The sequence below is a fragment of the Variovorax sp. GW821-FHT10D07 genome (assembly GCF_059415325.1).
In genome coordinates this window covers 169,216-218,921 of record NZ_JBWKMZ010000016.1, presented here as the reverse complement: position 1 = coordinate 218,921, position 49,706 = coordinate 169,216, and the positions used below count along the sequence as shown (strand labels likewise).

The following is a 49,706-nucleotide window of genomic DNA, read 5'->3' as shown; positions in this document are numbered from 1 at the left end:
GTGGGGTCGCCTTCTTTTGCTTACTTTTCTTGGCGAGACAAGAAAAGTGAGTCGCCCGCCGGGGCGAGACCCGGCCTACTGCCTAAACAAAAAAGCACGCCCTCGGCACAAGAGCAACGCCAATCAAGCCCTGAACCTCTTCCGAGTCAAAGCCAACGCCACCCAAAACGCCACCCCCGCATACACAACCAGCACACAAGCATGCCGACCCCACCCAACAGGCCACTGATCCATGAACAAAGGCCGAACCAACGCCACAGCATTAGCCAACGGCAACCACCCCGCCACCACCTGCACAGCCCCAGGCAGTTGCTCAAGCGGAAAGAACACCCCACTCAAGAACATCATCGGCGTCATGAACAAGGTGAAGTAGTACGTGAAGAAGTCATACCCCTTCGCCATCGCATTGAAGATCAGCGCGATCGATGAAAACGTGACCCCCGCCCCCGCCAACACCAGCCAGGCCACGAACAGCTTCGGACTGTGGCTGATCCCCAACCCCAGCATCACGAACAGGATCGCCGTCACCGTGAAGATCGACTTGAACGCCGCCCACAGCATCTCCGCCAGCACGATGTCGTCGAGCCCCACCGGCGCGTTCATGATCCCGTCCCAGGTCTTCTGCACGTGCATGCGCGAGAAGGCCGAATAGAGCGCCTCGAACGAGGCCGCGTTCATCGCGCTCATGCAGATCGAACCGCTCGCCAGGAACAGGATGTAGGGCACCTTCGTCTCGCCCACGCTCACCTGCCCCACCAGCGCCCCCATGCCGTAGCCGAAGGCCACGAGCCAGATCAGCGGCTCGGCGATGTTGCCGATCAGGCTCGGGATCGCGAGCTTGCGCCACACCAGCAGGTTGCGCAGGAACACGGGCCACCAGCGCATCGACAGCTGCGGTGGCCGCCACGCGGAAGGCGAGGGTGGCGAAGAAGAGGAGGAGGGCTCGGTGGCGAGGGTCGGGGTGGTCATGCGATGCGATCGGTGGGTGTCTCTGATGTTCTCGTGGCGTGGCGCGTCACAGGCGTCAGCCGTCCTCGCGAATCTGCCGCCCCGTGAGCTTGAGGAACAGGTCCTCGAGGTTCGCGGGCCGGTGGAAGGTGCGCAGGCCCGGGTGCTGCGACAGCGCCTCGAGCAGGCGGCGCGCGTCCTGCGTGTAGAAGAACACCGTCTCGCCGCTGACCTCGACGCGCGCGGCCAGGGCGCGCAGTGCGTCGACGTTCGCCAGCGCGAGCGCGCCGTTGCCGTAGACCTCGACCACGTCGGGCTCGAGGTGCTCGGCGATCAGGTCGCGCGGGCGGCCCTCGGCGATCTTGCGGCCGTGGTCGAGCACCAAGAGGCGCGAGCACAGGCGCTCAGCCTCGTCCATGAAGTGGGTGGTCAAAAGGATCGACTTGCCCTGCTGCAGCAGCACCTGCAGGCGCTCCCACATCAGGTGGCGCGCCTGCGGGTCGAGGCCGGTGGTGGGCTCGTCGAGCAGCAGCAGCTTGGGGTCGTTGACCAGCGCGCGCGCCAGCGAGAGCCGGCGCCGCATGCCGCCCGAGAGCTCGCCGGGCTTGGCATCGGCCTTGTGCGAGAGCGCCGCGAACTCGAGCAACTGCGGCACGCGCTCGCGCACCTGCTTCTTCGCGAAGCCGAAGTAGCGGCCGTAGACCACGAGGTTCTCGGCGCAGCTGAAGTCGGGGTCGAGGGTGTCGAACTGCGACACCACGCCGAGCTGCGCCTTGATCGCGAGCGCGTCGCGCGGCATCTGCAGGCCCAGCGCCTCGATGCTGCCGCCGTCGGGCGCGGTGAGGCCCAGGCACATGCGGATGGTGGTGGTCTTGCCGGCGCCGTTCGGGCCGATCACGCCCAGGCATTCGCCGGGCGCGATGTCGAACGAGAGATCGTCGACCACCGTGGTGTCGCCATAGCGCTTGCGCAGGTTCGCCACGCGAAAGAGCGGCGCGGCGGGCGCGGCGGCCGGCGAGGGAGGGGAGGCAGCTTGGGAGGAGGAGTACACGGGCGGGACCAGAAAGAGGAAGACAGGGAGGACCGCGGAACGCGACGATTCTGACGCAGGCCCGCGCGCGGCGCCGTCCGTCGGGGGACCAGGGTTCACCGCGAGCCCATGGCGCGCGCGAGCGAGACACAATCGCGGCTTCGCCGGCCCTGGCCGCAGTCCGTCCACGCATCCTTTCGTCCGACCTTCCATGCAGACAAGCCACAGGCCGTGCACTTCCTTCTTCTTCCGGGTCCGCGGGCGATGACGGCAGCGACCGCGTCGCGGCCCTGGCGCGCGCTGCTGCTCGTGCTGTGCAGCGCGCTGCTCGCGGCCTGCGCGCCCTTCCATCGTTCGATCGGCGCGGCGGAGCGCGCGAAGCTGCCCGAGGTCGACGTGCGCGTGGTGGTCGCGCAGGAGAGCTTCATGTTCTCGGCCCAGCCGCCCGGCGCGGCCGCGGCGCTCGGCGGCGGCATGATCGGCGCGCTGATCGACTCCTCGGTGCAGCAGGCGCGGCAGAAGGAGATGAGTGCCGAGGTCGGCGCCACGGTCGGGCCGCTGCTCGACTACGACTACCGCACCGAGGCCGGCATCGCGCTCGGCGAAATCGGCGCCACCGGCCTCTATCCGCCGCTGCGCATCGCCTCGGCGCAGGTGCTGCCCGCGATGCCGCCCAAGGCACAGCACGAGGCGCGCATCGCGGCCACGCGCAACGGGCCCGCCTACCTCGTGCTGCTGCTGCAGTACGCGCTCGAGCCGGGGCTCGGCGCCTTCACCACGCGCACCACCGCGCTGCTGTGGCAGGACGGCGGCAGCGAGCCGGTCTACCGCGCGGGCGCGATCTACCAGTCGCCGATCGGCGGCGGCACGCGGCCCACGGTGGTGCGGCGGCTGGTCGCCAACGATGGGCAGGCGCTGCGCGCCGTGATGCGCGACTCGGTGATGCAGACGATGCGCCTGTTCGCGCTCGACATCGCGGGCGCGCGCTCGGGGCCGGTGAAGACCGGGCGCTTCAACGTCAACGGCACCTGGGTCGTGATCGGTGGCCAGGGCATCGAGGACACGCAGGCCGGTCCGCCGCGCGTGCTGTTCCGCGACGAGGACAAGGCGCTGTATTCGATCCGGAGCACCGTGCCATGACGCGCCTTCGCTTCCATCGCGCCGCCGTGCTCGTGCTGCTGGCCGGCGCGCTGACGCCCATCGCGCACGCGGTCGACGAGAACGAGCCGCTGAGCATGGTCTTCGAGTCCTCGCCCGAGCCCGGGCAGCGGCCCGACGAGGCGCCGGTGCTGGCGTTCCGCATCGCGCAGCGCTGCACCTTGTTCCTCGCGCGCGTCGACGACATCCGCCGCAACAAGAGCCACATGGGCAACCTCACGCGCATGCTGCCGACGGTGCATGCCACGCCGCGCCGCGTGGAGTCGCTGCGCGGCGGCGATGCCGTGCCCTGGGTGCGCGACGCGCTGCTGGCCACGCGCCGCTACGGCTTCGACACGCTCGCGGCCGCGCCGCCGGCCGCGGGCCTGGCGCGCCGCCAGCTCGGCGCCGAGGTCTCGCTGCGGCTCGCGCATGCCTGGTCGGTCGACCTCAACCTGGTGTCGCACGTGGCGATCAAGGTCGACTACCGGCTGCCGGGCGGCGCCACCGTCTCGCGCCAGTACCACGGCATGGGCACGCGCGCCAACTGGACCAGCGCCAACGGCGAGTTCATGGCGGTGCTGAACCTCGGCCTCGAGGAAGCGGTGCGCGGCATGGTCAACGACGCCGAGCGGCTGTGCGATGGCCGGCCGCTGCCGCCCGAGGCGCCCTGAGCCTCCGGGCTACATCCGCAGCCCGGTGAACTCGTCCTTCATCCAGTCGATGAAGGCACGCGTGCGCGCCGGCAGCAGCCGCGCGTTCGGATAGATCACGCTGACCGGCCGCGGCGGCGGCTCGAAGTCCTCGAGCACCAGCGCGAGCCGGCCCTGCGCCACCAGCGGCAGCACCTGGTAGGAGAAGAAGGTGCCGAAGCCCATGCCCGCGGCGCAGGCCTCGACGGCCGGCGCGAGGTGGTTGAACTCGAGCCGCGTGACGGTCGCCACATGGATCGTGCGGCTGCCTTCGTGGAAGCTCCATTGCGCGGGCGCATCGAGCCGGCCGCGCACCGCGGGCGCGCCGGCCAGGTCGCGCGGATGGCGCGGCGTGCCGTGGCGCTTCAGGTAGGCGGGGCTCACGGCCACCACGCGGCGGATGCTGCCGAGGGTCTGCGCGACCAGCGAGGAATCTTCGAGGCTGCCGATGCGGATGCCCACGTCGATGCCTTCCTCGAGCAGGTTCACCGTGCGGTCGTACAGCAGCACGCTGCAGCGCACGCGTTCGTGGCGCTGCATGAAGCGCGTGATCGCGGGCGCCACGTACATGTGGCCGAACAGCACCGGCGCGGTGATCGTGAGCCGGCCCTCGGGCTCGCGCGCCTCGGCCTGCAGCGCGAGGTCGGCGGCGTCGGCCGCCAGCAGCACCTCGCGCGCGGCGGGCAGGTAGTGGCTGCCTTCCTCGGTCAGCGACAGCCGCCGCGTGGTGCGGTGGAACAGCCGCACGCCCAGGTGCGCCTCGAGCGCGGCGAGCGCGCGCACCACCGCGGGCAGCGAGGTGCCGAGCGCCTCGGCGGCGCGGGTCAGGCTGCCCTGGTCGGCAATCTGCACGAAGGTCTGCATGGCCTTGAAGCGATCCATCGGGCGATTAGATCGGATTCATCCGAAAAACGCAGCAGTCAAATCCGATGACGTGTATTCCTTCGATCGACGCAAGAGAGAAGAATCCATTCCGACGCCACCACTTCGAGGATTCCGACCATGACCGCTTCGCGCCAACCGGCCCAGTTCATCAAGCTCTACGGCACGCCGATCTCGGGCCACGTGCACCGCGTGCGCCTGTTCCTGTCGCTGCTGGGCCTGCCCTTCGAGGCGATCGAGATCGACATGCGCGCGCGCGCCAACCGCACGCCCGAGTTCCTCGCGCGCAATGCCTTCGGCCAGGTGCCGGTGATCGAGGACGGCGAACTCACGCTCGCCGACTCGAACGCGATCCTGGTCTACCTCAACGAGCGCTATGCCGCCGACCCCGGCCGCTGGATGCCGCGCGATGCCTTCGGCGCGGCGCAGGTGCAGCGCTGGTTCTCGGTGGCCGCGGGCCAGCTCGCCTTCGGGCCGGCGGCCGCGCGCGTGTTCGCGCTGTTCGGCCGGCCCGACGATCCGAGCGAGGTGCGCAAGCGCGCCCATGCGTTGTTCGAGGTGATGGAGCAGCACCTCGCGGCGCAGCCCTTCCTGGTGGGCGAGTCGGCCACGCTGGCCGACATCGCGAACTACGCCTACGTGGCCCATGCGCCCGAGGGCGGCGTGTCGCTCGACCCCTATCCCCACGTGCGGCAATGGCTCACGCGCGTCGAGGCGCTGCCGGGCTTCGTGCCGATGGTGCGCTCGCCCGTCGCGCTGGCCGCCTGATCGCGTCCACCCTCACCGAAGAAACTCGCGGAGGTCCGCCATGATCGATGTTCCCTTCCACGCCGGCGAACGCGCGATGCAGCTGCAGGCCGGCTCGCGCGAGGTCATGGCCGCGGCCGGCTCGCGCGTGATCCGCGACTTCATGCCCGACCAGCACCGCGACTTCTTCGCGCTGCTGCCCTTCCTGGTCACCGGCAGCATCGACGCGCAGGGCCAGCCCTGGGCCAGCATGCTGGCCGCGCCGGCCGGCTTCGCGCATTCGCCCGATCCGACGCACCTGCGCATCGATGCGCTGCCCGATGCCGGCGATCCGCTCGCGGCCTCGCTGCGCGACGGCGCGACGCTCGGGCTGCTCGGCATCCAGCCGCACACGCGGCGGCGCAACCGCATGAACGGCACGGTCGAGGCGCTCGACGCGGCGGGCTTCACGCTCGAGGTGCAGCAGAGCTTCGGCAACTGCCCGAAGTACATCCAGGCGCGCGAGCCCGCCTACCGGCCGCCGGCCTCGGCGCCCGCGGCGGTGCAATGGCTCGATGGGCTCGACGACGCGGCACGCGCGCTGATCCGGCGCGCCGACACGCTGTTCATCGCCAGCGCCCATCCCGCGAGCGCGGCCATCGAGGGCGACGAGGTCGATGTCAGCGCGCGCGGCGTCGACGTCTCGCACCGCGGCGGCCGGCCCGGCTTCGTGCGCGTGGACGACATCGGCGGCGGCGTGCTGACGGTGCCCGACTTCACGGGCAACCGCTTCTTCAACACCTTCGGCAACCTGCTGGCCTATCCGCGCGCGGGCCTGTTGTTCGTCGACTTCGACAGCGGCGAGATGCTGCATGTCGCGGCCACGGCCGAGATCGTGATCGACGGGCCCGAGCTCGCGTCCTTCGAGGGCGCCGAGCGGCTGCTGCGGCTGCGCGTGCAGCAGGTGCTGCGCCGGCCCGGCGCGCTGCCGCTGCGCTGGGGCGCGGCACAGCTGTCGCCGTTCCTGGAGCGCATGGGGCAGTGGGCCGAGGCAGCGGCCTGAGTACCGGGCGCCATGTTCAGTCGAACTGAGGAATGCGCCCGTTGACCGAGGGCCGATAGCGCCAGCCGCGTTCGAGCAGCCGCTCGACCTCGGCGCGGCGCTCGCGCAGCAAGGCCTCGAGCCCGGCCGCCGCGAGCGTGCAGGCCAGCGCCTGTCCCGGGCACGCATGCAGGCCATGCCCGAAGCCCAGCATGCGGCGCCGCGTGCGCAGCGGCTGGAAGCGATCGGGCTCGGGATTGAAGGCCGGGTCGCGGTTCGCGGCCGCCAGCACCAGCAGCACCGCATCGCCCGCGGCCAGCGTCGTGCCCGCGATGTCCACCGGCTCGGCCACGAAGCGCCGCGTGTTGTGCACCGAGGGATCGTGGCGCGCGGTCTCCTGCACCACCATCTGCAGGCCATCGCGCGAGGCTGCGGCCTCGCGCGCGGCCGGTTCGCGCCGCCAGGCGATCAGGCTATTGCCGAGCAGGCCGGCCGTGGCATCGCAGGTCTGCGACAGCAGGCCGACGAGGTTCGCGAGCAGCGCGCGCGAGGGCGGCGTGCCCGCGGGTTCGGCCTCGCGCACCGCCGCGAGCAGCGTGCCGCGCGCGGCCGGTGCGTCGGCCACCAGGGCTTCGAAGCGCGTCATCAGCGCGGCCGCGGCAACGCTCGCCGCACGCAGCTGCGCTTCGCTCGACAGTGGCGACAGGCAGGCCACGAAGTCGCGCATCCAGCCATCGACCCGCGGCAGCGCCGCATCGCCGAAGCCCAGCAGCCGCGCCATCGCGCGCAGCGGGATCGAGAACAGCGCGTCCGACAGCGGCAGCGCGCGCGTGCCCGTGGCCGCCTCGAGCGCGGTGGCATGCGCGCCCTGCAGGTCGAGGCCCGCGAGCGCGCGCTGCAGCGCGGGCCGGTGCGCCTGGTGCGCCGCGCCTTCGTTCATGCGCACCAGGTGGCCGAAGACCTCGCCCGCGGGCTGGCCGACGATGGCGCGCGGCACCGGCTCGGCGGCCGGGCGCACGCGCAGCGCGCCGTGGGCCTGCAGCAGCGTCTCGATGACCTCGGCGCGGCTCGCGACCCACAGGCGCGGCGTGGCGTTCCAGGCCAGCGGCGGGCCGTCGCGCAGGGTGGCGTAGTAGGGGTAGGGATCGGGATGCACGACGGCCGCGACTGGGTCGGTTGGGTCGGTTTGGGCCATCGTCTCGAGGGTGGGGTGCGGCGTGCTCATGGCCGAAGTCTGCGCCGCGCGTGTCCGCCACACTTCGCTCGCGGCCGAAGTGTGGGATGGCATGGCGCCTTAGGATCGCCGCATGAACACCGCCGCCTCCGCGAACCCGGACCTCCAGCTCGCCCGCCTCGCCGGCGCCATCGCCGAGCCCGCGCGCGCCCGCATGCTCAGCTGCCTGATGGACGGCCATGCGCGCACCGCCACCGAGCTCGCGACCGTGGCCGAGGTCGCGCCCTCGACCGCGAGCGCGCACCTCGCGCGGCTCAGGGAGGAGCGGCTGGTCGCGCTGCTGGTGCAGGGCAAGCACCGCTACTTCCGGCTCGCCGACGACGACGTGGCGGCCGCGCTTGAAGGCCTGATGGTGGTGGCCGGCGCGCCGCGCGTGGCCGGGTTCAAGCCCAGCACCCCGAGCCGGCTGCGCAGCGCGCGCACCTGCTACGACCACATGGCCGGCACGGCGGGCGTCGCGCTGCACGACCGGCTGCATGCGCAGGGCTGGCTCAGCGGCCTCGCGAGCGGCTCCTACGAACTCACGGCCGAGGGCGCGGTCGCGCTCGAGAGCCTGGGCGTGGAGGTCGATGCGGTGCGGCGTTCGCGCCGCCGCTTCGCCTGCGCCTGCCTCGACTGGAGCGAGCGCCGCCCGCACCTGGGCGGCGCGCTCGGCGCCGCCTGGCTGCAGCTTTCGCTGAAGCGCGGCTGGGTGCGCCAGGAGCTCGACGGCCGCGCGCTGGCGCTCACGCCGAAGGCCGTGCGCGAGATGCCCGAGCTGTTCGCGGGCGCCTGACCGCGCCTCGAATCGAGCTTCGAATCAGGCCTTGAGCTTGAGCAGGTAGATCAGCGGGCCCGCCATCGCGGTGTCGAGCTCGAGGAAGCCCTCGAAGTCCTTGCCCGCCATCCAGTAGGCGTCCCAGTTGTTCTTCCGGATGGTCTTCTGCCAGAGGTCGGCCACGGTCGCGCGGCGCACCGCCTCGAGCAGCACGGCGCGCCGCTCGGGCGTCACCTTCTTGCCGGTGAGCACGCCGCGCCAGTTGGCGAGGTCGGCGTCCACGCCCTGTTCGCGCACCGAGGGGATGCCGAGGAAGGGCCGCCTGGCCGACACGCCGATCGCGCGCAGCTTGCCGCTCGCGAGGGCCTCGCTGAATTCGCTGTAGCCCGAGATGCCGGCCGCCGACTTGCCCGACTCGAGCGACTCCACCACCTGCGCGCCGCCCGGGTGCGGCTGGTAGACCAACGCCGCGGTGTTGCCCGCCACGCGCGCCAGCATGCCGGCGTACATGTGGTCCACGCCGCCGGCCGAACCGCCGGCGATCACCGTCTTGGCGGCGTCGGCGCGCAGCTGGGCGATCAGGTCCTTGGGCGTCTTGATCGGCGAATCGGCGCGCACCGCCACCACCTCGTAGTCGCTCGTGAGGCGCGCCACCGGCGCCACCTGGGCCAGCGTCACGGCCGGCTTCTGCAGCGCCACCGCGCCGACCATCACCATGCCGCTCATCAGGATCGCGTCGGGGTCGGCGTCGTACTTCTCGACGTACTTCGCGAGCCCGATGGTGCCGCCCTTGCCGCCGATGTTCTCGTAGACCACGTCGCCCACCGCGCCCGAGGCCAGCAGCGCGGCGCCGAGCGCGCGGCCGGTCTGGTCCCAGCCGCCGCCCTCGTTGGCGGGGATCACGATGCGCAGCTTCGCGGTCAGCTGCGGTTCGGCCGCGCGCACCGCCCCCGTTCCCAGCACCGCCATCGCGCCCAGCCAGGCATGGAAGCGCCGGCGTCCGGGCGAAGGCGGCAGGGCGGTCGGGTGCGGCATGTCTGTTTCCGATTGTCTAAAAAGGTAAACAAATGATGACGCAACGCACCTGTCGTGTCGGTGACAGGCGCCCAGGGGAAAACCCGGGGAATGGGCCTCCAGCCCCGCCAAATGCGGAACTAAGTCACGATTTTGGCGGGTCGGGCCTTACTGGAACGCCACTTCCGCGAAGCTGCGCAGCTTGCGGCTGTGCAGCCGGGTCGAGCCTTCCTGGCGCAGGATCTCGATCGCCCGCATGCCGATGCGCAGGTGCTGCTCGACGCGCTCGCGGTAGAAGTGGTTGGCCATGCCGGGCAGCTTGATCTCGCCGTGCAGCGGCTTGTCGCTGACGCACAGCAGGGTGCCGTAGGGCACGCGGAAACGGAAGCCGTTGGCCGCGATGGTCGCGCTCTCCATGTCGAGCGCCACCGCGCGGCTCTGGCTGAAGCGGCGCTGCGGCTGGTTGCCGGGCAGCAGTTCCCAGTTGCGGTTGTCGGTGCTCGCGACCGTGCCGGTGCGCATGATCTTCTTGAGCTCGGGGCCCTCGCACTTCGTGACGTCGGCCACCGCCTGCTCGAGCGCGAGCTGGATCTCCGACAGCGCGGGGATCGGCACCCACAGCGGCAGCTCCTCGTCGAGCACGTGGTCCTCGCGCACGTAGGCATGGGCCAGCACGTAGTCGCCGAGCTGCTGCGTGTTGCGCAGGCCCGCGCAGTGGCCCAGCATCATCCAGGCATGCGGGCGCAGCACCGCGATGTGGTCGGTGATGGTCTTGGCATTGGCCGGGCCGACGCCGATGTTGACCATGGTGATGCCGCTGTAGTCCTCGCGCACCAGGTGGTAGGCCGGCATCTGCGGCAGCCGCGGCGGCGCCGTGCCCTGGCTGCCGTCGAGCAGGTGGCCGAAGGTGGCGCTGGCGCCGGCGGAGAGCCCGCGCCGGCGCGTCACCACGTTGCCCGGCTCGATGAAGGCGATGTACTCGCTGTTCTCGTCGGCCATCGCCTCGTGGCCCAGGCGCACGAACTCGTCGATGTAGAACTGGTAGTTGGTGAACAGCACGAAGTTCTGGAACCAGTCGGGCAGGGTGCCCGTGTAGTGGCGCAGCCGGTGCAGCGAGTAGTCGACGCGCGCGCCGGTGAACAGCGCCAGTGGCTGTGCCTCGCCGGGCAGCGCCTCGAAGGTGCCGTTGGCGATGCCGTCGTCCATCGCGCCGAGGTCGGGCAGGTCGAACACGTCGCGCATCAGCGCGCGCCGCTCGGGGCTCATCGTGCCCTCGATGTGGTCGTTCTCGGCGAACGAGAAATGGATCGGGATCGGCTGCGTGCTGGTGCCCACCTCGAGCTCCACCTGGTGGTTCTCGAGCAGCAGCCGGAACTGGTCGAGGTAGTAGCGCGCATAGAGATCGGGCCGCGTCAGCGTAGTCTCGTAGCGCCCCGGTCCGGCCACGAAGCCGTAGCTCAGGCCGGCATTGGCCGGCGGCGTGTGGCGCGCCACCGTGTGGGTGTGGACCCGCACGAAGGGATAGCAGGCGCGCACGCGGCCCGGCAGCTCGTCGCCGTCCACGAAGCGCAGCATCGATTCGCGCAGATGGGCGAGTCCGCCCTGGTAGATGGCCTTCACCTGGTCGAGCGCGGCGGCGGCGTCGGTGAAGCGGGCGGGTGCGACGAAGGGGGGCATGTAGGGCATGGCGGCATTGTGCAATGCCGTCGTGACCGCTTTCGGAACGCTTCCGGCCGGCTCGCCCTTCAGGCCAGCAGGCAGCCCAGCACCTTCGCGAGCATGTCGTCCGCATCCGTCGCGGGCACCGCGCCCGGCAGCTCGACGTCGCCGTGCATCACGAACACCGGCTTGCCCCACTTGAGGCCCATCGCCATTTCCGACAGCGTGCCCATGTTGCCGCCGATGGCGACCAGGCACAGGCCGCTGCGCGCGACGATGCCGTTGCGCAGCTCGCCCATGCCGGTGGGGATGGCGACGCTGAGCCATTCGTTGGCGTTGCGGTCGTCGTCCTCGGGCAGGATGCCCACGGCGATGCCGCCGGCCTCGGCGGCGCCGCGCGAGGCCGCGGCCATCACGCCGCCGCGCCCGCCGCACACCACCGCCATGCCCGCGCCGGCCAGCGCATGCGCGACCGCATAGGCGGCCTCGCACTCGGCCGGGCCGCCATCGCCGGGACCGATGATCGCCACCGGCTGGCGATGGCGATCGGGCCCGCGCTGCCGTTGCGCGAGGCGCGCCAGCGCCTCAATGACCGGCGCCGACCACTGCACCGCGTTCGCGCCTTCGCGTAAGCACATCGCCCACTCCCATCACGATCACACACACCACCATCAGCACCAGCGACAGCGCCGCCGCCACCGCGAAATCGGAACCGCCATCGCCCACCTGCGCCAAGAGCATCAGCGGCAGGATGTTGAGCTGCGTGCCCACCAGCGCCAGCGCCGTGCCGTAGGTGCCCATCGCGATCGCGGCCACCATGCAGGCGTTCGACAGCACCGAGGGCGCGACCTCGGGCAGCACCGTGTCCCAGAAGGCGCGGGCGCGCGAGGCGCCGAGCGTGCGCGCGGCCTGCGCCGGGCGCGGGTCGAGGTTGGCGAACACCGGGTACAGCGACAGCGCCACGCGCGGGATCAGGTAGTAGGCATAGGCGAAGCCCAGGCCCGACACGCTGTAGATCCAGCTGCCGAGCACGGCAGGATCGGCGCCGAGCCCGGCCATGAGCTGGGTCACGAAGCCCGCGCGGCCGAAGGCCAGGATGAAGCCGTAGGCGATCACCAGCCCCGAGAAGGCCAGCGGCAGGCCCAGCAGGGTCATCAGCCACTGGCGCCGCGCGGCCGGCTGGCGCGCGAGCTCGATCGCGATGCAGGTGCCGACCAGCGCCGACACCGCGCCCGCCGCCAGCCCGAGCGCCAGCGTGTTGCGCAACGCGCCGAAGAACAGCGGGTTGCCCACCAGCCGGCCGAAGGCGCTGCCGCGCTCGGCGAAGGCCTCGGGCAGCAGTGCCGCCAGCGGCACCGCGAAGAACAGCGCCATGAAGGCCCAGGCGGGCCAGGCACCGAAGCGTCTCATCACGAAGCGCCTACTTCCCCAGCGCGGCCTGGGCCCAGAGCTTGTCGAGCTCGGCCTTGCGCTCCGAGGCCTTCACCACGTCGAGCGGCTTGATCTGCGGCGCGGCCGGCATCTTGGCCGCGACGTCGGCGGACAGCGGCGTGCCCGGCACCGCGGGCCGCACGAAGCCCTGCGCGAACAGCGACTGGCCGGCCTCGCTCATGATGAAGTTGAGCCACAGCTTGCCGGCGTTCGGGTTCGGGCCGTTCTTCACCAGGCTGATCGCATAGGGCGCGGCCACGCTGGCCTCCTTCGGGATCACGACCTCGACCGCGTCGCCCATGCCGTCGACATGCTTGGCCTTGAGGCCGTCGTTCTCGTAGCTGATCCAGACCGGGATCTCGCCCTTGAGGAACTTGGCGTACGGCGTGGTGCCTTCCACGCGCAGCACGTTGCCTGCTGCATGCAGCTTGCCGAGGTAGTCGGTGCCGGGCTGCACGTTGTCGACGCCGCCGCCGTTGGCATAGGCCGCGGCGAAGGTCAGCACCTGGCCGATGCCGGTGGAGCGTGGGTCGAGGTAGACCACCGTGCTCTTGAACTCGGGCTTGAGCAGGTCGGCCCAGCCGGTGGGCACGTTCTTCACCAGCTTCTTGTTCACGAGGAACGCGATGTTGAGCGTGTGGATGGTGAACCAGCGGCCCTCGGCCTCGCGGAACACGGCCGGCAGCTTGTCGAAGTTGACGGGCTTGAACGGCGCGACCACGTCCTTCTTCGCGGCATCGACGGCCGAGGCCGCGAAGTAGTAGGCGGTGTCGGCCTGCGGGCGGCGTTTCGTTTTTTCCAGCGCGACCACGGTGGCGGCCGAGCCGATGTCGTTGTAGGTCAGCTCGATCTCGGGATAGCGCTTCTTGAAGTCGCGGAACAGCGACTTCCAGTTGGCCCATTCGGGGCCGGTGTCGAAGGAGACGCACAGGCCTTCCTTCTGCGCCTCGGCGTAGAGCGCCTTCTCGCCCGCGTAGAGCTCGGGGCCGTCGAAGGCGAAGGCGGTGCGCGCGAGCGCCAGCACGGGCAGGGCGCCGGCGGCCTGGATCAGATGTCTGCGTTGCATGAGTGACTCCTCGGGAGTAGATGATTCAGTGGTCGAGCAGGCGAAGGTGTTCGGGCGCGATCGCGATGGCGTCCGTGGCCGGCCGCGCCGATTCGGCGAGAAAGGGCCTGGGCGCGCCCGGCACCTCGAAGTCGTAGCGCGTCAGCGAGCCCAGGTAGCGCTGCGCGCCGCAGCGGCCCGCGATGCGGTTCGGCGTGCCGGGCGCGGGATCGGCCGCGATGTGCTCGGGCCGCACCAGCACGTGCAGCGCGGTGCCGGGCGCGCGCATGCCGGTGGGCGCCGCGAGCTGGGCGAAGCCCAGGTCCAGCTTGTTGAGGCCCGCGACCCTGGCCGGCAGGATCGTCGAGAGCCCGACGAACTCGGCCACCGCGCGGCTCGCGGGCTGCTCGTAGATCTCGCGCGGCGTGGCGATCTGCAGCAGCCGGCCGTCCTTGAGCATCGCCACGCGGTCGGCCATGGCGAGCGCCTCTTCCTGGTCGTGCGTGACCAGCAGCGTGGTGGCGCCGAAGCGCTGCTGGATCGCGCGGATCTGATCGCGCAGGTGGCCGCGCACGCCGGCATCGAGCGCCGACAGCGGCTCGTCGAGCAGCAGCGCGCGCGGGTCGATCGCGAGCGCGCGCGCCAGCGCCACGCGCTGCTGCTGCCCGCCCGAGAGCTGCGCGACGGCGCGCTGCGCGTACTCGCCCAGGCCCACGGTGTCGAGCAGCGCCTGCGCGCGCTGGCGGCGCTCGGCGGTCGCCACCTTGCGCAGCTTGAGGCCGTAGGCCACGTTGTCGAGCACGCTCAGGTGCGGGAACAGCGCATAGCTCTGGAACACCATACCGATGTGGCGCCGGTGCACCGGCGTGCGCGACATGTCCTCGCCGTCGAGCGCGATGCGGCCCGTGTGGCCGGTCTCGAGGCCCGACACCAGCTTGAGCAGGGTCGACTTGCCCGAGCCGCTGGGCCCGATCACCGCGACCAGCTCGCCGGTGCGCACGTCGAGCGAGACCTCGTGCAGCCCGTGCGTGCTGCCGGGGTAGTTGTAGCTGACCGTGTCGAGGAGGAGGCTCATGGCGTGACGGCGCGTTGCTTCACCAGGGAGGAGGAAAGAAGCGCCGACGCGCTCGCCAGCACCAGGAGGATGACCGTGGCCGCGCAGGCGAAGCCCGTGGCGCCGTAGAAGGCCTGCAGCAGCACCACCGGGTAGGTGCGGTTCTGGAAGCTGGTGAGCAGGTTCGACACGCCGAACTCGCCGACCGAGATCGCCGCCACCATCACCAGCCCGCTGATCAGGCTCTGGCGCAGGCTCGGCAGCACGATGCCGCTGAACTGCTGCCAGCCCGAGGCGCCGAGCGTGGCCGCGGCCTGCTCGAGCCGGTCCAGGTCGAGGTGGCGCAGGTCGGTCAGCAGCGTGTTCGTGAGGTAGGGCAGCGTGAGGATCGCGTGCGCCGCGATCAGAAGCGGCATCGAGCCCAGCCAGGGCGCGAGGTCGGTGTTGAACACGATCATGTAGCCGAAGGCCAGCGTGATCGCCGGCACCGCCACCGGCGTGGCGCTCACGATGCGCGCCGCCAGGCTGCCGCCGCGCCGAGCGCCGTGGTACAGCGCATAGGCCAGCGGCAGCGCCAGCACGGTGTTGATCGCGCAGGCCGACAGCGCCACCACCAGGCTGCTCACGAAGGCCTTGCGAAACGAGGTGTCGAGCCAGAGGTCGACATACCACTGCCCGGTCAGGCCCGTGGGCAGCAGCGTGTTGGTCCAGTTGCCGCCCACGCTGCCGACCAGCAGCAGGGCGATGGGCAGCAGCAGGTACAGGCCGTAGAGGAGCGAGATGCCGCGAACCAAGGGTTGTCTCCGTGTCACGCGCGGCCGGCATACTTTCCGGATGCGCTACTGTCTGCGTTGGGTCTTCCGCCGCATCGGCCTGAATTCTAGGAAGCACCTTGGTATTCATGGGTGAAAGTTGGATGACGACACTTGAGCTGTTGGCAACTGTTTTTCACCGAACTTTCATCAACCGGAGCCATGCATGAAGCGCGACTGCCCCACCATCCAGGAGCTGCTGGCCTTCGACGCGGTGGCGCGCCACGAGAGCCTGACGCTCGCGGCCGGCGCCCTGTGCATCACCGTGAGCGCGGTCAGCAAGCAGATCGCGGGGCTCGAGGCCTTCCTCGGCCGCGCCCTGCTGCAGAAGAACGGGCGCGGCGTGCAGCTCACGCCGCAGGGCCGCGTCTACTGGCAGAAGATCGCCGGCGGCCTGCGCGCGATCGAGACCGCCACCTTCGAGGCGCGCTCGGGCGATGCCGGCGCCGGCCTGCTCACGCTCGCGAGCGTGCCCACCTTCCTCACCAAGTGGCTGATCCCGCGGCTGCCGGCCTTCAGCCAGAAGAGCCGCCACGTCATGCTGAGCTTCAGCCGCCATCTCGAGCCCAGCGACGGCATCCCGGCCGGGGTCGACGCGGCGATCCGCTACGGCCCCGACGGCTGGCCCGGCGTGGTGTCCGAATACATCGCGGGCCGCGAGTTCGTGCTGATCGTGGCGCGCTCGCTGGTCGAGGGGCGGCACCGCATCGCGCAGCCGGCCGACATCCTCGGCCACACGCTGCTGCATCACGAGGGCGCGCCCACCGCGTGGCGCCAGTGGGCCGCGCAGCATGGCGTGCCCGAGGTGCAGACCGTGGCCGGCCCGCGCTTCGCGCAGTACTCGGCGCTGATCCAGGCCGCGCTCAACGGCCTGGGCATCGGCCTGGTGCCGAAGCTGCTGGTGCAGGAGGAGTTCGCCGAGGGCTCGCTGCTCAGTCCTTGCGGCACGCCGGTCGGCGTGAACCAGGGCCACTACCTCTGCTACCGGCCCGACCGGCTCGACCTGCCGGCCTTCGCTGCCTTTCGCGCCTGGCTGCTCGACGAAGGCCAGAAGTCGCGCGGCGTGGAGGCCGAGGCATGAAATCGCGCGAGTGGTTACGCTCGCCATCCCTCATCACGACAAGGACGATGCATCGATGAAAGTCGCAGTCATGGGCGCCGGCGCGGTCGGCTGCTACTACGGCGCCATGCTGGCGCGCGCGGGCCACGAGGTGGTGCTGATCGGCCGGCCCGCGCACGTGGAGGCCGTGCGGGCCCGCGGCCTGCGCCTCGAGGCCCAGACCTTCGACGAACACGTGCCCATGGCCGCGAGCACCGAGACCGACGCCGTGCGGGGCGCCGACCTCGTGCTGTTCTGCGTCAAGTCGACCGACACCGAGGCCGCGGCCGCGCAGATCGCGCCGCACCTCGCGCCCGGCGCGCTGGTGCTCACTCTGCAGAACGGCGTGGACAACGACGAGCGCGCGCGTTCCGTGCTGCGGGCCCACGAGGTGGCCGCGGCCGTGGTCTATGTCGCGACCGGCATGGCGGGCCCGGGCCACGTCAAGCACAACGGCCGCGGCGAACTCGTGATCGCGCCCTCGGCCCGCGGCGAGGAAGTCGCGCAGGCGCTGCGCGCGGCCGGCGTGCCGACGGAGATATCCGGCAACGTGCGCGGCGCGCTGTGGGCCAAGCTGGTGCTCAACTGCGCCTACAACGCGCTGTCGGCGATCACGCAGCTGCCCTACGGCGTGCTGGTGCGCAACGAGGGCGTGCCCGGCGTGCTGCGCGACGTGGTGGCCGAATGCCTCGCGGTCGCGCGGGCCGAGGGCGTGACGATTCCGGGCGACATCGATGCCGCGGTGGCGGGCATCGCGCGCACCATGCCCGCGCAGTTCTCCTCGACCGCGCAGGACCTCGCGCGCGGCAAGCGCAGCGAGATCGACCATCTCAACGGCTTCGTGCTGCGCCGCGGCGAGGCGCTGGGCGTGCCGGTGCCGGCCAACCGGCTGCTGTGGACGCTGGTGCGGCTGCTCGAGGACAAGCAGGCGCGGGCCTGAACCGGGCCTCAGCCGGGCATCGGCTCGCGCATCGTCACGAACTCCTCGGCCGCGGTCGGGTGAATGCCCACCGTGCTGTCGAACATCGCCTTGGTGGCGCCCGCGCGCATCGCGACCGCGAAGCCCTGCACCACCTCGCCCGCGTCGGCGCCCACCATGTGCAGGCCCACCACGCGGTCGCTCTTGGTGTCGACCACCAGCTTCATGAAGGTGCGCTCGCTGCGGCCCGACAGCGTGTGGCGCAGCGACTTGAACTCGCTCGAGAACACCGTGACCTGGCCGAACTTCGCGCGTGCGTCGAGCTCGCCGTAGCCGCAGGTGCCGATGTTCGGGTGCGTGAACACGGCGGTGGGAATGAACTCGTAGTCGAGCCGGCGCTTGCCCTTGCCGAACAGTTCGTCGACCACCACCATCGCCTCGGCCAGCGCCACCGGCGTGAGCTGCACGCGCGTGGAGACGTCGCCCACGGCATAGATCGAAGGCACCGAGCTGCGGTAGTGCGCATCGACCGCGATCGCGCCGCGCTCGTCGAGCGCCACGCCCGCGGCCTCGAGGCCCAGGCCCTGCGTGTTGGGCACGCGGCCGGTGGCGAACAGCACCGTGTCGGCCTCGATCTGCTGGCCGCGCGCGAGCGTGGCCACCAGGCCGTCGGCGGTGCGCGTGACCGAGGCCACCTCGCAGTTCAGGCGCACGTCGACGCCGGCCTTGCCCATCTCGTTGGCGAGGAACTGCCGCACGTCGTCGTCGAAGCCGGTCAGCAGGTGCGCGCGGCGGTGCAGCAGCGTGACCTTCGCGTCGAGCCCGTTGAAGATCGAGGCGAATTCGCAGGCGATGTAGCCGCCGCCCACCACCAGCAGGCGGCGCGGGAACGGGTCGAGGTCGAACATCGCATCGGAGGTCACGATGTGCTCGCGGCCCGGGATGTCGGGCACGAAGGGCGTGCCGCCGGTGGCCACCAGCAGGTGGCGCGCGGTGTAGCGCTTGCCGTCGACCTCCACCGTGTGGGCGTCGGCGAGCTGCGCCCAGCCCGTGACCAGCGTGACGCCCGAGTTCTTGAGCAGCGAGGCGTAGATGCCGTTGAGCCGCGAGATCTCCTTGGCGCGCTGCGACTTCAGGTGCGGCCAGTCGAACACCGGCTCGCCGGGCAGTTGCCAGCCGTAGCCCGCCGCTTCCTCGAAGGATTCGGCATAGCCGGCCGCGTAGCTGTAGAGCTTCTTGGGAATGCAGCCGACGTTGACGCAGGTGCCGCCGAGCTCGGCGGCCTCGGCCAGGCCGACGCGGGCACCGGTCTGCGCGGCCATGCGCGCGGCGCGCACGCCGCCGCTGCCGCCGCCGATGACGAAGAGATCGAAGTCGTAGGGGGTGGACATGGAACAAGGCTCTCCTTTGCGAGCGCACTGTAGCCCGCGTCGATGACCGCTGCCGGGCACGGGGCTTGGAACGGGTTCCGAGGAGCTGCGCGTGTCGGCGGCGGCCGAGCGAGAATCCGCGCTCGTCGGCAAAGAAGGACAGAGACATCCGCATGAAGAACAACGACCCCAGGCACCTTCCACGCGGCGCGGTTGCGTGCCGGCTTGCGCTGCTCGTGTCGTGGCTGTCCGTTCTCGCGCCCCTGCCCGCCGATGCGCAGCTCGCGCGCAAGCCCTCGTTCTATGACGCGCAAAAGCGCGTGGAGGAGTCGGCCTCGCCCGTGCGTCCCGCCGGCGGCGCCTCGTCGCTGCCTGCGCTCGCCAGCCGCGCCGACTTCGACGCGCTCGCGCGCACCTACGATGCCGGCACGCCGATGGCGCTGCCGCATGTGCTGTTCGTGATCGACCGGCGCGCGAAGCCGGCGCCGCGCGTGTACTACCTCGACACGCCGCGCTGGCAGCTGCATGTGCGCTTCGTGCGCGATACCGGCCTGGCGCCCCACGCGGGCAAGCGCGAGATCGATCGCAACTACCTCGTGCCCGACCGCCGCTTCCTGTTCGGCACGCTGAGCTGGCAGCAGAACGTCGCGGGCTTCGGCTACGAATTCTGGGAAGGCGACCGCCTCACCGCGCCGCTGCTGCGCGAGGCCGACCGCGCGGTGAAGGCCAGCTTCTTCGCGCCCGTGAAGTTCAAGACCAACTCGACGCTGCACGAACGCGTGGCGCGGGAGGCCGGCATCGACTTCGTGACGCAGGAGGCGCTGATCCGCGAGCAGCCCTACCTGCCGATGAACCTCGGCACGGCCAGCGGCCGGGTGCGCATCGTCGAGGACGAGGGCGCGGTCAACGCACTGCTGCCCGAGGACATCGCGGTGCTGCGCCAGGTGCCGATCGCGCTGCCGCCGGTGGCGGGCGTGCTGACCGAGCGGCCGTCCACGGCGCTGTCGCACGTCAACCTGCTGGCCAAGGGCTGGGGCATTCCCAATGCCTACGTGCGCGACGCGGCCGAGGCGCTGCGCGTGCATGCGGGCCAGTGGGTGGCGCTCAAGGTCGCGGCCTCGGGCTACCAGGTGCGCCCGCTCACGCCCGAGGAGATCGCGGCGTTGCCCACGCGCGCCGCGCGCACGGCCGCCATGGGCCGCGGCAGCGCCGCGCCGGGCGGCGCCGCGGCCGTGCGGCCCGACCTGCGCGAAGCGCGGCTGCTGCCGCTGGCCTCGCTGCGCGCGCGCAACAGCGCGCAGTGCGGCGTGAAGGCGGCCAACCTCGGCGCGCTGCAGGCCGCGCGCATCCCGTCGACCAGCGTGCCCGACGGCTACTGCATCCCGTTCGCGCACTACGACCGCTTCATGCGCGCCAACGGCCTGGCCGAGCGTATCGCGCGCATGCAGCAGGCGCCGGGCTTCGCGGCCGATCCGCTGGTGCGCCAGCGCGCGCTCGAGGCGCTGCGCGCCGAGATCGTGCAGTGGCCGGTCGATCCCGCCACCGCGGCCGCGTGGCGCGCGGCCTGGCAGTCGCAGCTCGGCGGCGGCGGCGTGTTCGTGCGCAGCTCGTCCAACTCCGAGGACCTGCCGGGCTTCAGCGGCGCCGGCCTCTACACCACCGTGCCCAACGTGAAGAACGGCGACGCGCTCGAGCTGGCGGTGAAGAAGGTCTGGGCCTCGGTGTTCAATGCCGAGGCCTGGGAGGCGCGCGGCGCGGCGGGCTTCGGCGCCGAGTCGGTGCTGATGGGCGTGTTCGTGCAGACCGCGATCGACGCCACCAGCGCGGGCGTGATGATCACGCGCGACCCCTTCGACGCCGGCCATCCGCACGTCACCTACATCTCGGCCAAGCGCGGCATCGGCATCCGCGTGGTCGAGGGCCGGCGCGTGGCCGAGCAGCTCATGTACTCGAGCTGGTCGAAGGCGATCCAGGTGCTGAGCCGCTCGGCCGAGGACAGCGCGCTGCAGCTCGACAAGGACGGCGGCGTGAAGGAGGTGCCGCTGGAGGCCGGCCGCAGCGTGCTGACCGACGAGCTCGTGGTGCGGCTCGCGAACGTGGGCGCGGCGGTCAAGCGCGGCTTCGGCGGCGTCGACCAGGACATCGAATGGGCCACCGTGGGCGAGCGCATCGTGCTGCTGCAGGCGCGGCCCTACGTCGAGCGCCGCCGCTGAGGCAGGGGCCAACGCCATGAACCTGCACCGCCTCGACCTGGTCTCGCTGTCGCTGTTCAACCTGGTGGTGCGCACCGGCAGCATCAGCAAGGGCGCCGAGCTCGCGCACCTCGCGGTGGGCGCGGCCAGCAAGCGCATCTCCGACCTCGAGGCCGCCGTGGGCACGCCGCTGCTCGAGCGCCATTCGCGCGGCGTCACGCTCACGGTGGCGGGCGATGCGCTGCACCGCCATGCGCAGCGCATCCTCGACGACGTCGACCAGCTCGCGGCCGACCTGTCCGACTACGCCTCGGGCGTGCTCGGTGTGGTGCGGCTGTGGGTCAACACCTCGGCCGTCACGCAGTTCCTGCCGCGCGGGCTGTCGGGCTTCGTGGCGGCCAATCCGGGCATCCGCATCGAGCTCGAGGAACGCAACAGCAGCGAGATCGTGCTCGCGGTGCTCGACGGCCGCGCCGACGCGGGCATCTTCGCGGAAGGCACGCCGAGCCTCGGGCTGCACCTCGTCAACTACCGCGTCGACCGGCTGGTGATGGTGGTGCCGCGCGGCCATCCGCTGGCGCGCCGGCGCAGCGTGCGGCTCGAGGAGGCGACCGAGTACGACTTCGTGAGCCTGCCGGCCGAGACCTCGCTCGCGCAGCGGCTGCAGGCCGCGGCCGAGGCGCTGGGCCGGCGGCTGCGGCTGCGCATCCAGGTGCGCAGCTTCGATGCCGTGTGCCAGATGGTGGCGGCCGGCATGGGCGTGGCCGTGCTGCCGCACGCGGCGATCCAGCCGCACCTGCGCTCGATGGGCCTGCGCGAGATCGCGCTCGACGACGCCTGGGCCGAACGCCGGCTGCTGATCGGCCTGCGCGACGCCGGCGTGGTGCCGCGCCATGTGCGCACCCTGATCGACCACCTCTGCCAGGGTTAACCCTCGGGCGCTTTCGCGTTCCGCGAAAGCTGCGTGCGCGCCTTTGTCGTTCTCCCGCGCGGCCGCGCTGCCCAGAATCCGGGCAACGAATGCGGCGTCGTGCTGGCGAGCCGCGCAGACAAAGGCTCCCATGGCTACCCCCACTTCCCTCCTCGACGACGACGGCGCCATCGTGCGCAAGGTCGCGTGGCGAATCATGCCGCTCATCATGGTGTGCTATCTCTTCGCCTTCTTCGACCGCATCAACATCAGCTTCGCCAAGTTCGCGCTGCAGAGCGACCTGGGCCTGAGCGACACCGCCTACGGCTTCGGCGCCGGCCTGTTCGTGGTCGGCTACGTGCTGTTCGAGGTGCCGAGCAACCTGATGCTCTACAAGGTCGGCGCGCGGCGCTGGATCGCGCGCATCATGGTCTCGTGGGGCGTGGCCACCGCGCTCATGATGTTCGTGCAGACCGAGTGGCAGTTCTATGCGCTGCGCTTCGTGATCGGCGCGATGGAAGCGGGCTTCGCGCCCGGCGTGCTGTTCTACCTCACGCTGTGGTTCCCCGCCGCGCACCGCGGCCGCATCACCTCGATGCTGTTCCTGGCCTCGGCCTTCGCGGGCCTGTTCGGCGCGCCGGCCGCGGGCCTGGTGCTCGCGCACTTCGACGGCCTGCTCGGCATGGCCGGCTGGCACTGGCTGTTCCTGGTCGGCGGGCTGCCGTGCATCGCGCTCGGCCTGCTGGTGTTCGTGCGGCTCGACGACCGCATCGCCGACGCGCACTGGCTCACGCCCGACGAGCGTACGCGGCTGTCGCTGCGCATCGCCGAGCAGGGCGGCGCGGCCGGCGCCCACGGCTCGCTGCTCGATGCGCTGAAGACGCCGGGCTTCCTCATGCTCGGGCTGATCTATTTCCTGATCCAGGTCGCGTCCTATGGCCTCAACTTCTGGGCCCCGCACCTGATCCGCGCCTCGGGCAGCACCGATCCCACGGCGATCGGCCTGCTGACGGCCGTGCCCTATCTCTGCGGCGCGATCGCGATGGTGGTGGTCGGGCGGCTGTCGGACCGCAGCGGCGAGCGCCGCCGCTTCGTGATCGCGCTGCTGCTGCTCGCGGCCATCGGCTTCTTCGCGGCCGGCCTGTTCGACCACCACACCGACCTGCTGGTGCTCGCGCTGGCCGTGATGGGCGCGGGCGTGATCGCCTCGATCCCGGCCTTCTGGGCGCTGCCGCCCAAGCTGGTGAGCGGCGCGGCCGCGGCCGGCGGCATCGCGCTGATCAACACGCTGGGCCAGCTCGGCGGCATCGTGAGCCCGGTGATGGTGGGCCGCATCAAGGACCTGAGCGGCAGCACCACGCCCGCGCTCTACGTCATCGGCGCGCTGGCGCTGCTGTGCGCCGCGCTGCTGGCCTTCGCGCTGCCCGAATCGCTGCGTCGGCGCGAACCGCGCCCGTCGGCCGCGCCACGTTCCCCCGCGAGCGGCGCGCTGCATGCGTCCGGCATCGCCTTCGCCGAGAAAGCCCCCAAGCCATGAACCTTCCCCTGAGTCCCGGCGCGCTGCGAGGCCTGCGCGTCATCGAGATGGGCCAGCTGATCGCCGGCCCCTTCGCCGGCAAGACGCTCGGCGAATTCGGCGCCGACGTGATCAAGATCGAGCCGCCCGGCAGCGGCGACCCGCTGCGCAACTGGCGCCTGCTGCAGGACGGCACCTCGGTCTGGTGGCAGGTGCAGTCGCGCAACAAGCGCTCGCTGGCGCTCGACCTGCGCAGCGAGGAGGGCCAGCAGATCGCGCGCCGGCTGATCGCCGAGGCCGACGTGCTGATCGAGAACTTCCGCCCCGGCACGCTCGAGGGCTGGGGCATGGGCTACGAAGTGCTGCGCGAGCGCAACCCGGGCCTGGTCATGCTGCGCATCTCGGGCTATGGCCAGACCGGCCCCTACCGCGACCTGCCGGGCTTCGGCGCCATCGGCGAGGCGATGGGCGGGCTGCGCCACCTCACGGGCGAGCCGGGCCGGGTGCCGGTGCGCTGCGGCATCTCGATCGGCGACACGCTGGCCGCGCTGCACGGCACCATCGGCGTGCTGACCGCGCTCTACCACCGCAAGGTCAACGGCGGCCAGGGCCAGGTCATCGACGTGGCGCTCAACGAGGCCGTGTTCAACGTGATGGAGAGTCTGGTGCCCGAGTACAGCGCCTTCGGCGCGGTGCGCGAGGCCGCGGGCAGCGCGCTGCCGGGCATCGCGCCCTCGAACGCCTACCGCTGCGCCGACGGCTACGTGCTGATCGCGGGCAACGGCGACAGCATCTTCCGCCGGCTCATGCAGAGCATCGGCCGCGACGACCTCGGCGCCGATCCCGCGCTCGCGAACAACGCGGGCCGCGTGGCGCGCGTGGCCGAGATCGACCAGGCGATCGAGGCCTGGACGCTGCCGCAGTCGGTGGCGACGGTGCTCGAGGTCCTCGGCGCGGCGCGCGTGCCCGCGGGCAAGGTCTACACCGCGAAGGACATCGCCGAGGACCCGCACTACCGCGCGCGCGAGATGCTGCTGCGCCAGTCCACGCGCGACGGCCACGAGATCGAGGTGCCCGGCGTGGTGCCCAAGCTCATGGGCACGCCGGGCACGGTGCGCTCCTCGGCGCCACGGCTGGGCGACGACACCGACGCGGTGCTCGGCGAGATCGGATTCACATCGGAAGACATCGCCGCGCTGCGCGGCAGGAAGGTGGTTGCATGAACGACGCGGTCTGGAACGGAAGAACATTCGACGGCGATCGCCGCGTGCGGATGTGCGAGGTGGGCCTGCGCGACGGCCTGCAGGTCGAGGCGGCCTTCGTGCCGACCGAGGACAAGATCGCGCTGTGCAACGCGCTCTCGCGCGCCGGCATGGCGAAGATCGAGGTCTCGGCCTTCGTCTCGCCGCAGGCCATTCCCGCGCTGCGCGACGCCGAGGTGGTGCTGCGCGAGATCGAGCGCGTGGACGGCGTGGCCTACACCGCGCTGGTGCCCAACGTGCGCGGTGCCGAGCGCGCCATCGATGCGCGCGTGGACGAGATGAACCTCGTGATGTCGGCCAGCGAGAGCCACAACCTCGCCAACCTGCGCATGATGCGCGAGCAGTCGTTCCGCGCGCTGGCCGAGGTGGCGACGCTCGCGCGCCAGGCCGGCGTGGCGGTCAACGTCTCGCTGTCGTGCAGCTTCGGCTGCCCGATCGAGGGCGACGTGGCCGAGGCCGGCGTGCTCGGCTGGTGCGAGCGCTTCGTCGAGGAGCTCGGCGCCGGCGGCGTCACGCTGTGCGACACCACCGGCATGGCCTGGCCCGGCCAGGTGCATGCGCTCACGCGCGCCTTCCTGCGGCGCTGGCCCGGCACCGAGCTCACGCTGCACTTCCACAACACGCGCGGCATGGGGCTGGCCAACGTGCTGGCCGGCATCGACGCCGGCGCGCGCCGCTTCGATGCCTCGATCGGCGGCATCGGTGGCTGCCCCTATGCGCCGGGCGCCACCGGCAACGTCTGCAGCGAGGAGATCGTGCATGCGCTCGAGCTCTCGGGCTGGGACACCGGCGTCGACCTCGCGCGCGTGATTGATGCCGCGCGCCGGCTGCCGGCGCTGATCGGCCACGACATCCCGAGCCAGATCGTCAAGGCCGGCCGCCGGCTCGACCTGCATGCGCCGCCCGCGGACTTCGAGGCCACGCGCGAACGCGCGCTGGCGCGCGAGGCCGCGCGCGCGCACTGAGACCGCTTCGCTTCCCTTTCATCCCACAAGACCAGGAGACATTCGCATGCAACCCCTTCGCTTCATCGCCGCGCTCGCAGCGGCCGCGCTGCTCGCCGGCCCGGCCCTGGCCCAGACCTATCCCTCCAAGCCGATCACGATGCTGGTGCCCACGGCCGCCGGCGGCACCACCGACATCGCGGGGCGCATGCTCGCCGACCCGCTGGGCAAGGCGCTGGGCCAGCCGGTGGTGGTCGACAACCGCGGCGGCGCCAGCGGCGTGATCGCGGCGGTGGCGGTCAAGCGCGCCGAGGCCGACGGCCACACGCTGCTGATGCAGTACTCGGGCTACCACGTGATCTCGCCCCACGTCACGAAGCAGAAGGCGCAATGGGTGCCCGAGGACTTCCGCGCCGTGGCCAACGTGCTGAGCGCGCCGCAGGTGGTGGTGGTGCGCGAGGGCCTGCCGGTGAAGACCATGGCCGAGCTGATCGCCTATGCCAAGGCCAACCCGGGCAAGCTGACCTATGCCTCCTCGGGCCCGGGTTCGCTGCAGCACGTGACCGGCGCCATGCTCGAGCAGCAGGCCGGCATCCAGCTCACGCACATCCCCTACAAGGGCACCGGCCCGGCGCTGCAGGACCTGCTGGGCGCGCAGGTCGACATGACCTTCGGCACGCCGCCGCCCTTCATGCCCTTCATCCAGTCGGGCAAGCTGCGCGCGGTGGCCGTCACCGGCAAGGCGCGCGTGGCCTCGCTGCCGACCGTGCCGACCGCGGCCGAGGTCGGGCTGCCGAACCTCGACGCGACCTCGTGGTTCGCGGTGTTCGCGCCCGCCAAGACGCCGCAGCCCGTGATCGACAGGCTCAGCGCCGAGATCGCCAAGGTGGTGGCCACGCCGGCCTTCCAGCAGAAGGCCGCCGAGCTCGGCGCCACGGCCGACTACATGAACCCGCAGAAGCTCGCCGACTACAGCAAGGCCGAGTCCCTGCGCTGGGGCAAGGTGGTCGAGGCAGCCAAGATCGAAGGCGAGTGAGACCGCGCGCATGGCGGCGGTCGGTGGTCGGCCGCCGCCATGCGTTTCCCCTCCGCCATCGTTCTCGCTACTTGTAGAGCAGCTGCGGCAGCCACAGGCCGATCTGCGGCCACATGTAGAGCAGGAAGATCGCGAAGATCTGGATGCCCATGAAGGGCAGCATGCCGAGGAAGATCTGGTTCAGCGTGACATGCGGCGGGCTCACGCCCTTGAGGTAGAAGGCCGCCATCGCCACCGGCGGCGACAGGAAGGCGGTCTGCAGGTTCAGCGCCACCAGCAGGCCGAAGAACAGCGGATCGACGCCGAAGTTGTCGAGCAGCGGGATGAAGATCGGCATGAAGATCACGATGATCTCGGTCCACTCGAGCGGCCAGCCGAGCAGGAAGATGATCACCTGGCTCAGCAGCAGGAACTGCACCTTCGTGAGGTTCATGCTCAGCACCCATTCCTCGACCAGCGCCTGGCCGCCGAGCAGCGCGAAGGCGGCCGAGAAGATGGCCGAGCCCACGAACAGCCAGCACACCATCGCCGAGGTCTTGGCGGTGAGGAACACCGACTCCTTGAGCACCGCGAGGTTGAGCCGCCGGTAGGCCGCCGCCAGCAGCATGCCGCCGAGCGCGCCCATGGCCGCGGCCTCGGTGGGCGTGGCCAGGCCCAGCACGATCGAGCCCAGCACCGAAAGGATCAGCAGCACCAGCGGGAAGAAGGAGGCCAGCAGCATCTTGAAGATCTCTAGCCGCGCGAAGCTCAGGAACAGGTAGAACAGCGCCGTGAGCGCGCCCAGCACCGAGAAGGTCGCGACCCACCAGGTCGGCGGCGGCCGGGTGCTGGCGCCGGCCGGTGCGGTCTGCGCGGTCTCCGCGACGGCGGGCGCGGGTGCTGCCGGCGGTGCTTCGGCGCCCGGCGGTTCGGCGACGGCGCCGGCCGCGGGCTCCTCGCTCGGCGGTTCCTGCAGCCCGCCTTCGCTCGGTGGCTCCTGCAGGCCACCTTCGGCCGGCGGTTCCTGCAAGCCGCCCGAACTGCTGCCGCTGCTGCTGCCGCGCGAGGCACCGATCTCCTCGATGTCGTAGCGCGCCTCGGCCTCGACCGTGGTCACGGCCTGGTAGCTGCCCAGCGCCAGCAGCGCGTAGATGACGGCGGGCAGCGCCACGATGCCGAGCTGCCTGAGCACGTGCGAGAGCGGCACCTCGGCATTGCGCCGGCCCTTGAGCAGGCCCAGCAGCGCATGCGCCGACGGGCTGGCCGCGATCCGCTGCGTCAGCGGCGGCAGCGGCACCACGCGCTCGGCGGCCGACAGCGGCGGCGCCCACTGCGGCTTGAGCTTGGCGATCAGGATCACGTAGACCACGTAGAGGCCGGCCAGCATCAGGCCCGGGAAGAAGGCGCCCGCGTAGAGCTGCACCACCGACACGCCGGCGGTGGCGCCGTAGACGATCAGCAGCACCGAGGGCGGGATCAGGATGCCGAGGCAGCCGCCCGCCGTGATCGCGCCCGCGGCCAGCGGCACGCTGTAGCCGCCGCGCAGCATCGCGGGCAGCGCCAAGAGGCCCATCAGCGTGACCACCGCGCCGACGATGCCGGTGGCGGTCGCGAAGATGGTGCAGGTCACGAGCGTGGCCACCGCGAGCGCGCCCGGCAGCCGCGCGAGCGCGAGGTGCAGGCTCTTGAACAGCGACTCGATGAGGTTGGCGCGCTCGACCAGGTAGCCCATGAAGACGAACAGCGGCACGGCGATCAGCACGTCGTTGGCCATGGTCTTGTAGGCCGACTGCACCATCAGGTCGAGCGTGCGGTGCCAGTCGCGCTCGTAGGCCAGGAAGGTGAAGAGCATGCCCATGCCCATCAGCGTGAAGGCGGTGGGAAAGCCCAGCATGATCGCCACCACGACGAGCGACAGCATCAGCAGGCCCAGGTGGCCGTTGGTGATGGTCTCGGCGCGCAGCAGCATGGTGGCGCCGCCGATCACGACCAGCGCCATGAAGGTGAGGCCGAACCAGAGTTCGCGGCGGATCTTCATCGCGCGCCCTCCCGTGCCTCGTTGGCGACCACCACGCGGTCGAGCGCGGCGATGTCGGCGTCCTTCACATGCACCATCTCCTTGAGCTTCTCGACGTCGACCTCCTCGACGTCCTGCTCGCGCGAAGGCCAGGCGCCGTCGCGGATGCACTGCACGCAGCGGATGATCTCGACGATGCCCTGCAGCAGCAGGGTGAAGCCCGCGAGCGGGATGATGAACTTGAACGGGTACAGCGGCAGCGGCTCGGCCGAGAAGGTCTGCTCGCGGATCGCGAGCGCCTCGCTCGCGTAGATCCAGCCGGCCCAGGTCAGCGCGACGATGCCGGGCAGGAAGAAGACGATGTAGAGCACCAGGTCGACCAGCGCCTGCGTGCGCGGCCTGAAGAAGCCGTAGAGCACGTCGCCGCGCACGTGGCCGTTCTTCGAGAGCGTGTAGGCCCCGGCGGTCATGAACATGGCGCCGTAGAGCATGATCTGCGCGTCGAGCACCCAGGCATGCGGCCGGTTGAGCACGTAGCGCGAGAACACCTCCCAGCTGATCAGCAGCGTGAGCAGCAGGGCACACCAGGCGAAAGTCTTGCCGATCCACGTCGAGAACCGGTCGACCGCCAACAGGAAGGATTGCATCGGGACGAAACTCCTCGCCGGGCGCTGCGCGCGTCGTGCGCGGCCAGCGTCAGGCGAAATCGGGAATGAGAAGAGGGCACCCGCCTCGGGGTGCCCTCGCGTTCTTTCTCTGGCCGGAAGACCCGTTCAGGTCTTTTTGGCCTGCCGTCCGAAGTAGTGGTTGTAGGCCATCTTGAAATCGACCGAGTAGTCGTTCTGCCACTGGCCCGCACGCTCGGCGAAGGCGCGCTGCGAATCGAGCACCTTCTTGAACAGCGGGTTCTCGGCCGACTTCTTCGCGATGGTCTTGTCCCACGAGGCGAGCTGCGCGCGCAGCACCGTGTCGGGCGTCTTGTAGAACTTGATGCCGCTCTTCTTGAGCTCCTCGTAGTCCTTGGAGTTGCGGTCGATCGCCTTCCAGCTCATGTCGGCGCTCGCGGCCTGGGTCGCGTACTCGATCACGGCCTTGAGCTCGGGCGGCAGCGCGCGCAGCTTGGGGCCGTTCCACAGCACCTCGAACTGCTCGCCGCACTGGTGGAAGCTCTGCAGCATGCAGTTCTTGGCCACGTCGGGGAAGCCCAGCACGCGGTCGCTCGAGGCGTTGTTGAACTCGGCCGCGTCGATCAGGCCGCGGTCGAGCGCGGGCACGATCTCGCCGCCGGGCAGCGGGTTCACGGCCGCGCCCATGTCGGTGAACACGTCGACCGCGAGGCCCACGGTGCGGAACTTCAGGCCCTTCATGTCCTCGGCCTTGGACACCGGCTTCTTGAACCAGCCCAGCGGCTGCGTGGGCATCGGGCCATAGAGGTACGAGGCGACGTCGAGGTTGAGGCTCTTGTAGATCTCGTCCATCAGCGCCTTACCGCCGCCGTAGGTGTGCCAGGCCAGGATCATGTTGGCGTCCATGCCGTAGCCCGGGCCCGAACCCCAGAGCGCGAGCGCGGAGTTCTTGCCGTACCAGTAGGCGACCACGCCATGGCCGCCGTCGAGCGTGCCCTTGGCGACGGCGTCGAGCAGCTGGAAGGCCGGCACCACCGAGCCCGCGGGCAGCACCTCGATCTTGAGGCGGCTGCCGGCCATGTCGTTGACCTTCTTGGCGTAGTCCTGCGCGTACTCGTGGAAGATGTCCTTGGCCGGCCAGGTGCTCTGGAAGCGCAGGGTGGTGGTCTGGGCCATGGCGACCATCGGCGCCGACATGGCGCCTGCGGCCACCGCGGCGCCCTTGAGCAGGCTGCGACGGCGGGTCGATTTGCTGTCTGTCATGTTGTCTCTCTCCATAGGTCTGACTGGGGAAATCCCAGGCCGCCGTCTTGGAGTTATGGTTGACAGGCCCAAGCCGCCATCTTTGGCGCGCAGCAAAACACGACAAACAGGGTTTTCACGAACCGGTGAAAAATTTCACCATCCGACGGCCACCGGGAACCGGTAAAGAAGGCCGCCGCTTCGTGGGAACCCTCTTGCCATCGATCGAATTGGAAGGAATGCAAAAGATGACCGAACCCGTGGGTGAAAAAGGCTATGCCGGCGACGTGACGCCCGAGCAGGCGGCGCAATGGATGGCCAGCGGCGAGGCCGTGCTGGTCGACGTGCGCACCGATGCCGAGCGCGAGTGGGTCGGCTTCGTGCCGGGCGCGGTGCCGCTGGCGTGGAAGCAGTGGCCGGGGATGGCGCTGAACCCCGGCTTCGACGAGGGCGTGCGCGCGGCCGGCGAAGGTGGGAAGAAGGTGGTGCTGTTGTGCCGCAGCGGTGTGCGTTCGATCGCGGCTGCGAAGCGGGCGACGGAGCTGGGGGTGGAGGCTTACAACATCCTCGAGGGGTTCGAGGGGAACCCGGATGAGAGCGGGCACCGGGGGCAGGTCGGTGGGTGGCGCAAGCGGGGGTTGCCCTGGAAGCAGAACTGAGCCGCTAAGGGGACAGCAGATCGGGCCGATGGGCGCGCAGCCAACCCTCGGCACCAGCCAGCAATTGCGCGGCCTGGTCGATGCAGGCCTGGAGCGCGGCATTGGAGATCGGGTCGCCCTCGTAGTCGCTCACGTTGCGTTGCCGGCGCAGCGCATCGAGCACGATGATGTCCGGTTGCGCCACGCCGATCGTCAGCCCCAGGCTCTGGATGGCCGTCTGGTGATGGCCCGGTTGGCTGGTGGCCGTGCGGTAGCCGTTGGCCCACAGGCCCAGCATCGCGCATTGCATGATGCACTTGTAGGCCGCATCGAAGCGGTTGTCGGTGCTGACCTGTGCGACATGCGCGTCGGCCAGGTTGCGACGCGCCGCCTGAAGCAGCTTGGCGATGCCCGCGGCGTCAGGCTGGTGGACCTGCAGCCGCCCGATCGCCTGCAAGTTCTGCAAGCTCATCCGCTCCTCCCTTCACGAGCAGTTTGGGTTTGGCGAGTATGTCGCGTGCGAAGGCATCGCCGGCGCGTGCGCGCCGTGCAAATTCCTCGGTTGTGTAGAGCACCGTGTTCACTTCGCGGCCCAGCGTCGCGTGCAGGGGAAACACCGCCTGCGCGAGCGTCATGAAGTCGACGCTGCCCAGCACGAGCAGATCCACGTCGCTGCCCGGAGACGGCGTGCCGCGCGCGATCGAGCCGAAGACCAGCGCGAACCGGATCTGCGCATCCAGCGGTGCCAGCGCTTCGCGCACGGCAGGCACCACGCCATGTGTCTTGCGAAACATCGCCGCGAGGTCCTCGAACAGGGGATGGCGGGTGTCGGCGTTGTAGCGCACCTGGTTGCCTTGTTCGCTGCGCTTCAGCAGACCGGTGCGCGCCAGCTTGTCCACCTCGCGCGCGAGCGTGCCCGCATGGCTGTCGGTCAGGCGCGCCAGCTCGCGCAGATGGAACGCGGACTGCGGCTGCAGCAGCAGCACCGCCAGCACGCGCTGCCGCGCGGCGGGGAACAGCAGGTCCATCAAGGAAGAATCGTTGCTCATTGGGCGACGATTGTTGCTATTGAGGCGACATTCGGCAAGTCGCCGAGTTCAAAGAAAAAGGCCCGCGGGCAAGCCGCGGGCCTTTTCCTGTGAGGGTCGCGCCGAAGCTCAGTTCAACGGCGGAATCCGCAGCTTCTGCCCCGGATAGATCTTGTCCGGATGCGAAAGCATCGGCTTGTTCGCCTCGAAGATCGCGTTGTACTTGTTGGCGTCGCCGTAGTACTTCTTGGAGATGGCCGACAGCGTGTCGCCCTTGACCACGTCGTGGTACTGCGCGGGCGGTGCCGCGGGCGCGACCAGGTTGTTCTCCACGCTCGTCACGTTGGCCACGTTGCCGGCCGCGAGCGAGGCTTTCTCGCTGGCTTCCTGCGAGGGTGCGTTGCCCGCCAGCGTCACGATGCCGGTGCTCGCGACATAGGTCACGGCGAGGTTCGTGAGGCCGAGGTTCTGCGTCTCGATGTAGGTCTTGATGGCGGCAGCGGCCTTGTCGTTGGCATCGGGTTCGGCCGCCTGGGCCGACGAGCCGCCGAACAGCTTCTCACCCGCTTCCTTGATGAAACTCAACAATCCCATGGTTCTCTCCTTGGTCGGTGGTCGATGGAATTCGCGAATGTAGCGGCGCGCCGGGGTGCCCCTGCGTAGTCCCCGACCGCGACCGACAACACCGCGACAGCAGGAATCGTCACAAAGTCGCAATAATGCCGCGCATGTCCGCAGCCACCGCTCCCTTTCTCGCGATCGACATCGGCAACACGCGCCTCAAGTGGGCGCTCTACGATGCGGCTCGCCCCGGCGCCGCCCTGCTGGCGCAGGGTGCAGAGTTCCTCGATCACATCGAGCGGCTCGCCGACGGCCCCTGGGCCGATCTTCCATCGCCTTCCAGCATGCTCGGCTGCGTCGTCGCCGGCGATGCGCTGCGCCGCCGCGCGGAGGAGCAGGTGGTCGAGCGCTTCGACTGTCCGCCGCGCTGGGTCATGCCCAGCCTCGCCGAGGCCGGCATCGTCAACGGCTACGACCATCCCACGCGCCTCGGCGCCGACCGCTGGGTCGCGATGATCGGCGCGCGCCACCGCATGCTGCGCGAAGGCGCGCCGCGGCCCATGGTGGTGGTGCTGATCGGCACCGCGGTCACGGTCGAGGCCGTCGATGCCGACGGCAAGTTCCTCGGCGGCCTGATCCTGCCGGGCCACGGCATCATGCTGCGCGCGCTCGAGTCGGGCACCGCGGGCCTGCACGTGCCCACCGGCGAGGTGCGCGAGTTCCCCACCAACACCAGCGACGCGCTGACCAGCGGCGGCACCTACGCCATCGCCGGCGCGGTCGAGCGCATGGTGCAGCACGTGCGCTCGCACTGCGGCGCCGAGCCGGCCTGCTACATGACCGGCGGCGCGGGCTGGAAGATGGCGCCCGTGATGAACGGCCACTTCGAGCTGGTCGAGAGCCTGATCATGGACGGGCTGCTGGTGATCGCGCAGCAACGCGCCGGATGAGGCTCGCCGCTCAGGCGCGCAGCAGCTGCGTCGCCGCGTGGATGACCAGCCCCACGAGCCCGCCCACCAGCGTGCCGTTGACGCGGATGAACTGCAGGTCGCGCCCGATGTTGCGCTCGAGCTCGGCCGTCATCTCCTCGGTGTTCCACTGCGCCACGCGCTCCACGATGTAGCGCCGGATGTCCTCGCGGTAGCGCTCGATCGCGAGCGGCGCCGCGGCCTCGATCTGCTCGTTGATCCAGCGCCGGATCGCCTCGTCGCCCTGCAACCGCTGGCCGAGCGCGGCCGCCATCGACGCGATGCGCCGGCGGATCGTCGAGTCGCCGCGGCCGAGGTCCTCGTGCAGCCAGGCCAGCAGCTCGCCCCACAGCCCGTGCAGGTAGTCGCCCAGCGCCGGGTGCGCGATCAGCTCGGCGCGGATGCGTTCGCCGCGCGCGTGGAACTCGGGGTCGTGCTGCAGCCGCACGATGAAGTCGTCGACGAAATGGTCGAAGCGCCGCCGCATGGGGTGTTCGGGTTCGGCCGCGAGCTCGGCGATGGTGTGGGCCACGGCCGCCACGATCTTGCGCGTGGCCAGGCGCGCCGCCACCTGGTCCAGGCCCACGAAGCGCAGCGTCTTGATCTCGCGCGCGATCGCCTCCGTGATGTGCGCCTGCACCTCCTCGCCGTCGAGCACGCCCGCGATCTGTTCGAGCACCCCGTCGAGCAGCGCCTGGTGGCGCCCGCCCGCGGTCAGCGCGCCCAGCGTCTGGCCCATGAGCTGCGACAGGTCGATCTTCTCGAGCCCGGCCGCCGCGGCCTTGCCGATGAAGTCGCGCACGCGCGCGTCGTCGAAGGCCGAGAGCCCGTAGCGCGTGGCGGCCACGCCCCATTCGCCGAGCCGCTCGCCGCTGGCCGGCCGCGCGAGCCACTCGGCCATGCGGCCGGCCGGATCGAACTCGCGCAGCTTCGCGAGCACCTGCGCGGTGCTCAGGAAGTTGTTGCAGATGAAGCCCGCGAGCTTGGCGCCGATGCGGTCCTTGTTGCTCGGGATGATCGCGGTGTGCGGGATCGGCAGCCCCAGCGGATGGCGGAACAGCGCCACCACCGCGAACCAGTCGGCGATGGCGCCGACCATCGCGGCCTCGGCGAAGGCCGCGAGGTAGCCGAACACCGGGTGCCGGTCGTGCAGCACCGTGGCGACCGCATAGAGCGCCGCGGCGGCGCACAGCAGGCCCAGCGCCACGCGCTTCATGCGCCGCAGCGCGTCGTCGCCCTCGGCCGCCGGGGTCGTCAACGCAGCCTGTTCAGCCGATGGCCGGCGAGGACGCCAGGCGGTGCATGAACAGCTCGCAGCGCGCGAGCTGGTCGAGGCTCACGTACTCGTCGGGCTGGTGCGCCTGCTCGATGCTGCCGGGGCCGCACACCACGGTGGGGATGCCGGCGTTCTTGAACAGGCCCGCCTCGGTGCCGAAGGCCACCAGCGTGGTGCGCTCCTCGCCCGCCAGGCGCTGCGCCAGCTTGGTGATGGCGTCGTTGGCGCTGCCGAGGAAGCTCGGGATCTCGCAGATGGTGTCGAAGCTGAAGCCGGCGTCGGGCGCGACCTTCTTCATCGCCGGCTCGAGCGAGCCCGCATAGGCCAGCACCTCCTGCTGCATGCGCTTCGCGTCGGCCGTCGGCAGGTCGCGGAACTCGTAGCGGAACTCGGCGTCGCGCGGCACCACGTTGTCGGCGATGCCGCCGTGGAACTGGCCCACGCTGGCCGTGCTGAAGGGCACGTCGAAGCCCTCGTAGCGCGGCTCGTCGCGCTCGAAGCCCTCGGCCATGTCGCGCACCTTGCCGATCACGCGCGCGGCCATCTCGATGGCGTTGACCGACTTCGGCGTGAGCGAGGAGTGCGCCTCCTTGCCGCGCACGCAGCACTTGTAGCGGTACACGCCCTTGTGGGCGATGGCCGGCACCATGCTCGTGGGTTCGCCCACGATGCAGGCCAGCGGCTTGATGCCCGCGTCGCGCATGTCGGCGATCAGCTCCTTCACGCCGAAGCAGCCGATCTCCTCCTCGTAGCTGAAGGCGAAGTGCACTGCGAAGGGGGCCTCGCTCTCGAGGAAGCGGTGCGCATTGGCCAGCGCCACCGCGATGAAGCTCTTCATGTCGGCCGAGCCGCGGCCGTACAGGCGCCCGTCGCGCACCGTGGCCGAGAGCGGGTCGACGCTCCAGTCCTGGCCGTCCCAGGGCACCGTGTCGGTGTGGCCCGAGACGATCACGCCGGCCGGCTTGCCTTCGCCCAGCGTGGCGAACAGGTTGGCCTTGGTGCGTTCGGCGTTGTAGGTGATGCGGCTCTTCACGCCGAGGGCGGCGAGATGGGCCTGCGCGAAGTCGATCAGCTGGAGGTTGCTGTTGGCGCTGATGGTGTTCATGCGCACCAGGGCCTGGGCCAGTTCCAGGCTGCGGGGGGAAAGCGTGTGGGACATGCGGCGCATTGTCCCGGAACTCGGCGCCGAAGGCTCAGAAGGCGGTCGGATGGCCGCCGCTGTCGGTCTCCGACACCTTGAGGCGCGCGAGTTCGTCGCGCAGCCAGCCGCCCGCCTGGCCCAGCGGGCGCGCCTTGTTCCACAGCAGGTCGACGCCCAGCAGCCAGTCGGTGTGCGGGTAGGCCTCGAGCTGCAGCTCGACCAGCTCGCCCGCGGCCAGTTCGCGCCGCACCAGCAGGCGCGGCAGCGTGGCCCAGCCCAGGCCCGCGTGCGTCATCTCGAGCAGCGCGAGGTAGCTCTCGGCGCGCCAGCAGCGCGTGGCATCGAGGTACTCGGTGGTGGGCAGCCGCTCGCTGTGCGCGCTGAAGGCGAGCCGGCGGTGCCGGTGCAGCTCGCCGAAGCTCACCGTGGGCAGGGCCGCGAGCGGATGCGTGCGCGCCGCGACGTGCGCCATCACCAGCTTGCCCATCTGCACGAACGCCAGCTCGCGCGCATAGCCGGGCTGCGCGAAGCCGATGCCCAGCTGCGCCTCGCCCTGGCGCACCAGCACGCTGACGTCGCCGTGCAGCGGATGCCGCACCTCGAGGTCGACGTGCGGGAAGCGCTCGGCGAAGGCCGAGAACACCGGCATCAGCACGTTGTAGGGAATCTCGATCGCCAGCGTGAGGCTGGCCTCGACCGCGTCGGCGAGGCTTTGCGCATGGCCCTCGAGCGCGAGGCAGCGGTCGAGCACGCCGTGGGCCTCGCGCAGCAGGCGGCGGCCGGCCTCGGTCAGCGCGGGGATCTTGGTCGCGCGGTCGAACAGCGCCACGCCGAGGTCGACCTCGAGGTTGCCGATGGCCGCGCTCACGGTCGACTGGGTCTTGCCGAGCTGGCGTGCCGCCGCCGAAAAGGAACCGGCGCGCGCCACGGCGGCCAAGGTCTCGAGCTGGTCCAGCGAATAGCGCACGGTCCGTCTTCCATCGAAAAAAACGATCGATATTAACTTTGACCCATGACGGAGGAAATCGATCATCCGGCCGCGACCCGACCCACAACACCAACGCGGAGACTTTTCGATGACCCTTTCTTCCGGCGTCCACCCCGTGGACGAAGTGCTGCCCCCGCAGCAGATGGCCAGCTACGGCCTGCAGCACGTGCTGGTGCTCTACGCGGGCGCGGTGGCGGTGCCGCTGATCCTGGGCGGCGCGCTCGGCCTCACGCCTGCGCAGGTCGTGACCCTGATCAACGCCAACCTGCTGACCTCGGGCATTGCCACCCTGATCCAGACCCTGGGCTGCTGGAAGTTCGGCGCGCGGCTACCGCTGGTGCAGGCCTGCTCGTTCATCGCGCTGGCGCCGATGATCATGATCGGCAAGGAATACGGCCTGCCGCACGTGTTCGGCGCCGTCATCGCGGGCGGCGCGATCACGGTGCTGCTGGCACCGGCCATCAGCCGGCTGCTGCGCTTCTTCCCGCCGGTGGTGATCGGCAGCCTGATCACCGTGATCGGCATCTCGCTGATGCCGGCGGCCGCGATCTGGCTCGGCGGCGGCAACCCCGACGCGCCGGACTTCGGCAGCGCGCCGAACCTGCTGCTGGGCCTCGCCACCGTCGCCATCACGCTGGGCATCTATGCGCGCTTCGGCGGCTTCGTCGGCAACCTCGCGGTGCTGCTCGGGCTGGTGGCGGGCACGGCGATTGCTGCGGTTTTCGGGCTCACCGATTTCGCGCAGGTGGACCACGCGGCATGGTTCGAATTCAGCGCGCCCTTCGCCTTCGGCCTGCCCGCGTTCGGGCTGGCACCGATCCTGATCATGACGCTCGCGATGATGGTCATCATGGCCGAGACCACCGGCAACTGCCTGGCCATCGGCCAGATCGTCGGCCGCCCCGCGACCCCAGCCACGCTCGGCAACGCCTTCCGCGCCGACGGACTGTCGACCATGATCGGCGGCGTCTTCAACAGCTTTCCGTACAACGCCTTCACGCAGAACACCGGGCTGATCGCGCTGTCGGGCATCAAGAGCCGCTACGTGGTGGCATCGGCCGGCGCGATCATGGTGCTGATGGGCCTGTTTCCCAAGCTCGGTGCCCTGATCGCCTCGGTGCCGCGGCCGGTGCTCGGCGGCTGCGCGATCGTGATGTTCGGCATGACCACGGTGGCGGGCATCCAGGAACTCTCGCGCGTGCGCTTCGAGGGCACGCGCAACGCGATCGTGGTGGCGGTGTCGGTCAGCGTGGGCGTGCTGCCGATGTCGTTCCCGGCGCTGTTCGCGCAGGCCGCCGGGCCGCTCAAGCTGGTGCTCGAGAGCGGCATCTTCCTGGCCGCGATCACGGCGGTGCTGCTGAACCTGCTGCTCAACCGCGGTGCCGCCGGGCAGGAAGCGCCGGCGGCCGCGACGCACTGATTCCAGATCTTCACAATGAATTCGACCCACATGAACACAGCTCCCTCCCTGTCCCCACGCGACCTCGAACTGCTGCGCATGACGATCGCGCTGTCCGAGGAATCGAAGGCCCGCGGCCGCCATCCCTTCGCCGCGCTGGTGGCGAACGAGCATGGCGAGGTCGTCGTCACGGCCGGCAACAACTCGATGCCGCCCGAGGGCGATCCCACGCAGCATGCCGAGCTGGTCGCGGCCGCGCAGGCGGCGCGGCTGCTCGCGCCCGAAGCGCTCGCGCGCTGCACGCTCTACACCAGCGCCGAGCCCTGCTGCATGTGCGCCGGCGCGATCTACTGGACCAACATCGGCCGCGTGGTCTATGCGCTGTCGGAGCACGCACTGCTCGGCCTCACGGGCGACCATCCGGAAAACCCGACCTTTTCGCTGCCCTGCCGCGAAGTCTTCGTGCGCGGCCAGCGCCGCATCGAAGTGATCGGGCCGCTGCTCGAGGACGAGGCGGCCGCGCCGCACCGCGGCTTCTGGCACGACGGCCCCTGAAGCCCGTGGATCGGTGTTTTCCGACGTGCCCGGAAATGCCTTAGTGGATAGACTGGCGTTTTGAGAGCAAGCCATGAAACTCATCGATTCGCTCGTCACGCAGGCGGCCGGCATCGCCGCCGTCCGACGTGACCTCCACGCCCACCCCGAACTCTGCTTCGAAGAAGTCCGCACCGCCGACGTGGTCGCGGGCAAGCTCACCGAATGGGGCATCCCGATCCACCGCGGCCTCGGCACGACCGGCGTGGTGGGCATCGTCAAGAACGGCACCAGCAACCGCGCGGTCGGCCTGCGTGCCGACATGGATGCGCTGCCGGTCACCGAGCTCAACACCTTCGCGCATGCGAGCAAGCACCACGGCAAGATGCACGCCTGCGGCCATGACGGCCACACGGCGATGCTGCTTGCCGCGGCGCAGCATCTGGCGAAGCACCGCAACTTCGACGGCACCGTCTACCTGATCTTCCAGCCGGCCGAGGAGGGCGGCGGCGGCGCGCGCGAGATGATCAAGGAGGGGCTGTTCGAGCAGTTCCCGATGGACGCCGTGTTCGGCATGCACAACTGGCCCGGCATGAAGGCCGGCCAGTTCGCGGTGAGCCCGGGCCCGGTGATGGCCTCGGGCAACAAGTTCTACGTCAACGTGGTGGGCAAGGGCGGCCATGCGGCGCTGCCGCAGACCGGCATCGACCCGGTGCCGATCGCCTGCGAGATCGTGCAGGCCTTCCAGACCATCCTCACGCGCAAGATGAAGCCGACCGACTCGGCCGTGATCTCGGTCACCACCATCCATGCCGGCGAAACCAACAACGTGATCCCCGACAACTGCGAGCTGTCGGGCACGGTGCGCACCTTCTCGCTCGAGGTGCTCGACATGATCGAGGCGCGCATGAAGAAGATCTGCGACCACATCTGCGCGGCGCACGACGCCACCTGCGAGTTCCGCTTCGAGCGCTACTACCCGCCCACCATCAACACCGAGGCCGAGGCCGACTTCGCGCGCCGCGTGATGGGCGGCATCGTCGGCCCCGAGAACGTGCTCAAGCAGGAAGCCGCCATGACCTCGGAAGACTTCGCCTTCATGCTGCAGGCCAAGCCCGGCGCCTATGCCTTCATCGGCAACGGCGACGGCGCGCACCGCGACGTGCACCACGGCGAGGGCCCGTGCACGCTGCACAACGCGAGCTACGACTTCAACGACGACCTGATCCCGCTGGGCGCCACCTGCTGGGTGCAGATCGCCGAGCAGTTCCTCGCCACCGGAGACGCTCCGAAATGATCGGCATCGGCGAGGCTTTCGCGCCGCGCTATGCGCAGGCGCGCCAGAAATTCCTGCAGGCCTGCCTGAGCGCGGGCCTCACCGTGGAACCCCACCTGCTGCCGATGCGCGGGCGCGACGGCGAGGAGCTCTCGTGCGACGTGGCCTTCGACGGCGCGCCCGACGCCGACCGGCTGCTGATCCTCAGCAGCGGCTGCCACGGCGTGGAAGGCCACTGCGGCAGCGGCGTGCAGGTGTTCGCGCTGCACGACGCCGAGTGGCGCGAGAAGGCGCGCTCGGCCGGCGTGGCGGTGCTCTACGTGCATGCGCTCAATCCGCACGGCTTCTCGTTCGGCCGCCGCGTCACGCAGGAGAACGTCGACCTGAACCGCAACTTCGTCGACTTCACGCAGCCGCTGCCGGTCAATGCCGCCTATGCCGAGCTGCATGCGCTGCTCGTGCCCGACACCTGGCCGCCCACGGCCGAGAACCAGGCCGCGGTCAATGCCTGGATCGAGAAGAACGGCATCGGTGCCTACCAGACCGCGGTGAGCGGCGGCCAGTACCAGTTCGAGGACGGCCTGTTCTTCGGCGGCAAGGCGCCGACCTGGAGCCACCGGATGATCCGCGCCGTGCTGCGCCGCCACACGCGGCGCACGCGCCGGCTGGCCTGGATCGATCTGCACACGGGCCTGGGCCCGAACGGCATCGGCGAGCGCATCTTCGCCTGCCGCGACGACAAGGCCGCCTACGAGCGCGCCAACGCCTGGTGGGGCAACGGCGCCGGCCAGGCCGACGCGGCGCCGGTCACCTCGATCTACGACGGCTCCTCGACCTCGGCGCTGCTGCGCGGCCTGATGTGGGATGCCGTCTACGACGAATGCCCGCAGGCCGAGTACACGGGCATCGCGATGGAGTACGGCACCGTGCCGGTGCTCGACGTGCTGACCGCGCTGCGCGGCGACCACTGGCTGCACCGCCATCCGGAGGCGCCGGCCGACCTGTCGGACGCGATCCGCCGGCGCACGCTCGAGGCCTTCTACACCGACACCGATGCCTGGCGCGGCCAGATCGTGAGCCAGGCGCGGCAGGCCATGTTCCAGGCCGCCGACGGGCTCAGCGGGCGCTGAGCCGCTCGAACCGGGCGGCCCGCTTCAGGTCCGCACCTTGCCGTCGCCCGTGAGCATCGAGAGCTCGACGAACTTCGAGCCCACGTGGTTCTTCGCCGAGAACGAGACCTCGAAGCCGCCGAGCTGCAGCCGGTCGATGCTCTCGAGGCCGGTGATCAGCCCCTCGCGCGACAGCTTGCCGGGCGCCTTGCGCAGGCCCTCGACCAGCACCTTGGCCGCGAGATAGCCCTCGAGGCTCGAGAAGTTGGCGCTGGCGCCGTTGCCGGCCTTGCGCACCGCCTCGGTGAACTCGCGCGCGATCGCGTTGGCCTGGCTGTAGGGCGAGGGCACGACCTGGGTCACGAGCACGCCTGCGGCCTCCTTGCCGAGCTCGTCCGACAGCGCCTGGGTGCCGACGAACGAGAGGTTGAAGAAGGTGCCGCCGAAGCCGGCCTTGCGCGCCTCGCGGATGAAGGCCGCGCAGGCCTTGTAGGCGCCGACCTGGACCACCGCGTCGGGCCGCGCCGCCAGCAGCGTCTTCACGGCCGGCGCCACCTCGGCCGAATTGCGCTCCACCGTGGCCTGCGCGATCGGCTTGAGCTGCTGCTCGGCCAGCGCCAGCGTCACGCCGTCGAGACCGGCCTTGCCGTAGGCGTCGTTCTGGTGGAACACCGCGATCTTCTTCAGGCCCAGGTGGGTGAGCTGCCTGACCATCAGCGCGGTCTCGTCGTTGTACGAGGCGCGCAGGTGGAACACGTTCTTGTGGAAGGGCTCGCGCAGCGCCATCGCGCCGGTGAAGGGCGCCACGAACGGCACCTTGTCCTTCACCGCCAGCGGCAGCGCCGCCAGGCTGGTGGGCGTGCCGATGTAGCCGAACAGCGCGAACACGTCCTCCTCGATCAGCTTCTGCGTGTTGGCGGCGCAGCGCTCGGGCTCGTAGCCGTCGTCGAGCGTCTTGATCTGCACCGCGCGGCGGCCGGACTGGGCGTTGTAGGCGTCGAGGAACACCTTGGCGCCCTGGTGGAACTGGATGCCCAGCTGCGCCGCCGGGCCGGTGAACGGCGCCGACTGGCCGAGCACGATCGGGCCGTCGCCCTGGGCCCGGGCGACGGCGGCGAAACCGCCGAGCGCGGCGGCACCGGCCGCCATCGAGAAATGCCTGCGATTCATCATTGCGAAAACCCCCTCCTGCCATACGTCATGCGCCGAACCCGCCGCATGCCCTGAAAACGCCAAAAACTTTAGACTCGCCCGATGGCCCACGCCTCGAACGACACCCCCCACGACTCCTCGCCTGCCGCTGCCGCCACGGTGCTCGGCGCCTGCCCCCACGACTGCCCGGACACCTGCGCGCTCGTCACCACCGTCAAGGACGGGGTGGCGGTCAAGCTGCAGGGAAATCCGGCCCATTCGCACACGGGCGGCGTGCTGTGCACCAAGGTGTCCCGCTACATCGAACGCAACGACCATGCCGAACGGCTGGTCCAGCCGCTCAAGCGCGTCGGCCCCAAGGGCAGCGGCCGCTTCGAGCCGGTGAGCTGGGAGGCCGCGCTCGACGGCATCGCCGCGCATCTTCGGTCATTGCGCGCCGATCCCGAGGCCATTCTCCCCTACAGCTATGCGGGAACCATGGGCCTGGTGCAGGGCGAATCGATGGACCGGCGCTTCTTCCACAAGCTCGGCGCCAGCCTGCTCGACCGCACCATCTGCTCGATGGCCGGCGGCGAGGCCATGGTCCACACGCTGGGCGGCAAGGTCGGCATGCGCATCGAGTTCTTCGCCGAGGCGAAGCTGATCCTGATCTGGGGCAGCAACTCGATCGCGAGCAACCTGCACTTCTGGCGCCATGCCCAGGCGGCCCGGCGCGCCGGCGCGCGGCTGGTGTGCATCGACCCGCGGCGCACCGAGACCGCCGACAAGTGCGACGAGCACATCGCGCTGCTGCCGGGCACCGATGCCGCGCTGGCATTGGCGCTGATGCATGAGCTGATCGTGCACGACTGGCTCGACCACGACTACATCGCGAACCACACGCTGGGCTGGGAGCAGTTGCGCGAGCGCGCGCTGCAATGGCCGCCCGCGCGCGCGGCACGCGTGTGCGGCGTGCCCGAGGAACAGATCGTGGCGCTGGCCCGGGCCTATGGCACCACGAAGCCGGCCGCGATCCGCCTGAACTACGGCATGCAGCGCGTGCGTGGCGGCGGCAACGCGGCGCGCGCGGTCGCCTGCCTGCCGGCACTGGTGGGCGCCTGGCGCGACCGCGCGGGCGGGCTGCTGCTGAGCAGCTCGGGCCATTACCCGGTCGACCGCGCCGCGCTGCAGCGACCCGACCTGCTGGCCGGCCGCCGGCCGCGCACCATCAACATGAGCACCATCGGCGACGCGCTGCTCGACGGCACCAAGCCGGTCCAGGCGATCGTGGTCTACAACAGCAACCCGGTGGCGGTGGCGCCCGAATCGGCCAAGGTGGCGGCGGGCTTCGCGCGCGAGGACCTGTTCACCGTGGTGCTCGAGCAGTTCCGCACCGACACCGCCGACTACGCCGACTATTTGCTGCCGGCCACCACGCAGCTCGAGCACTGGGACATCCACTGCAGCTATGGCCACACCGACGTGCTGCTGAACCGCCCGGCCGTGGCGCCGCGCGGCGAAGCGCGCAGCAATGCCTGGGTGTTCCGCGAGCTGGCGCGCCGGATGGGCTTCGACGAGCCCTGCTTCGCCGAGAGCGACGAGTCGCTGTGCCGCACCGCCTTCGCCGAGGGGAGCATCGACTTCGCGCAGCTGCTGGCGCAGGGCTTCACCAGCGTGAAGCTGGCCGAGGCGCCGTTCGCCGAGGGCCGCTTCCCCACGCCCTCGGGCCGCTGCGAGTTCTACAGCGCGCGCCTGGCGGCCATGGGCATGGACGGCCTGCCCGACCACGTGCCCAACTGGGAGCCGGCGGGCAGTTCCACCGAATTCCCGCTCGCGATGATCTCGCCGCCGGCGCGCAACTTCCTCAACTCCACCTTCGTCAACGTGACCAGCCTGCGCGCGATCGAGGTCGAGCCGCTGCTCGAGATCCACGCCGACGACGCCGCCGTGCGCGGCATCGAGGACGGCGCGCTGGTGCGCGTGTTCAACGGCCGCGGCGAGCACCGCTGCCGCGCCGAGGTCTCGCGCCGCGCGCGCCCCGGCGTGGTCAACGGCATGGGCATCTGGTGGCGCAAGCTCGGCATGGACGGCACCAACGTCAACCAGCTCACGAGCCAGCGCCTGACCGACATCGGCCGCGGCCCGACCTTCTACGACTGCCTGGTCGAGGTCGAGCGCGTGGCCGGCGCGCAGGCGGCGACGGCGTGAGGGCCGCGTCCGTCGCGGTGCTGGCCGGCGCGCTGCTGCTCGGCGGCTGCGCCGACCTGCGCTACTACTGGCAGTCGGCCAGCGGCCACATCGGCATCATGCGCGCCGCCAAGCCGGTGCCCGACTGGCTGGCCGATCCGGCGGTGCCCGCGGCGCTCAAGGCCAAGCTCGAGCTCACGCAGCGCATCCGTCGCTTCGCGAGCGACGAGCTGGGCCTGCCCGACAACCCCAGCTACACCGCCTACGCCGACCTGCACCGCGCCGCTGCGGTGTGGAACGTGGTGGCGGCGCCGCCGTATTCGCTCACGCTCAAGAGCTGGTGCTTCCCTGTGGCGGGCTGCGTGGGCTACCGCGGCTACTACAGCGAGGAGGCGGCCAAGGCCGAGGCCGAGGCGCAGCAGCGGCAGGACCTCGAGGTCTCGGTCTACCCGGTGCCCGCCTACTCCACGCTGGGCTGGATGAACTGGGCCGGCGGCGATCCGCTGCTGTCGACCTTCATCGGCTACCCCGAGGGCGAGCTCGCGCGGCTGGTGTTCCACGAGCTCGCGCACCAGGTGCTCTACGTGGCGGGCGACACGGTGTTCAACGAGTCCTATGCGACGGCGGTCGAGCGCATCGGCGGCGCGCTGTGGCTGCAGCGCGAGGCCGGCGAGCCGGCGCGCCGCGAGTATGCGCAGTTCGACGCCCAGCGCCAGCAGTTCCGCGCGCTCGCGCTCGACACCCGGCGCGCGCTCACGCGCGTCTATGAATCGCCCGAGGCCAAGGCCCAGGACTGGAAGGCCGTGGCCGCGATGAAGCAGGCCGCGATGGACGACTTCCGCGCCCGCTACGCGGCGCTGCGCGAGGGCTGGGCCGGCCCGCGCCAGCATGCCTACGACGGCTGGGTGGCGCGCGCCAACAACGCGGCCTTCGGTGCGCAGGGCGCCTACGACGACCTGGTGCCGAGTTTCGAGGCGCTGTTCGAACGCGAGGGCAGGAGCTGGCCGCGCTTTTACACTGAGGTCCGCCGCATCGGCCGGTTGCCGACCATGGAGGAGCGCCGCCAGGCGCTCGCCACGGCCAGCGGCATCCTGCAGACGCGGCGCGGCCGCGGCCACGACAACAACGGAGAACACGACGGTGCCTGACATCCATATCGAACGCCAACACACCCTGGGCATCGCCCGCGCACGCCAGGTGGCACGCAAGTGGGTGCGGCAGGCCGAGCAGGAGTTCGGGCTCGATTGCGTCTACACCGAGGGCGAGGAGCGCGACGTGGCGACCTTCACGCGCGCCGGCATCGACGGCACGGTCGAGGTGACGGCCCAGACCCTCACCTTCGATGCGACGCTGGGCTTCCTCTTCAGCAGCTTCAGCGAAATGATCGAGCAGAAGATCAGCCGCAACCTCGATGCGCTGCTGGGGCCGGCCGAGGGCGGTAACCGCTTCGCCTGAAGCGCCGCCGTTTCAGGCGATGGTGTAGCCGCCGTCCACGGGCAGCGATGCGCCACTGATCATCGACGCGCCCTCGCTCAGCAGGAAGAGGATCGGCGCGACCACTTCCTCCACGCGCGCGAAGCGCCCGAGCGGAATGCCTGCGATGGCGGCCGCGCTCTTGGCCGGATCGGCCCAGGCCTGCGCGGCCATGGGCGTGAGCGTGACGGTGGGATTGACGCTGTTGACGCGGATGCCGTGCGGCCCGAGTTCGAGGCACAGCGAGCGCGTGATCGCATCGAGCGCGGCCTTCGAGGCGCAGTAGCAGAGGTGCGCATCGAGCGCGACCAGCGCGGCCTGGCTCGAGACATTGACGATGCTGCCGCGCACGCCGGCCGCGGCCATCGCCTTGCCGCAGCGCGCGGCGACCAGCGCGGCGGCACGCGCGTTGACGGCCATGACGGCATCGAAGCTCTGCGCCTTCAGTTCGAGCGCCGGTTCGAGCAGCGCGATGCCGGCGCAGTTCACCACGAGGTCGAAGGCGGGGAGCTCGGCGAATGCCTGGTCGAGGGCTTGGGGGTCGGCCACGTCGAGCACTCGCGGGGTGCAGCCTGTCTGCGCTGCCAGTTCGTGAAGTGCTTCGGCGTTGCGGCCCACTGCCGTCACGGCGGCGCCCGAGCGCGCGAGCTGCGTGGCCACGGCGTGGCCGATGCCGCTGCTGGCGCCGGTGACCAGGGCTTTGCGGTTGCGGAAATCGAAGGTGATGGTCATGTCGGGTTGTTTTCGTTCGGGGGGCGTGCACAGGACAGCGGGTACTTCCCTCCGCGAATGTCCCCCGGCCTTCGGCCTCCTCCTTTATTTCGCTGCGGGAAGCACCCACTGCCCTATGCACGAGAGGCGTGATGGTCGTGTGGCTGGTGCCGTGGTCGTGCGCTCATTGGAGGCGGTGCATCGCATCGCGCAATGCGGGGTACAGCGACTTGTAGATCTCGAAGCGTTCGCGGTAGATCGCCTGCGCTTCAGGCTCCGGTCTTGCACGTTCCACCAGCGTGACCCAGCCTCGCTCGGCCGTCGTCGCATCGACCAGCCCCGCGCCCAGCGCCGCGAGCATCGCCGCGCCGAGGGCGGCTTCGACCTCTTCCTCGATGGTGAACACGGGGTAGCCCGTGATGTCGGCCACGATCTGCATCCAGAGGTCGGAGTGGGCCGCGCCGCCGACCACGATCAGGCGCGGGTCCAGCGGCTGGCCGCTGCGGCGTCCGGCCTCGATGTTGTGTTGCAGCGCGAAGCTCACGCCCTCGAGCACGGCACGGTAGAGGTGGGCACGGCCGTGCGCGAGCGAGAGGCCGATGAAGGCGCCCTTGGCCTGCGCGTCCCAGATCGGGCTGCGCTCGCCCATCAGGTAGGGCAGGAACACCAGGCCCTGCGCGCCGGGCGGCACGTCGACGGCCTGGCGCTCGATCAGCGCATGCGCGTCCTCGCCGGTGCGCGCGGCCTCGGCCAGTTCGGCCTGGCAGAAGGTGTCGCGGAACCACGTGACGGCCGCGCCCGCGGCGATGGCACCGCCGAACACGTAGCTGCGGTCCGCGCCGCGGTACACGTGCGGCATGCCGATGAGCCGGTGGCGCGCATCCACGCTCGGGCTCACGAAGCCCCAGCACATGCTGGTGCCGATCATCGCGACATGGTCGCCGCTGCCGGTCACGCCCGCGCAGAAGGTGGCCACCGCGGCATCCACGCCGCCGCCCATCAGGGGCATGCCTTCGGCGAGGCCGAGCCGCGCGGCCCATTCGGCCTTCAGGCCGCCGACCACGTCGCTCGATTCGACCAGCCGCGGCGGCATCATGCGCGCCGGAATGCCCAGCATGCCGAGCGCCTCGTGGGACCAGCCGCGCCGCGCCGCGTCGTAGACGCCGCCGATGTTGCCGGCCGAGCTGTGGTCGACCGCGAGCTCGCCGGTCAGCCGCCAGTTGACGTAGCTGTTGGGCGGCAGGAACCAGCGCGTCCTGTTCCACACCTCGGGCCGGTGCTCGCGGAGCCACAGCATCTTGGTGTAGCCGTAGTAGCTGTCCACGCCGTTGCCCGTGATCGCCTGCAGCTTCTGGACGTCGACGGTCGCGTTCACCGCATCGACCTGTGCGGTGGCGCGCCGGTCCATCCAGATCAGGCAGGGGTGCAGCGGCTGCATGGCCTCGTCGACCGGGATGCCGGCGCCGCCATAGAGGCTGCTCACGCACATCGCGGCGATGTCGGCGGGCGCGACGCCGCTCTTCGCGACGCAGGCGCGCACGCTCTCGCACACGGCATCGAACCACACGGCGCAGTCCTGCTGCGCCCACAGCGGCTTCGGCGTCTCGGGCTGGTAGGCCACGCCGGCCTGCGCGCGCACGCGTCCGTCGACGCCGACCAGCAGGCACTTGGTGCTCTGCGTGCCGATGTCGACGCCGATCACGTACTTCATGGGGCGGTCCGCGGCTGCGGCTTGAGCAGCACCTTGATCGAGTCGAGCGAGTTGGCGAGCGCGAAGGCGCGTTCCCATTCGGTCAGCGGGAAGTCGTGCGTGACGATGCCCTTCGAGGTCACGAGCCCGCGCGCCAGCAGGTCGATGGCGATCGGGTAGCAGTAGGGTCCGAGGTGGGCGCCGCGCACATCGAGTTCCTTGCGGTCGCCGATGATCGACCAGTCGGCGCTGGTCTCCGAACCGAAGACGCTGAACTCGACGAAGCGGCCGAGCTTGCGGATCATCTCCAGGCCCTGCGTCACGCCGATCGGCGCGCCCGTGGTCTCGATGTAGACGTCGCAGCCATAGCCCTCGGTCAGGCCCTTGACGATGGCGTCGGCGTTCTCGGTCTTCGGGTTGATGACGACGTCGGCGCCGTACTGCTTCGCGAGCGCGAGGCGCTCGGGCACGAGGTCGATCACGATCAGCTGCCTGGGCGTCTTGAGCGCCGCCACCTGCGTCATCATCAGGCCGAGCGGGCCGGCGCCCGCGATCACCACCACGTCGTCGAGCTGGATGTCGCCGCGGTTCACGGTATGGATCGCGCACGACAGCGGCTCGATGATGGCCGCATCCTCGAGCGGGATGCCGTCGGGGATCCTGTGCACGCGCGCGGTCGGCGGCAGCCGCATGTAGTCGGCCATGCCGCCGTCGGCCACGATGCGCTGGAAGCCGAAGATGTTGTGCACCTCGCACATCCAGTACTTGCCCGAGGTGCAGAAGCGGCACTTGCCGCAGGGCACGATCTGCTCGGCGATCACGCGGTCGCCCTTGCTGACGCCGAAGTGCTCGGCCGCGCCTTCGCCGAGCGCCTCGACATAGCCGAAGAATTCATGGCCCGGGATCACCGGCGCCTTGACCCACGAGGGCTGGCCGTCGCCGCCCCAGAACATCTTCGCGCCCGAATGGCACTTGCAGTCGGAGGCGCAGATGCCGCAGGCCGCGATCGAGATCAGCAGTT

General features: G+C 70.5%; 47 protein-coding genes (1 of these 47 running past the window's edge). 22 read left to right on the top strand and 25 right to left on the bottom strand.

Translation table 11 applies throughout. The features are described 5' to 3' along the window. Positions 1-123 precede the first annotated feature (123 nt). Positions 124-969: an ABC transporter permease gene (locus tag AC07PU_RS35445; RefSeq protein WP_431510676.1), complete on the bottom strand. Its 846-nt coding sequence runs from the start codon at positions 967-969 to the stop codon at positions 124-126. A gap of 55 nt (positions 970-1,024) precedes the next feature. Then, positions 1,025-1,999, bottom strand: coding sequence for an ATP-binding cassette domain-containing protein (locus tag AC07PU_RS35440; RefSeq protein ID WP_093354132.1), 975 nt, complete (start codon positions 1,997-1,999; stop codon positions 1,025-1,027). A 243-nt stretch (positions 2,000-2,242) separates the two neighbouring features. On the opposite strand from AC07PU_RS35440, the gene AC07PU_RS35435 reads away from it, so the two are divergent. Next, positions 2,243-3,118: a hypothetical protein gene (locus AC07PU_RS35435; RefSeq protein WP_208514155.1), complete on the top strand. Its 876-nt coding sequence runs from the start codon at positions 2,243-2,245 to the stop codon at positions 3,116-3,118. Then, complete coding sequence (locus AC07PU_RS35430) at positions 3,115-3,789, top strand: hypothetical protein (RefSeq protein ID WP_495322814.1); 675 nt, start codon at positions 3,115-3,117, stop codon at positions 3,787-3,789. The genes AC07PU_RS35435 and AC07PU_RS35430 overlap by 4 nt, the downstream gene beginning before the upstream one ends. A 9-nt stretch (positions 3,790-3,798) precedes the next feature. Here the strand turns inward: AC07PU_RS35430 and AC07PU_RS35425 are convergent, their stop codons facing one another. Beyond that, a complete protein-coding gene (locus AC07PU_RS35425; protein ID WP_093354140.1) occupies positions 3,799-4,689 on the bottom strand; it encodes a LysR family transcriptional regulator in 891 nt (296 codons plus the stop codon). A gap of 120 nt (positions 4,690-4,809) precedes the next feature. Between AC07PU_RS35425 and AC07PU_RS35420 the strand changes: the two genes are divergently transcribed. Both AC07PU_RS35420 and AC07PU_RS35415 read left to right on the top strand, forming a co-directional pair. Continuing rightward, entirely contained in the window at positions 4,810-5,457 is a 648-nt protein-coding gene (locus AC07PU_RS35420) for a glutathione S-transferase family protein (protein ID WP_495322813.1), read from the top strand. Positions 5,458-5,497: 40 nt separating this feature from the next. After that, positions 5,498-6,478 (top strand): pyridoxamine 5'-phosphate oxidase family protein, encoded by a 981-nt coding sequence (locus AC07PU_RS35415; RefSeq protein WP_495322812.1) that lies wholly within the window; start codon positions 5,498-5,500, stop codon positions 6,476-6,478. 16 nt (positions 6,479-6,494) lie between these two features. Here AC07PU_RS35415 and AC07PU_RS35410 read toward each other — a convergent pair whose 3' ends face one another. Further along, entirely contained in the window at positions 6,495-7,652 is a 1,158-nt protein-coding gene (locus AC07PU_RS35410) for a cytochrome P450 (RefSeq protein WP_495322811.1), read from the bottom strand. A gap of 112 nt (positions 7,653-7,764) precedes the next feature. Between AC07PU_RS35410 and AC07PU_RS35405 the strand changes: the two genes are divergently transcribed. After that, positions 7,765-8,466 carry an ArsR/SmtB family transcription factor gene (locus AC07PU_RS35405; protein WP_093354147.1) on the top strand — a complete coding sequence of 234 codons (702 nt, stop codon included), beginning with the start codon at positions 7,765-7,767 and terminating at the stop codon, positions 8,464-8,466. 24 nt (positions 8,467-8,490) lie between these two features. Here the strand turns inward: AC07PU_RS35405 and AC07PU_RS35400 are convergent, their stop codons facing one another. From AC07PU_RS35400 to AC07PU_RS35370, 7 genes are all read right to left on the bottom strand, one after another. After that, entirely contained in the window at positions 8,491-9,483 is a 993-nt protein-coding gene (locus AC07PU_RS35400; protein WP_495322810.1) for a Bug family tripartite tricarboxylate transporter substrate binding protein, read from the bottom strand. A gap of 147 nt (positions 9,484-9,630) precedes the next feature. Further along, a complete protein-coding gene (locus AC07PU_RS35395; protein WP_093354454.1) occupies positions 9,631-11,148 on the bottom strand; it encodes an AMP nucleosidase in 1,518 nt (505 codons plus the stop codon). A 59-nt stretch (positions 11,149-11,207) separates the two neighbouring features. Further along, positions 11,208-11,759: a TIGR00725 family protein gene (locus AC07PU_RS35390; RefSeq protein ID WP_495322808.1), complete on the bottom strand. Its 552-nt coding sequence runs from the start codon at positions 11,757-11,759 to the stop codon at positions 11,208-11,210. Continuing rightward, a complete protein-coding gene (locus tag AC07PU_RS35385; protein WP_296788809.1) occupies positions 11,707-12,531 on the bottom strand; it encodes an ABC transporter permease in 825 nt (274 codons plus the stop codon). The genes AC07PU_RS35390 and AC07PU_RS35385 overlap by 53 nt, the downstream gene beginning before the upstream one ends. Positions 12,532-12,541: 10 nt before the next feature. Further along, complete coding sequence (locus AC07PU_RS35380) at positions 12,542-13,618, bottom strand: extracellular solute-binding protein (RefSeq protein WP_296788811.1); 1,077 nt, start codon at positions 13,616-13,618, stop codon at positions 12,542-12,544. A 25-nt stretch (positions 13,619-13,643) separates the two neighbouring features. Continuing rightward, the gene (locus tag AC07PU_RS35375; protein WP_495322807.1) at positions 13,644-14,672 is read right to left on the bottom strand and encodes an ABC transporter ATP-binding protein; all 1,029 of its coding nucleotides are present in this window, start codon (positions 14,670-14,672) and stop codon (positions 13,644-13,646) included. Beyond that, a complete protein-coding gene (locus tag AC07PU_RS35370; protein WP_203203201.1) occupies positions 14,669-15,445 on the bottom strand; it encodes an ABC transporter permease in 777 nt (258 codons plus the stop codon). The genes AC07PU_RS35375 and AC07PU_RS35370 overlap by 4 nt, the downstream gene beginning before the upstream one ends. Positions 15,446-15,629: 184 nt before the next feature. On the opposite strand from AC07PU_RS35370, the gene AC07PU_RS35365 reads away from it, so the two are divergent. Both AC07PU_RS35365 and AC07PU_RS35360 read left to right on the top strand, forming a co-directional pair. Further along, positions 15,630-16,544, top strand: coding sequence for a LysR substrate-binding domain-containing protein (locus AC07PU_RS35365; protein ID WP_057592576.1), 915 nt, complete (start codon positions 15,630-15,632; stop codon positions 16,542-16,544). Positions 16,545-16,599: 55 nt separating this feature from the next. Then, the gene (locus AC07PU_RS35360) at positions 16,600-17,502 is read left to right on the top strand and encodes a ketopantoate reductase family protein (protein WP_495322806.1); all 903 of its coding nucleotides are present in this window, start codon (positions 16,600-16,602) and stop codon (positions 17,500-17,502) included. Between the two features lie 8 nt (positions 17,503-17,510). On the opposite strand, the gene gorA is transcribed toward AC07PU_RS35360, so the two are convergent. Then, the gene (gene gorA, locus AC07PU_RS35355; protein ID WP_495322805.1) at positions 17,511-18,872 is read right to left on the bottom strand and encodes a glutathione-disulfide reductase; all 1,362 of its coding nucleotides are present in this window, start codon (positions 18,870-18,872) and stop codon (positions 17,511-17,513) included. Positions 18,873-19,024: 152 nt separating this feature from the next. Between gorA and AC07PU_RS35350 the strand changes: the two genes are divergently transcribed. The 6 genes from AC07PU_RS35350 to AC07PU_RS35325 all read left to right on the top strand — a co-directional run bounded on the left by AC07PU_RS35350 (position 19,025) and on the right by AC07PU_RS35325 (position 26,711). Next, on the top strand, positions 19,025-21,064 hold the full coding sequence (locus AC07PU_RS35350; RefSeq protein ID WP_495322804.1) for a PEP/pyruvate-binding domain-containing protein: 2,040 nt from the start codon (positions 19,025-19,027) through the stop codon (positions 21,062-21,064). Positions 21,065-21,080: 16 nt separating this feature from the next. After that, a complete protein-coding gene (locus AC07PU_RS35345; RefSeq protein ID WP_203203197.1) occupies positions 21,081-21,974 on the top strand; it encodes a LysR family transcriptional regulator in 894 nt (297 codons plus the stop codon). Positions 21,975-22,104: 130 nt separating this feature from the next. Continuing rightward, entirely contained in the window at positions 22,105-23,490 is a 1,386-nt protein-coding gene (locus AC07PU_RS35340) for an MFS transporter (protein WP_495322803.1), read from the top strand. Next, positions 23,487-24,692: a CaiB/BaiF CoA transferase family protein gene (locus AC07PU_RS35335; RefSeq protein WP_495322802.1), complete on the top strand. Its 1,206-nt coding sequence runs from the start codon at positions 23,487-23,489 to the stop codon at positions 24,690-24,692. Before AC07PU_RS35340 ends, AC07PU_RS35335 begins: the two co-directional genes overlap by 4 nt. Further along, a complete protein-coding gene (locus AC07PU_RS35330; RefSeq protein ID WP_495322801.1) occupies positions 24,689-25,696 on the top strand; it encodes a hydroxymethylglutaryl-CoA lyase in 1,008 nt (335 codons plus the stop codon). Before AC07PU_RS35335 ends, AC07PU_RS35330 begins: the two co-directional genes overlap by 4 nt. A 46-nt stretch (positions 25,697-25,742) precedes the next feature. Continuing rightward, on the top strand, positions 25,743-26,711 hold the full coding sequence (locus AC07PU_RS35325; RefSeq protein ID WP_495322800.1) for a Bug family tripartite tricarboxylate transporter substrate binding protein: 969 nt from the start codon (positions 25,743-25,745) through the stop codon (positions 26,709-26,711). 67 nt (positions 26,712-26,778) lie between these two features. On the opposite strand, the gene AC07PU_RS35320 is transcribed toward AC07PU_RS35325, so the two are convergent. From AC07PU_RS35320 to AC07PU_RS35310, 3 genes are all read right to left on the bottom strand, one after another. After that, positions 26,779-28,728, bottom strand: a complete 1,950-nt coding sequence (locus tag AC07PU_RS35320) for a TRAP transporter large permease (protein ID WP_495322799.1) — start codon at positions 28,726-28,728, stop codon at positions 26,779-26,781. Continuing rightward, positions 28,725-29,354, bottom strand: coding sequence for a TRAP transporter small permease subunit (locus AC07PU_RS35315; RefSeq protein ID WP_495322798.1), 630 nt, complete (start codon positions 29,352-29,354; stop codon positions 28,725-28,727). The genes AC07PU_RS35320 and AC07PU_RS35315 overlap by 4 nt, the downstream gene beginning before the upstream one ends. A gap of 126 nt (positions 29,355-29,480) precedes the next feature. Then, positions 29,481-30,596: a TRAP transporter substrate-binding protein gene (locus tag AC07PU_RS35310; RefSeq protein WP_495322797.1), complete on the bottom strand. Its 1,116-nt coding sequence runs from the start codon at positions 30,594-30,596 to the stop codon at positions 29,481-29,483. Positions 30,597-30,823: 227 nt separating this feature from the next. Between AC07PU_RS35310 and AC07PU_RS35305 the strand changes: the two genes are divergently transcribed. After that, a complete protein-coding gene (locus tag AC07PU_RS35305; protein WP_093354456.1) occupies positions 30,824-31,234 on the top strand; it encodes a rhodanese-like domain-containing protein in 411 nt (136 codons plus the stop codon). 4 nt (positions 31,235-31,238) lie between these two features. On the opposite strand, the gene AC07PU_RS35300 is transcribed toward AC07PU_RS35305, so the two are convergent. The 3 genes from AC07PU_RS35300 to lysM all read right to left on the bottom strand — a co-directional run bounded on the left by AC07PU_RS35300 (position 31,239) and on the right by lysM (position 32,835). Then, positions 31,239-31,685: a DNA-binding protein gene (locus AC07PU_RS35300; RefSeq protein WP_093354190.1), complete on the bottom strand. Its 447-nt coding sequence runs from the start codon at positions 31,683-31,685 to the stop codon at positions 31,239-31,241. Next, the gene (locus AC07PU_RS35295) at positions 31,633-32,262 is read right to left on the bottom strand and encodes a nucleotidyltransferase domain-containing protein (RefSeq protein ID WP_093354193.1); all 630 of its coding nucleotides are present in this window, start codon (positions 32,260-32,262) and stop codon (positions 31,633-31,635) included. Before AC07PU_RS35295 ends, AC07PU_RS35300 begins: the two co-directional genes overlap by 53 nt. A gap of 108 nt (positions 32,263-32,370) precedes the next feature. Then, on the bottom strand, positions 32,371-32,835 hold the full coding sequence (gene lysM, locus AC07PU_RS35290) for a peptidoglycan-binding protein LysM (protein ID WP_093354195.1): 465 nt from the start codon (positions 32,833-32,835) through the stop codon (positions 32,371-32,373). 134 nt (positions 32,836-32,969) lie between these two features. Between lysM and AC07PU_RS35285 the strand changes: the two genes are divergently transcribed. Next, positions 32,970-33,752, top strand: a complete 783-nt coding sequence (locus AC07PU_RS35285) for a type III pantothenate kinase (protein ID WP_093354459.1) — start codon at positions 32,970-32,972, stop codon at positions 33,750-33,752. A 10-nt stretch (positions 33,753-33,762) separates the two neighbouring features. On the opposite strand, the gene AC07PU_RS35280 is transcribed toward AC07PU_RS35285, so the two are convergent. The 3 genes from AC07PU_RS35280 to AC07PU_RS35270 are packed head-to-tail and all read right to left on the bottom strand — an operon-like array spanning position 33,763 to position 37,154. After that, positions 33,763-35,028: a DUF445 domain-containing protein gene (locus tag AC07PU_RS35280; protein WP_495322796.1), complete on the bottom strand. Its 1,266-nt coding sequence runs from the start codon at positions 35,026-35,028 to the stop codon at positions 33,763-33,765. Between the two features lie 10 nt (positions 35,029-35,038). Beyond that, positions 35,039-36,205, bottom strand: a complete 1,167-nt coding sequence (gene argE, locus AC07PU_RS35275) for an acetylornithine deacetylase (RefSeq protein ID WP_495322795.1) — start codon at positions 36,203-36,205, stop codon at positions 35,039-35,041. A 34-nt stretch (positions 36,206-36,239) separates the two neighbouring features. Then, the gene (locus tag AC07PU_RS35270; RefSeq protein WP_208514015.1) at positions 36,240-37,154 is read right to left on the bottom strand and encodes a LysR family transcriptional regulator; all 915 of its coding nucleotides are present in this window, start codon (positions 37,152-37,154) and stop codon (positions 36,240-36,242) included. Positions 37,155-37,263: 109 nt separating this feature from the next. Between AC07PU_RS35270 and AC07PU_RS35265 the strand changes: the two genes are divergently transcribed. The 4 genes from AC07PU_RS35265 to AC07PU_RS35250 all read left to right on the top strand — a co-directional run bounded on the left by AC07PU_RS35265 (position 37,264) and on the right by AC07PU_RS35250 (position 41,514). Continuing rightward, positions 37,264-38,595 (top strand): nucleobase:cation symporter-2 family protein, encoded by a 1,332-nt coding sequence (locus tag AC07PU_RS35265; RefSeq protein WP_495322794.1) that lies wholly within the window; start codon positions 37,264-37,266, stop codon positions 38,593-38,595. Positions 38,596-38,625: 30 nt separating this feature from the next. Further along, a complete protein-coding gene (locus AC07PU_RS35260) occupies positions 38,626-39,129 on the top strand; it encodes a nucleoside deaminase (RefSeq protein WP_495322792.1) in 504 nt (167 codons plus the stop codon). A gap of 73 nt (positions 39,130-39,202) precedes the next feature. Beyond that, positions 39,203-40,405, top strand: coding sequence for a M20 aminoacylase family protein (locus tag AC07PU_RS35255; RefSeq protein WP_495322790.1), 1,203 nt, complete (start codon positions 39,203-39,205; stop codon positions 40,403-40,405). Beyond that, positions 40,402-41,514: a M14 family metallopeptidase gene (locus AC07PU_RS35250; protein ID WP_495322789.1), complete on the top strand. Its 1,113-nt coding sequence runs from the start codon at positions 40,402-40,404 to the stop codon at positions 41,512-41,514. The genes AC07PU_RS35255 and AC07PU_RS35250 overlap by 4 nt, the downstream gene beginning before the upstream one ends. Before the next feature lie 24 nt (positions 41,515-41,538). On the opposite strand, the gene AC07PU_RS35245 is transcribed toward AC07PU_RS35250, so the two are convergent. After that, positions 41,539-42,666, bottom strand: a complete 1,128-nt coding sequence (locus AC07PU_RS35245) for an ABC transporter substrate-binding protein (RefSeq protein ID WP_495322788.1) — start codon at positions 42,664-42,666, stop codon at positions 41,539-41,541. A gap of 81 nt (positions 42,667-42,747) precedes the next feature. Between AC07PU_RS35245 and AC07PU_RS35240 the strand changes: the two genes are divergently transcribed. From AC07PU_RS35240 to AC07PU_RS35230, 3 genes are read left to right on the top strand one after another with little or no spacing between them, the layout of a single operon-like run. Next, positions 42,748-44,832 (top strand): molybdopterin-containing oxidoreductase family protein, encoded by a 2,085-nt coding sequence (locus AC07PU_RS35240; RefSeq protein WP_495322787.1) that lies wholly within the window; start codon positions 42,748-42,750, stop codon positions 44,830-44,832. After that, positions 44,829-45,959: an aminopeptidase gene (locus tag AC07PU_RS35235; RefSeq protein ID WP_495322786.1), complete on the top strand. Its 1,131-nt coding sequence runs from the start codon at positions 44,829-44,831 to the stop codon at positions 45,957-45,959. The genes AC07PU_RS35240 and AC07PU_RS35235 overlap by 4 nt, the downstream gene beginning before the upstream one ends. Continuing rightward, entirely contained in the window at positions 45,952-46,266 is a 315-nt protein-coding gene (locus AC07PU_RS35230) for a polyhydroxyalkanoic acid system family protein (RefSeq protein ID WP_057592553.1), read from the top strand. Before AC07PU_RS35235 ends, AC07PU_RS35230 begins: the two co-directional genes overlap by 8 nt. A gap of 12 nt (positions 46,267-46,278) precedes the next feature. On the opposite strand, the gene AC07PU_RS35225 is transcribed toward AC07PU_RS35230, so the two are convergent. The 3 genes from AC07PU_RS35225 to AC07PU_RS35215 all read right to left on the bottom strand — a co-directional run. Then, positions 46,279-47,016, bottom strand: coding sequence for an SDR family oxidoreductase (locus AC07PU_RS35225; protein WP_495322784.1), 738 nt, complete (start codon positions 47,014-47,016; stop codon positions 46,279-46,281). A 163-nt stretch (positions 47,017-47,179) separates the two neighbouring features. Next, positions 47,180-48,706 carry an FGGY-family carbohydrate kinase gene (locus AC07PU_RS35220; RefSeq protein ID WP_495322783.1) on the bottom strand — a complete coding sequence of 509 codons (1,527 nt, stop codon included), beginning with the start codon at positions 48,704-48,706 and terminating at the stop codon, positions 47,180-47,182. Then, positions 48,703-49,706: the 3' portion of an alcohol dehydrogenase catalytic domain-containing protein gene (locus AC07PU_RS35215; protein ID WP_495322781.1), read on the bottom strand. It continues 130 nt past the right edge of the window; 1,004 of the gene's 1,134 nt are visible here — the last part of the coding sequence; its start codon lies beyond the right edge, outside the window — the gene reads right to left on this strand; its stop codon occupies positions 48,703-48,705. Before AC07PU_RS35215 ends, AC07PU_RS35220 begins: the two co-directional genes overlap by 4 nt.

Coding starts and splice junctions, on each gene's coding strand:
- AC07PU_RS35315 (WP_495322798.1), bottom strand. CDS start 29,354: ATGCAATCCTTCCTGTTGGCGGTCGACCGGTTCTCGACGTGGATCGGC.
- AC07PU_RS35335 (WP_495322802.1), top strand. CDS start 23,487: ATGAACCTTCCCCTGAGTCCCGGCGCGCTGCGAGGCCTGCGCGTCATC.
- AC07PU_RS35390 (WP_495322808.1), bottom strand. CDS start 11,759: ATGTGCTTACGCGAAGGCGCGAACGCGGTGCAGTGGTCGGCGCCGGTC.
- AC07PU_RS35325 (WP_495322800.1), top strand. CDS start 25,743: ATGCAACCCCTTCGCTTCATCGCCGCGCTCGCAGCGGCCGCGCTGCTC.
- AC07PU_RS35220 (WP_495322783.1), bottom strand. CDS start 48,706: ATGAAGTACGTGATCGGCGTCGACATCGGCACGCAGAGCACCAAGTGC.
- AC07PU_RS35380 (WP_296788811.1), bottom strand. CDS start 13,618: ATGCAACGCAGACATCTGATCCAGGCCGCCGGCGCCCTGCCCGTGCTG.
- AC07PU_RS35395 (WP_093354454.1), bottom strand. CDS start 11,148: ATGCCCTACATGCCCCCCTTCGTCGCACCCGCCCGCTTCACCGACGCC.
- AC07PU_RS35320 (WP_495322799.1), bottom strand. CDS start 28,728: ATGAAGATCCGCCGCGAACTCTGGTTCGGCCTCACCTTCATGGCGCTG.
- AC07PU_RS35385 (WP_296788809.1), bottom strand. CDS start 12,531: ATGAGACGCTTCGGTGCCTGGCCCGCCTGGGCCTTCATGGCGCTGTTC.
- AC07PU_RS35285 (WP_093354459.1), top strand. CDS start 32,970: ATGTCCGCAGCCACCGCTCCCTTTCTCGCGATCGACATCGGCAACACG.
- AC07PU_RS35350 (WP_495322804.1), top strand. CDS start 19,025: ATGAAGAACAACGACCCCAGGCACCTTCCACGCGGCGCGGTTGCGTGC.
- AC07PU_RS35245 (WP_495322788.1), bottom strand. CDS start 42,666: ATGATGAATCGCAGGCATTTCTCGATGGCGGCCGGTGCCGCCGCGCTC.
- AC07PU_RS35410 (WP_495322811.1), bottom strand. CDS start 7,652: ATGGCCCAAACCGACCCAACCGACCCAGTCGCGGCCGTCGTGCATCCC.
- gorA (WP_495322805.1), bottom strand. CDS start 18,872: ATGTCCACCCCCTACGACTTCGATCTCTTCGTCATCGGCGGCGGCAGC.
- AC07PU_RS35425 (WP_093354140.1), bottom strand. CDS start 4,689: ATGGATCGCTTCAAGGCCATGCAGACCTTCGTGCAGATTGCCGACCAG.
- argE (WP_495322795.1), bottom strand. CDS start 36,205: ATGTCCCACACGCTTTCCCCCCGCAGCCTGGAACTGGCCCAGGCCCTG.
- AC07PU_RS35225 (WP_495322784.1), bottom strand. CDS start 47,016: ATGACCATCACCTTCGATTTCCGCAACCGCAAAGCCCTGGTCACCGGC.
- AC07PU_RS35345 (WP_203203197.1), top strand. CDS start 21,081: ATGAACCTGCACCGCCTCGACCTGGTCTCGCTGTCGCTGTTCAACCTG.
- AC07PU_RS35250 (WP_495322789.1), top strand. CDS start 40,402: ATGATCGGCATCGGCGAGGCTTTCGCGCCGCGCTATGCGCAGGCGCGC.
- AC07PU_RS35435 (WP_208514155.1), top strand. CDS start 2,243: ATGACGGCAGCGACCGCGTCGCGGCCCTGGCGCGCGCTGCTGCTCGTG.
- AC07PU_RS35445 (WP_431510676.1), bottom strand. CDS start 969: ATGACCACCCCGACCCTCGCCACCGAGCCCTCCTCCTCTTCTTCGCCA.
- AC07PU_RS35255 (WP_495322790.1), top strand. CDS start 39,203: ATGAAACTCATCGATTCGCTCGTCACGCAGGCGGCCGGCATCGCCGCC.
- AC07PU_RS35240 (WP_495322787.1), top strand. CDS start 42,748: ATGGCCCACGCCTCGAACGACACCCCCCACGACTCCTCGCCTGCCGCT.
- AC07PU_RS35365 (WP_057592576.1), top strand. CDS start 15,630: ATGAAGCGCGACTGCCCCACCATCCAGGAGCTGCTGGCCTTCGACGCG.
- AC07PU_RS35295 (WP_093354193.1), bottom strand. CDS start 32,262: ATGAGCAACGATTCTTCCTTGATGGACCTGCTGTTCCCCGCCGCGCGG.
- AC07PU_RS35375 (WP_495322807.1), bottom strand. CDS start 14,672: ATGAGCCTCCTCCTCGACACGGTCAGCTACAACTACCCCGGCAGCACG.
- AC07PU_RS35430 (WP_495322814.1), top strand. CDS start 3,115: ATGACGCGCCTTCGCTTCCATCGCGCCGCCGTGCTCGTGCTGCTGGCC.
- AC07PU_RS35415 (WP_495322812.1), top strand. CDS start 5,498: ATGATCGATGTTCCCTTCCACGCCGGCGAACGCGCGATGCAGCTGCAG.
- lysM (WP_093354195.1), bottom strand. CDS start 32,835: ATGGGATTGTTGAGTTTCATCAAGGAAGCGGGTGAGAAGCTGTTCGGC.
- AC07PU_RS35405 (WP_093354147.1), top strand. CDS start 7,765: ATGAACACCGCCGCCTCCGCGAACCCGGACCTCCAGCTCGCCCGCCTC.
- AC07PU_RS35330 (WP_495322801.1), top strand. CDS start 24,689: ATGAACGACGCGGTCTGGAACGGAAGAACATTCGACGGCGATCGCCGC.
- AC07PU_RS35300 (WP_093354190.1), bottom strand. CDS start 31,685: ATGAGCTTGCAGAACTTGCAGGCGATCGGGCGGCTGCAGGTCCACCAG.
- AC07PU_RS35340 (WP_495322803.1), top strand. CDS start 22,105: ATGGCTACCCCCACTTCCCTCCTCGACGACGACGGCGCCATCGTGCGC.
- AC07PU_RS35420 (WP_495322813.1), top strand. CDS start 4,810: ATGACCGCTTCGCGCCAACCGGCCCAGTTCATCAAGCTCTACGGCACG.
- AC07PU_RS35400 (WP_495322810.1), bottom strand. CDS start 9,483: ATGCCGCACCCGACCGCCCTGCCGCCTTCGCCCGGACGCCGGCGCTTC.
- AC07PU_RS35310 (WP_495322797.1), bottom strand. CDS start 30,596: ATGACAGACAGCAAATCGACCCGCCGTCGCAGCCTGCTCAAGGGCGCC.
- AC07PU_RS35260 (WP_495322792.1), top strand. CDS start 38,626: ATGAACACAGCTCCCTCCCTGTCCCCACGCGACCTCGAACTGCTGCGC.
- AC07PU_RS35265 (WP_495322794.1), top strand. CDS start 37,264: ATGACCCTTTCTTCCGGCGTCCACCCCGTGGACGAAGTGCTGCCCCCG.
- AC07PU_RS35305 (WP_093354456.1), top strand. CDS start 30,824: ATGACCGAACCCGTGGGTGAAAAAGGCTATGCCGGCGACGTGACGCCC.
- AC07PU_RS35360 (WP_495322806.1), top strand. CDS start 16,600: ATGAAAGTCGCAGTCATGGGCGCCGGCGCGGTCGGCTGCTACTACGGC.